Source organism: Domibacillus antri (genome assembly GCF_001936625.1).
GTDB classification, from domain to species: domain Bacteria; phylum Bacillota; class Bacilli; order Bacillales; family Domibacillaceae; genus Domibacillus; species Domibacillus antri.
Window position 1 is genome coordinate 1 of the sequence record NZ_MSDU01000006.1, and the last position, 57,671, is coordinate 57,671.

A 57,671-nucleotide genomic window follows, 5' to 3' on the forward strand; every position below is an offset into this window, starting at 1 on the left:
GGTTAATCAACACGCGTGATATAATTTATGTAAAAAATAATTTACCAAAATTACAAACTGTTACAATATATATGTTTAAAATATAGCTTTTTGCTTAGTATAAAACGTTTTGATGGTTAGGTAATCAGTCATTAATCTTAATGGAATTTTTTTGAAAAAATATGATATACTATAATCGAGTTATAGATGCGCTAACATCTATAACTCGGTTGCTGAATGCTTCTTTTGAGGGTGTCTCGGCTCCATTCATTTAGTACAACCAAAAATGTAGACCGTTATCCTAATGGGCGTAGGACGGTCTACCTTTCTTATTCTTTTATTTATGAAACAATTATTTCTTTTATTTTCACATTGATATGAAAAAGTATTCTTGAATAAGGAGAACTCATAATGAAACAAGAAAAAATAACCTTTATGTTGATGATTTAAGAGATTGTCCAACGGGCTTTAAAATAGCAAGAAATGTTGGGGATGCATTATACTACTTTAATAAGTATCACATCCACATCTTATCCCTTGACTACGATTTAGGGGGGAAATAAAAACGGTGAGTTACTCCCGACTGGCTACAATTTAGTGAAATACATTTGTAAAAACGGATTGAGAACAGACAAAATCTATCTTCATACAGATAATCCTGTAGGTCGTAACAAGATGTTTACATATTAAAAGGGGGCCAATGAAGAGGTTTTATAGATAGTGATATCGGAATTTATCACTATTCAATTACCTAAAACAAGTATTCTGTTTAATGATTGATGTTCTTTTTCAAAAGTTTTTCTTCACATTTCCCGAATAAAAGGATTAAAAATTCATGGATGGTTCCCCCTTACTTTTAACCCTTTATTCAATACATAATTACAAGAACAAGCTAAACGTTATGTATCGTTTCTAAAAGCTTTATTGCTTCACTCATTGCTTCGTTTGCGATTTTTATAGATTCCTTACAATTATTAACGCTTTAATGCAAGAACTTTCACCTTTATAGAACCAGGAATAGCATAAACTCCATCTTCAAAATCGTCATCATCAAATTCCTTAATATCATTCACTGTTTTATTTACACATCCTCTCTTCTTGTTAAAACAATTTCACCATATTTAAAAGGTATAGGAATCCGATTGCGGTTTTTCCTTACCCCTTTTCCCTAAGAAAAAAGAGAAACAGGAATTTATCCCATTTCTCTTTTTTTCTTCCTACTATGTGCAGTTAAAAAATAAACTTTCCTTTTCTCACGCATTTTGCTCATTTTCACTTCAAAAACTTACGCTTTTTCGGGCTTTTTCCACTCTTTTTTTCACGTTTTTTATCGAGTTAAAAAAGAGTTTTTCTCTCACGCTTTTTTCACAATTGTTGATATGTCAGCCTTAGCAGGCTTTTTTCTCACAATTTTTTTGGACAAACTTTATTCCAACTGTTAATCAGATGTGGAAAAAGTTTATTTTGATTTGTAGGGTTTTTATTTGTTAGTTACAAGTTTCTGTGTCTCCAAGGTTTCCCTCAGTACCTGGACCAACACCTGGTCTCGTCCCCTAAGAATATGCTGAATATAATCTTGTTGGATTTGCAACTGCTTTGAAAGCTCTTTATTAAACTCTTCTTGCTGTTCCTCTAAGATTCTTTTTGCTTTGGTCGTGTTAAAAATTCAATTGTTACAAATGGAAGGAGTCCTTCTTCATATTTATAAACATAGATATCTAATATTTCTTCTCCATTTTCTTCAAATTTCAGCTTTGACTCATCTACCATCTCATCAATTAGTTTTTCACTGCATGTAATTGAGGATTTTCTTGTTCCTACCCATTCCCAAAAATCAGTATATTGTTTTTTGATTAAGTCTATTTTATTGTCCATTTGTCTCCTCCCTCTCTGTTTTGTACTAATCAACCTTTATTAAATTATTATTACCAGCTTCCGCAAGCAACTTTTGTTTCCCTTCTCTATCCCTAACTCCCCATCGCAATACAACTCTTTAGAAATTTCCCCATTTCTTTAATAAAATACGCTTTTTTCTCTTTTTCTCCCTACTATGTTCAGATAAAAAATAAACTTCCGATTTTCCCCTGCTCAAACCCGCATTCCTTCGTTCGCAGTTAGAATAAAGTTTTCCGAAACCACCCGCTTTTCACCCTTTCCCCCCCTTATTTTACACGTTTACCCATTCTTATTCCCCGCTTTTTTTCACGCTTTTTCTCGAATTTGAATAAAGTTTTCCGAAGCCACAAAAATCCAAAAGGCAAACCCCGTAAGGGGTTGCCCTGATTTTCTCACGCTTTTTACGAAATCTTTTTTCTCACTCAAAGGCGAAATCGGAAATGTTTATTATGGTTTAGGTCGAGATTATTGGTTAGTTACACTTCAAATATAGCTTGACCACGCACTCCACATGTGCTGTCTGCGGGAACATATCAACCGGCTGAATGTGTTCAATTTTATACACACTGGCGAGTTCGGCAAGATCTTTTGCAAGTGTGGACGGGTTGCATGAAACGTAAATCAACGTTTTCGGCTTCACTTCTTTAATCGTTTGAATGAGTTTGCGGTCAAGACCGGTACGCGGCGGGTCTGTTACTAATACGTCCGGCACCCAGCCCTGCTGTTTCCATTTTGGCAGCCATTTTTCAGCAGGACCTGTTTCATATGCTGCTTTGACACCGTACTTTTTCGCATTGGCACGTGCATCGGCAATCGATTCAGCCACGGTATCCATCCCGCGCACTTCTGAAGCCTCACTTCCGATCCAAAGCCCGATGGTGCCTGATCCGCAATACGCATCGGCCACTTTATCTCCCGGCTGCACGTTTGCTGCTCTTTTTACCTCATCATACAGCTTGACGGTCTGCACAGGGTTAAGCTGAAAAAATGCACGGGCAGATAAATCATATTCAAAATCACCTAACTTCTCGGCAATCGACTCATTCCCGGCGATCCGCTTTGTTTCATCACCGAAAACAAGATGTGTTTTTCCAGGATTAATATTATGAACGACGGATTTCACAGCCGGTTTACGCTTCATCAATTCATCCGCAAACAACGACGCTTTCGGAAAATCATTGGAGCCCGTCACAACAACTGCCTGCACTTCACCTGTTTCGAAGCCTGCACGAACAACGATCGTTTTTACGCCGCTTTTCTTCTTGGCACTGTAGACAGGAATCGCCAAATCCTTCAACAGCTGTCTCACCACTTCAATTATCTCGTTAATGACCGGGCGCTGCACGATACATTCCTCGATATTGACAAGACGGTTTGAATTTGGAACGTACAGGCCTGCAATGATTTTTCCATCACGGATGCCCGTTTGAAACTGCGCTTTATTTCGGTAATTCCACGGATTGTCCATGCCGATTGTTTCTTTTATATCCAGGTTAGCCGTATTAAAAGACGTGTACCGTTCCAGCGCCTGAACAAGAATGGCACGCTTTTCGTCCAGCTGCGCGCTGTAATCAAGATGCTGAAGCTGGCAGCCGCCGCACTGCTCATAGATGGGACACGGTGCTGAAACGCGGTGCGGGGATTTTTTACGGATTTTTTTGACGCGTGCTTCAGTGAATTTCGGCTGTACTTTCACTGCTTCTGCTGTTATTTCTTCACCGGGCAAAGCTCCAGGTACAAAAACGGCTTTTCGTTTAAAATAGCCCACTCCTTCCCCGTTAATGCCGAGCCGTTTTATCGTGAGCGGAAACGTCTGCCCCGCCTTCATCTCAATGTCATTTTTCATGTGTGTTCACCTCTTTCATAACTGTATCACAGTAGAACCTCAATCAAAAGAACAGGAAAAAAGCCGGTTATTGTTTACCGGCAAGTTGATCAAGCGATTGGAATTTATATCCTTGTTTTTTTAAGTCACGAATCACATCAGGAAGTGCTTCCGCATTATCTTTTGACACGCTGTGCAGCATGATGACCGCACCCGGATGAATTTGCTTCATAATTTCATCATAAGCATACTTTTTCCCTTTCGGCTGATCCGCATACCAGTCCACATAGGCAACCGACCACATGACATGTGTATAGCCTGCTTTTTGGGCTGTTTTCAATACATTTTCAGAAAAAATACCCCGCGGCGGCCGGACATATTTTGTCTTTTTTTGTGACGTCAGACGCGCTACTTCTTTTTCGACAAGCTTCATCTCTTCAATGACGGTACTATTGGGCACCGACGTTAAATCATAATGATGCCACGAGTGATTGCCGATGATATGTCCTTCTTTCACCATCAGCTTAATTAAATCCGAGGCACTTTCAATGTAATGACCTGTCACAAAGAAAGCAGCGGGTACTTTTTCTTTTTTTAGCGTGTCCAATATCGTCTTCGTATGACCGTTTTCATATCCGTTATCGAACGTGAGATAGATGACTTTTTCATCCGGGCTTGCTTTGTAAAACGAATCGTATTTCGCGAGCATGTCATCTAATTTTTTTCCAGCCTCTGCCTGCCTGCCGTCACTTCCTTTTTGAAATCCCCAATGAATGGCTTCCGAAGATACAACAATAACCGGAAGCATAAACAGAAACATAAAAAAGAAAATAATTTGCCGCACGACTTCACCGCCTTTTTTTCAATATCATGCACTGAATAAAGACGGCCAATGCGTGGAAAGTTATCACAAAAGGACAGTTTATTCACAGTCTGCTTATGTCCGCAAATCAGAAAAAGCCCCGGCACGCAGCCGGAGCTTTAATATTAAGCAAAGACAGGTTCTTTAAATTTCGCCAATTTCTCAAGTGATGATTTATCGACTTCTTGATGAAGGCTGTTTCCATGTGAATCCATTGTCACAACTGCTGTGAATCCTTCCACGCGAAGATGCCACATCGCTTCCGGAATACCGAAATTCATGAAGTCTACACCTTCAACACCTTTAATGCAGTCCGCATAATATTGCGCCGCACCGCCGATTGCGTTCAAATAAACGCCGCCGTGTTCTTCAAGTGCTTTTAACGTTTTCGGTCCCATTCCGCCTTTGCCGATGACCGCGCGGATGCCGAATCGTTTCATAATGTCACCCTGATAAGGTTCTTCGCGAATCGATGTTGTCGGACCGGCTGCCTTGACATGCCATTGTCCTTCCTCATCTTTCAGCATAACCGGACCGCAATGATAAATCACCTGGCCGTTCAAATCCACTGGAGAATCGTTCGTGCTTAAATATTTATGAATTGCATCGCGGCCTGTGTACATCATACCGTTAATTTTCACGACATCTCCGACTTTAAGGTCACGGACCTGCTCTTCCGTAATTGGAGCCTGTAATGTAACAACACGGCTTTCCGATTTCACTTCCTGCTCTTCTTTTTGCCCTGCATCAAATGAAACGTCATCGCCATCCTGGTAATACCATTCGCTGATTTCACCAGTTTCCGCATTGATCGAAACACCTAAGCGGCGGTATGCCCAGCAGTTATACGCAACAGATACGAAGAAGCTTGCCGGCAGACGGTTCATGACGCCAATTTTACAGCCGAGAAGCGTCGTTTCACCGCCAAAGCCCATTGTCCCGATGCCAAGTTCATTAGCATGTTCCATTACGTACTCTTCAAGTTTGCGCAAATCTTCATTTTCATTCACGTCATCTACGCGGCGGAACAGCTGTGCTTTAGCAAGGTCATAGCCGGATGAGCGGTCACCGCCGATGCCGACGCCGATAAAGCCCGCTGAGCATCCCTGTCCCTGGGCCTGATAGACAGAATGCATAATGCACTTACGGATACCGTCTAAATCACGGCCTGCTTTTCCGATTCCTTCAAGTTCACATGGAAGGCTGTATTGGATATTTTTATTTTCACAGCCGCCGCCTTTCAAAATAAGGCGGGCGTCAATATAATCTTCTTCCCACTGTTCAAACTTAATCACCGGCGTGCCCGGGCCAAGGTTGTTGCCGCTGTTGGAGCCGTCGAGAGAATCAACCGAATTCGGACGCAGTTTTCCATCCTTTGTCGCCTGTTCAATCGCTGCATAAATCGCTTTTTGAATCTGAATTTGATTCGCACCAACAGGTGTTTTAATTTTAAACGTCGGCATACCTGTATCCTGACAGATCGGTGAAATATTATCGTCCGCCATCTTAATGTTTGTTGTAATCGTATCGAGACTCATTGCTGCCCGTGTACCGGCATTCTCCCGTTCCTTTGCCGCTTTTACTGCACGGCGCACATCTTTTGGAAGGTTTGTCGATGTTTCGACAACTAACTCGTACATGCTTTGTTGAAACTTTTCGAGATTCACTTTAGCTCCCCCTCAGGAATATATATGTATTTAAAATGATTCCAATATTTTTATTATACGCCTGTACTTTCCCGTTTTAAAGAGGAAATTCGCAAACGGTTTCACTATCGTTTTAGAAATCCCAAAAAAACCCATCATGAGCAAGCTTGCTCTTAATGGGTTCCACGTTATCCGCGATGGCGGAATTGTTCACATTTCATTTCGATGTCATCAATCATTTCGATCAAACGGTCGATGTCTTCCACATCCGTTTCTTCCGGATCAATCGAATCCAGAACTTCCATAAAAATGTTTAATCGCTCTTTTAAATAAACAACCTGTGTTTCTTTGTCATTAATCGGCTTCAATTGTCATCTTCCCTTCTGCTACAGCAAGTAAAAACCGATTCCCATGATGAAGTATGCAGCAAGAAGTGTCAACCCTTCAAACCAGTTTGTTTCCCCGTCATTTGAAATGCTGACAGCAAGAAAAACAGCCGTAATCATTGAAACGAGCTCCGGGATGGTAAAAACAAGCGGCATCGGTGCCGGAAACAAAAGTGAAATTAACACAAGGACAGGAGCGACAAACATCGCGACTTGCAGCGTTGATCCAACCGCAATTTCCACGGCCACGTCCATTTTATTTTTCATCGCCATTAAAATAGCAGATGCATGCTCAGCTGCATTCCCGACGATTGCGACAATAATGACACCAATGAACAGTTCGGACCAGCCAAACTGTTCACCGACTGCTGTAAATGTATGAACAAGACCTTCAGCGACATACGCGACAGCTGCCGTAGCCGCAAGCAAAATACCAATCGCTTTTTTCTTGCCCCATTCCGGCACTTCTTCTTCATGGGAGGCGTTTTCGCTCCCTTCAAGTGCGGCGTATACACCGCGGTGCGTCACCAATTTAAAAAACAAGCCGGCAAGATATATAGCGATCATGACAATCGAAATGCCAATGCTTAAATTCAATGTTTCCGTTTCATTTATTGACATTGAAAAAATTTCCGGAATCACAAACGCGACAACGACCGCAAAAATAAGTAAAGCAGAATTGTGGCGGGCATCATGAATACTGAACGTCTGACGCTTAAATTTCAAGCCGCCCATAAAAAAAGATAAGCCGGCTACGAGAAGAAGGTTGCCCAGGACAGAGCCGGTCAACGACGCGAGTACGACACCAATCAATCCCGCTTTTAATGCAAAAATCGAAATGATCAGCTCAACCGCATTTCCAAAAGTTGCATTAAGGAGCCCTCCAATACGCGGGCCGGCGACAATGGCCAGGCTTTCCGTCGCGCGTCCCATGTAACTCGACAGTGCGATAACCGTTACGCTGCAAATAATGAACATCGCGACACTCGGCCAATGAAATACCGTGCCGGCGACAGTGAGCGGAACGCCTGCCGCAATCATGATGGCAAACATTTTCCCCATAATCCCACTCTCCATGATTCAAAATAAATAGTGTATCCATCTATTAGTACCCACTATTTACTTTTTTAACACGAAGAAAAATTATTTTAATTCAAACGTTTCTTCCACTTCAATGGCGGGAGTAACCGACTGCACCATGGCGCAATTTTTTCGTGCCAGTTCAAGCGCTTTTTTTACTTTTTCTTCTTTCAATCCTTTTCCTTTAATAATGAAATGAACTGAAATTTTTTCCACGCGATTTGCCGCGTCAGGGTTACGCGTCACATTCGTCTGGATTGTAATATCTTCAATATCCATGCGCTGTTTCTCAAAAATTTTGCGTAAAACGCCGCCGCTGCATACTGCGACAGATGAGACAAGCAGCTGATATGGACGGAAACCGTATTGGTCATCTCCTGAAATATCCAATTTTCCAAAAGGGAATTCAGCGGTAAAACCGCCTTCTTTCATTTTAAATTCCATTTATAACACCTCTTTTTTCGTTTAAATTCTATTGTATCGAATCATACCAAATGCGCCAAGAAAAATTGCTTGCATCTATCATTGAATATGTTATGATAGTTCTAAATTATAATAATTATAAAATAAAAATTAATTTATTCTAATTGAAAAACCTTATCATTAAAAGGAATTAATGATATATGCGTTTTCTGAAGTTGATCTTCATTCTCAATTAGAAAAGGAGGTTTTTACATGACAACTTATAGTGAGAAAGCATCCATTCAAACAAATCTTCTGGATAAAGTAAAACCCCATGCGGAGTTAATAGCGGCTTTATTAAGCGGTGTTCTGATTCTCACCGGCTGGCTGCTGGATCAGAATAGTGCCGAAACAATGTCTGTCGCAGCTTATTTATCCGCTTTTGTCATCGGCGGGTTTGCGAAGGCGAAAGAGGGTATTGAGGAAACCATTAAAAATAAAGAATTAAACGTGGAAATGCTGATGATATTGGCAGCTGCCGGTTCTGCCGCCATTGGCTACTGGACAGAAGGCGCGATTTTAATTTTCATTTTTGCGGTGAGCGGTGCACTTGAAACGTATACGATGAATAAAAGCCAGCGGGAAATTTCCGCGTTGATGGATATTCAGCCAGACACGGCGCTGCTCGTCCGGGATGGCAGTGAAGAAAAAGTACATGTTTCCGAATTGACCCGCAGCGACATTATTGTGGTGAAACCGGGGGAACGTGTACCGGCAGATGGCTTAATTACGAAAGGACAAACAACGATTGATGAAGCAGCGATTACCGGCGAATCCATTCCTGTCTCAAAAGAATCCGGTGCCGAGGTATTTGCAGGTACCGTAAACATGACCGGTTCTGTCTACATTGAAGTGACCAAAAAATCGGATGAAACGCTGTTTCAAAAGATTATTGATCTCGTGCAGTCGGCACAAAGCGAAAAATCACCATCCCAGCAGTTCATTGAAAAATTTGAAGGCACGTATGTAAAAGCGGTGCTGATCGTCGTCGCTGTCATGATGTTTCTGCCCCACTTCGCTCTCGGCTGGAGCTGGACAGAAACATTTTACCGGGCTATGGTTCTTCTTGTGGTTGCATCACCGTGTGCACTCGTTGCTTCGATCATGCCAGCCAGCTTGTCTGCTATTTCAAATGGCGCCCGGAGCGGAATTTTATTTAAGGGCGGCGCCCACCTTGAAAATTTAAGTCATGTAAAAGCGATCGCATTTGATAAAACCGGCACGTTAACACGCGGAAAACCGGAAGTAACGGATATTGTGATTCGAGAAGGGCTAAATCAGGACTCTCTTTTAACAGCGGCGGCTTCGATCGAAAGCCGTTCCAACCATCCGCTTGCCCATGCGGTTGTTCGGTACGTACAACAGGCACAGATTCCATTTTCTCCTCCTGACCATCTGGAAGATATCGCCGGCTGGGGTGTAAAAGGAATCATTAATAAAAAAGAATGGAAAATAGGAAAAGCCGATTTTGTCGGAAAAGAAGCAGCAGCCGATTTTGCCAATGGAGCTGCACAACAATTTTCAGAAGAAGGAAAAACGACCATTTTTGTCGCAGACAATGATGGAATTGCTGCTGTTATTGCCCTGAAAGATATCATTCGGGATGAAACGAAGCAGGCGCTGAAAACGCTGCAGGAAGAAGGCATTTTTACGATTATGCTGACCGGCGACAGTGAAAAAACAGCGAAAGCCATCGCCTCCGAGACAGCACTTGGCTCTTACATTGCGGAATGCTTGCCCGAGCATAAAGTGGATCATGTAAAAGCACTGCTTGATAAATACGGCACGGTTGCCATGGTGGGGGATGGAATCAATGATGCACCTGCGCTGGCAACAGCCTCTGTCGGCATTGCAATGGGTGAAGGCTCTGATGTGGCATTGGAAACAGCGGATATTGTCTTAATGAAAAATGACTTGCCGAAAATTGCGGAAGCGATCAAGCTGTCACGTAAAATGCAGCGTATTGTCAAACAAAATATTATTTTCTCCATTTTGGTTATCGTTTTATTGATTATCTCAAACTTTTTCCAGGTTCTCGATTTGCCATTTGGCGTCCTTGGCCATGAGGGCAGTACCATTCTCGTTATTTTAAATGGATTGCGCCTTTTAAAAAGAGTATAACAAAACCCGCTCGAATAGATTCGAGCGGGTTTTGTTAGGCCATGCCCCTTTTTTGGTCATTGCGGAGTGCATTAATTTCACCGCCGACAAGAATGATGATGGCGGATAAATAAAGCCAGATCATTAAGACGATCACCCCTCCGATGCTTCCATATGTCGCAGAGTAATTCCCAAAATTGTTGACATAAAATGAAAAGCCAAGCGATACAATAATCCAACCAAGTGAAGCAAAAATGGCGCCCGGAAGAACCGTCACATATTTCACTTTTAAATTTGGCGCCAAATAGTAAAGGCCCACAAAAACGAGGAATAATACAACCGGCGGCAGCAGAAACCGGACCCATGTCCATACGATCACAAACTGCTCGCCCATTCCCAAAAATTCAAACGCAAATTCACCAATCTGCCGGCCAAATACTTGCAAAATCAGCATCACGGCAATCATGAAAATGAACGCAAATGTCAGCAAAATGGACAATCCGCGCGCATGGTAAAAAGGACGTGTCTCTTTTACATCGTAGGCGTAGTTCAGACCTTTCATAACGGCATTCATGGCATTTGAAGCGGACCAGATTGTCCCGAGAAAGCCGACAGAAAGCAGTCCTCCGTTTTGATTGGACGTTACTTCCTGTAAAATATCCTGCACCATGCTTAACGTATCCGCCGGCGCAAAATCTTTAATGACAATAAACACTTGATCCGGGTCGATCGGCAAGTAACCGAGGAGCGTGACCATAAAGATCATAAGCGGAAACAGCGCGAGCAAAAAGAAGTACGCCATTTGCGCTCCTACACCTGGCACATCAGACGCTTTCACCCGCCGGATTAAATGTTTAGAGAAAATACGAAGCTCTGTTTTTTTATCTGTAAGTTCAGCCAAAGGTGCTTCCCTCCGATATTATGACGGCGACTTGGCGCTGTCTGCAGAAGCCGCCGGATTTTGTCCTTTCGGTACGAACGTTGTTTTTGTCTCATCGACAAGATCTTTCACTTGAGGCGTCAAATCTTTCAAATGATCTACCTTATCCTTTATGAAAGAGACGTCCTCATTAATTTGACGCGCTGTTGCTGTCGCGCGGTCAATTAACTCCCTTGAGGAGGCTGTCAGCTGTTCCGGATCTTTTGCAAGCGCAAGTAAATACCGCGCCCATGAAGACATTTCAGAACGGGTGCTTTTGTCAAGAAGAGCAAGTGCTCCTCCTGCCGCAGCGCCCGCAATCATGCTGACAAAAAATTTTGATTTTCCCATTGAATGTTCATCCTTTCTTTATCTCTATACAACATATATTCGGCTGAAACAGCCTATTTTCCTTTTCAATGTTGATGCTTTTCCCCTTTTGTAAAAAAATGAAACACAATGGAGCCTTCATTAAATTTTAATGAAATAATGTCTGGATTTTTCCGAATGGTCTCTTATAATTAGAAAATAATAAGGAGGGGATTTTATGGATCAAGAAAGACTTTTAGAAATACTGGGCAAAATCAGCTCCTTTATATGGGGGCCGCCGCTTCTAGTTCTTATTGTTGGTACTGGCATTTATCTTACATTGCGGATCGGTTTTCTTCAGGTGCGGCTTCTTCCATATTCGTTAAAGCTTGCCTTCAGTAAAAACCAGGACAAAACATCAGAAGGTGATATTTCCCACTTTCAGGCATTAATGACCGCGCTCGCGGCCACAGTCGGAACCGGAAATATCGTCGGTGTGGCCACAGCGGTTTTAATGGGAGGACCCGGCGCCTTGTTTTGGATGTGGATCAGTGCCTTTTTCGGAATGGCAACAAAATATGCAGAAGCGGTCCTTGCTGTAAAATACCGCGTTCAAGACGAAGACGGTGAAATGTCCGGCGGGCCGATGTATTACCTGGAACGAGGACTTAACCAGAAATGGCTGGGCGTCTTGTTTGCATTATTCGGCGCCATTGCCGCATTTGGCATAGGGAACCTTGTACAGGCAAACTCTGTGGCAGGTGTGGTGAACTCCACGTTCAACGTCCCGACATGGATTACGGGTTTGGTTCTGACCATTTTTACCGCTCTCGTTCTGCTTGGCGGTATTAAAAGCATCGGGCGTGTGACAGCCTTCTTCGTTCCGATCATGGCTTTATTTTATGTTACCGCCGGCTTAATTGTTTTATTCATCAATGCGGCGGAAGTTCCTGCAGCTATTGCTCTTATTTTTACCGATGCCTTTACAGGAGAAGCGGTGGCCGGGGGCGCGCTCGGTGCTGTGATTCGGTATGGTGTTGCACGCGGTGTATTCTCAAATGAAGCCGGTCTCGGTTCTGCTCCAATTGCGGCAGCTGCAGCCAAAACGGACATGCCGGCCCGTCAGGCACTGGTATCAATGACACAAGTATTTATAGACACGATCATTATCTGTTCCATTACAGGACTGACGATCGTTCTTGCCGGCCAATATAATACCGGCCTTACCGGGAGCGAACTGACGACAGCGTCATTCAGCGCATTCCTCGGTTCCTCAGGTTCATATGTTGTGGCGATTGGTCTATTATTCTTTGCTTCTTCCACAATTATCGGCTGGTCTTATTACGGAGAAAAATGCTTCTCGTACCTGTTCAGCAAAAAAATCGTGAAATATTACCGGATTGTGTTTGTTCTTGCCGTGTTTGTCGGTGCTGTGACAAGCCTTGAGCTCGTCTGGACGTTTTCCGACATTATGAACGGTTTAATGGCCCTTCCAAACTTAATCGGTCTTCTCGGCCTTTCCGGCGTCGTTATTGCCGAAACGCGCCATATATTGAAAAAGATTCAAGAAGAAAAGCGCACAGCATAAGCTCTCAGCCGCCGGATCATTCCGGCGGCTTTTTATTATATTGACAACACTTTTAAAAAATGGAATGATGAGAAAAAATGAAAAGGTGGCTTAACAGTGGATTTAAGTGTAAAATCAGCCGAAAACATTCAATACATGATCGACCAAATTACAACGAAACTGCGCATGGTCAATACAGGTGCCATCAGCTCTGAACACTTCAGCAATTCCTCTTATGAAGACTTGAAGGAAATTTATGAGCTCGTTGCCCGTAAAAACTCATTCAGTCCAAATGAAATGCAGGCGATTGCCGAAGAACTTGGTAATTTACGCAAGTAAAAAGAATGGCTTGGTGGTCCTTATTTTGCTGATAGCTGGATTCACTGTAAATCCGGCTAAAAGAGGAAGAAAATCGCCACAAAATCAGAAAATCCGTCTATAGAAATGAAGCAGGGGATGTCTCAATGATTTTTTGAGACATCCCCTTTCCTTTATTCCAATTTTTCTTTTCTTTCTTCTTCCCGCTCTTCGTTATCTATTTCTTTACTGCTTTCAGCCGCATGTTGATTCGTTTCAAAATGGAATTTTTCAATGTGATGGGCCAGCTCATTTGAATGACCGTCAAGGCGCGCGGCAATGTCCGAAATGATTTCCATTGACCGGTTTGTTTCCTGCGCACTGGCCGCTGCCTCTTCCACCCCTGCAGCCGCTTCTTCCGATACAGCCGCTATATTTGAAATGGACTGGTTCACTTTCATCGTATGATCCATTATGACATAAAGTGAATCCGAAATAGAGGAGATATTCGTACTGACTTGTGTAATCCGCTGCTTCATTTCACTAAATTTGGCACCGGTACCCGTTATTTGGCGGCTTCCTTCAGCGACCAGTTCGTATCCTTCTTCGAGCGTCGTGACGGCTTCGGTTGATTCTTGCTGAACATTGGCGATGATTTCGTTGATTCCTGTGATCGACTTTGCAACCTGCTCGGCCAGCTTCCGTACTTCATCTGCAACGATCGCAAAGCCGCGCCCATGTTCACCTGCACGTGCGGCTTCAATGGCTGCATTTAATGCAAGTAAATTTGTTTGTTCAGCCACTTGCCGAATAATGCTGACAAGCTCGGTAATATCTTTCATGCGGTCGTCGAGCCCTTTTACTTTATCCAGTGCTTCGGTCATATTGTTGTAAATCGTATTCATCTGCTCCACAGACTGCTTCATTTCAGACTCACCTTCGTCTGTTAACGAAACCATTTCCTCTGCACCTTGACGAACCTCCTCCCCGCTCATTGCCGCAACGGAGATATCTTCGACAAATTTCCCAAACATTTCAGTCAATAATGAAGCAGAACTTGCCTGTTCTTCTGCACCAGCTGACATTTCCTGCATCGATGCGGCAATTTGCGCACTTTCATTTTGAACGCGTTCTGAATGCTGATGCAGTGTAGCACTTTCATCTTCTACTTTTACCGCCACATTTTTCACATCCAAAAGCATGGCACGAACATGATTGTTCATATCGTTCATCGCCATGACAAGCTGACCAATTTCATCCTTTGACTTCACGTTAAGCGGCACTTCCTGAATGTAGCCGTGCGCCATTTCTTTCATTCGATTGGAAACATCGACAATCGGCCGTGTGATTGCACGAGCTGAACCAAGCGCGAGCAAAAGACCCCCCGCAAAGGACACAAGACCTAAAATAAGCCCAATTGACATCGCACGCTGGCCAAATGAGATGACACTGGCACCTTCTGCTGCAATTTCACTTTCCCGTTCTTCTGCAAGCTCCGTAAAGGACTGCAGTAACTCTTTTGATTTCGGCTCTGCAGTGTTCCGAAGATGTCCCATCGCTTCCTCTTTCTGTCCCGCCTTAACTAAAGGAAATACATCATTGACAATTTGGGATTCCCAGTCATTTCGATCAGCGATAATCAGCGCTGTTTGTTCACTTGTATTTACCGATAAAATCCGTTCCTCAATCGCATTGCTCTCTTCAACGAGACGATTAAAATCCGTTACATATTGATCGTCCTCATATAAAATATACGCCCGTGCAAGTGAAATTTGCTCGGCTGTATAGATGGCCAATTTTTCATCATTAATTAACCGCGGCAGCGTTTCCGAGACCATTTCTTCTGTATTGTTATTCAGCATATTGACTGACACAAAGTTCACCGCTGACATCATTAAGGCCAAAATAATTAAGAGGCCAAAATTAATTAGAAGCTTTGCCCGCAAACTTTTCATAGCTGTCACTCCTTCTTTATTAAATAAGTATAATTTAATGGTTCATAAAACCTATTATACCGTTTTAACTATAAAAAAGGGGGATGATTTTTCCGCAAAAAAAGCCCGCACTAGGCGGACTTTTATGCTGAATTCGAGAGCAATTTAAGTGACTCACGGTTAAACGCCGGAATGTCATCCGGCTCACGGCTCGTGATTAGCTGATTCTGGCATACCACTACTTCTTGGTCATGTACATTTGCCCCGGCATATTCCATATCTGTTTGAATGGATTTATAGCCTGTTGCATCACGGCCTTCGAGTGCTTTGGCAGTTATCAGCAACTGCGGACCGTGGCAAATCGCAAACACCGGCTTTTTGGCATCCATAAATTCTTTTGTGAACTTGACAAAACGGTCATCTCCGCGAAGCAGATCCGGAGAAAACCCGCCCGGCAAAAGAAGTGCATCAAATTGTGAAACATTCACATCATCAATACTTTTATCAATGTTTACTTTCGCATTCCCTTGTTTCCCGGTAACGGTTTTGCCCGCCTCTTTTTCAATCGTTATGAGTTCATGTCCTGCTTCTTCATACGCTTTCGCAGGCTCCATGTATTCGACATCTTCAAACATATCTGTAATCAAGACAGCAATTTTTTTGCTCAATGTTATTTTCCCCTTTCAACGTTACCTTTTTGTTTACAGTGTAAGGTTTACCCATCATCGCTTTCTTTAAACAAAAAAAATGACGGGAATGTCCCGTCATTGTGTAGAAGAGCTTGTCGATTGGCCTGTTTCTCCCTGTGGCAAAACCAAAATTTCAACGCGCCTGTTTTGTGTTCGTCCGGCTGCGGTATCATTAGTGGCAATCGGCTGATATTCACCATAGCCTTTCGCGCTAAAAAGGCGCGGGTCCAGTTGATTATTTTTTAATATCTCTTTCATAAAATTAACCGCACGCATGGCACTTAATTCCCAGTTTGAACTAAATTGTGCATTTTTGATCGGCACATTATCCGTATGACCGCTTATAATAATACTTCTCGGAATATCCATGACAAGCAATTCGGAAATTTCCCGCGCATTTTCAATTTGTTCCGGCTGAATTTCTGCCGAACCTGAATTATACAGGACGTTATCCCGAATTCGAAGCAGAAGGCCTTCTCCATTTAACGCTGTTTCCACTTTGTCCTGCAGATTGTTTTCATTAATATAAGTATTCATCTTTTTTTGCATTTCTTCCAGTTCTTCCCGGTCGGCCGCTTTAAGGCCATCTTGCTTGTCTGTTTCAGTCATGGTGTTTTCTTCAACAGGACTTGGAAACTCTAAAACACCCGTTCCCCCCGAGAGTTCATTATTAAAAGCGGAAGCGATTGCCTGGAATTTTTGTGCATCGATCGAACTCATGGCAAATAGCACGATAAAAAGCGCCAAAAGCAAAGTTAACAAGTCCGAATATGGAATAAGCCACGATTCGTCCATGTGTTCATCATGTTTTTTATGCTTTTTAGCCTTCCCCATCGCTCCGGCCTCCTCCAGATGATTCGATTAGCTTTTTCTTTTCATCCGACGGCAAGTAAGAAGCCAGCTTTTGTTCCAGCACACGGGGTGCTTCTCCTTCAAGAATCGACAAAATGCCTTCAATCATCATCTCTTTCACTTTTGCTTCCATCGTCGATTTTCGCTTTAATTTGTTGGCAAACGGATGCCATAGCACATATCCTGTAAAAATCCCGAGTAATGTCGCAACGAATGCAGCAGAAATCGCCTTACCGAGTACCGCTGTGTCACTCATATTGTTGAGAGCAGCAATCAATCCGATAACAGCTCCAAGTACTCCGAGTGTAGGGGCATATGTTCCAGCCTGAGTAAAAATGGCAGCGCCGGCAAGATGACGGTCTTCCATTGCGGCGACTTCCTCACTTAACACGTCACGAATGTAATCCGCGCTCTGTCCATCCACTGCCAGGCTTAATCCATTTTTTAAAAATTCATCATCAATTTCATTCGTCTTCGATTCAAGAGCAAGCAATCCTTCCTTACGGGCAAGTTCTGCCCAGGCCGTAAATAAACTGATCACTTCCTGAGGCGTCATTAACTTTTGTTCTTTAAATAAAATGCCAAACAGTTTCGGAAGCTTTTTTAATTCCGAGCCCGGAAATGCAATTGTAACGGCGGCGGCTGTTCCTAAAATAATGATTAAAAAAGCGGCTGGGTTCAAAAGAACCGTAAGACCTACTCCTTTCATTACCATTCCGACTCCAACAGCAATAATGCCTAAAATAACACCTATAAGTGATGCTTTATCCATACTTTATCTCCACCCTGTTCCTATCAGACTTTTTTCACTTCCCTATATTTAAGAAATATTTTACACGTTCTTCTTGAGAAAGAGAATGGGAAACAAAATAAATTCATATTTTTATCTTCTATTAATAATTTTAATAAAATCATATTTTTTGATTTACACTCATCTGTTAAAATAACAAAGACTAACAAAAAATGGGGTCTTTTCACCTATAATCACCTTGCCGGAATTTTACGACTACAACATTGTCGCAGCATCTATATTCATTGCGGTTGTCGGTTCTTATGTAACATTAACAATGAATGAGCGTATTGTCCACTCCACTCTCGGCAGAACAAATATATGGCTGACAATGACGGCCATTTTATTGGCTTGACCATCTGGACCATGCATTTTGTCAGCATGATGTCTTTTTCACTGCCTATTCCGATAGAGTACAAGATTCCCTTTACGATTGCTTCGATCATTCCGGCTGTTTTAGCAGCCTATGCCGCCTTTTATACGCTTTATAAATTAAAAAGGCGGTGGTGGACTTTCAGTGCCGCATCTATCATTACCGGTTTCGGCGTTGTTCTTATGCATTATTCAGGTATGGCGGCCATAATTGTTGATGCAAAAATAGTTTATGATTCTATGTATATTTTGCTGTCGGTCGTTATCGCCGCTGCTGCCGCCTATTCCGCCATTCAATTTTTTAATTATTTTATGCATAAGCGCGGTATTTTCTGGAAAATCATCACATCCCTTCTGTTGGGATCGGCAATCAGCGGAATGCATTATATCGGCATGCAGTCAGCAGATTTTTATGTTCCTGAGGGTTTTACTTATTTACATCAGGATCATTCCACACCTGGTCTTTTCATTGCACTTATCATACTGCCCATCGGCATGATTTTCATATTTATGACTGCGCTCTCCGTGCTGGACAGAAAAACAGCCATTCAGCTTGCATACACAGATGATCTGACAAATCTCCCAAACCGCCGCGGCCTTGAACAGTTTATTCACACAAGAACCGTTCCGCTGAATTTGCCAATTGCCGTCGTCATAATCGATATTGATAATTTTAAGCGGGTTAATGAAACATACGGTTATGAAAGCGGAAATAAATTTGCGCTGGCAATCCCCGGGACGTTCAGCCGTCAAGAAATCCGCACCCTTTTAGCAAAGCAATATTGACGCCTTGAAAAAAGAAGGTATCCCGATTTCACTTGATGACTTTGGAACCGGCTTCTCATCACTCACTTATTTAAAAATGCTGCCCATTCATAAATTGAAAATTGATAAATCATTTATTGATGATGTCCACACCTCTCATGAAGATAAAGCGCTCGTTGAAATGATCATTCAGCTTGCTAAACTATTCGGTCTGTCGATCATTGCAGAAGGCGTTGAAAAAGAAGAACAGATGACCGTATTAAAAGAGCTTGGCTGTGACTCAATCCAAGGTCATTATATCAGCAGACCTGAACGTGCGGAAGTGCTCGATGTTCGTTATGATTGAAAAGAGTACGGGTTATAAAAAAGCCATTGCCGGTCCAAAGAACTTATACTTTATATTATTCTCACTAAATCCAAGCGTTGTTAAGTGGCTCACGATCGCACGCATAAAAGGCACAGGACCACATACGTAGCAAACGCTGCCTTTATCAACGACTTCCTGCAAAAATTCTTTGCTGATATACCCTGTAATATCGCACACTTCTGACTCGTCTTTTTTCTCTTCATAGGCAATATATATTCGTCCGTCCTGTAGCTTTTCAACGAGCGACGAAGATTCTTCGCGAAATGCATGCACCGCTTTATTACGGGCTGCATGAATAAACACGGTTTTCCGGTTTGGTTCATTTTTCGCAATGGAACCGAGCATCGCCATCATAGGTGTAATACCGACACCGCCGGAAATCAAGGCAACTGGCTGGCTGCCTTTTTCTAAAAAAAATTCACCGGCAGGAGCGCTTACTTCAATCATATCTCCCGCATTCAGATGATCGTGAAAGAACGTTGATACTTTTCCATTCGGCACATGATCCGCTTCACGCTTCACGGAAATACGGAAATACCCGCTTCCCGGCGCTTGCGATAGACTATACTGGCGATTGAATAAGTACTCTTCACCAGGTATGGATACACGGACCGTAATATACTGCCCCGGCAAATAATCCGGAACCGGCATGCCATCTGCAGCTTTTAAATAAAAAGATGTAATCAGCGAGCTTTCCACCACTTTTTTCTCGATGATAAATTCTTTAAAATCCTCCCATCCGCCTTTTTTCTCTGCCGCTTCTTTATACATTTCTTTTTCTACATCAATAAATACTTGCGCGATCACGCCGTATGCTTCACCCCATGCATGGATAATATCCTCCGTTGCTGCATCGCCAAGCACTTCTTTAATCGCTTTCAATAAATACTCCCCGACGATCGGATAATGCTCCGCTTTAATCGCAAGGCTGCGGTGTTTATGTGAGATTTGTTTGACGGCAGGGAGAATGACTTCAAGCTGATCGATATACTTGGCAGCTGCATATACCGCGTTTGCAAGCGCCGTCTGCTGGCGTCCCTGTGATTGATTCGCATGGTTAAAAATATGAAGCAATTCAGGGTGCGCTTCAAACAATGTTTTATAAAAATAGGTTGTGATGTCTTTTCCGTTCGTTTCTAATATAGGTGCAGTTGACTTGACAATATCAATGGTTTTTTGCGAAAGCATGGGCGGACCTCCAATAAAGATATATTTCATTTACATCTTTTTATACTAGATAAACGCAATAAAAGAAATATTTTAAATACATCTTTAAAAGAACGTTCACAATTGCAACACACCGTAACACGTGACATAATACAAACAGGATAGGTGAGAAAAATGAAACTAACGTTATATACCGATTATTCACTGCGCGTTTTACTTTACCTCGGATCAAAGAAAGATGAGGAACTTTCCAATATAAAAGAAATTGCGGACGCATATTCGATTTCAAAAAATCATTTAATGAAAGTCATTCATGAACTTGGGAAACTCGGCTACATTGAAACGATCCGCGGGCGCAGCGGCGGCATTCGGCTGGCAATGGAGCCACAGTCCATTAACATAGGCGCTGTCGTCCGGAAAACGGAAGATGATTTTCACATTGTCGAATGTTTTTCCGAAGAAAAAAACAAGTGTGTCATTACCCCTGTCTGCGGGCTGAAACACGTTTTATTTGAAGCATTGCAGGCCTATTTTGCCGTGCTGGATCGCTATACGCTCTCTGACTTATTGACAAACAAAGATATGATCCGTGCACTATTAGACCAAGATGCCTCTTTCAGACAATGAGGCATCTTTTTGTTAAAATGAACTCACTACATAATAAAGGAGTTTTTCATATGACTACTTTTAACGAGCAGCTTGAAAAATATGCGCAGCTTGCGGTTACAACAGGTGTAAACGTGCAGCCTGGACAGTCCCTCGTCATCCGCGCAACACTTGATTCCGCGGAGCTGGTCCGTCTTATTGTGGAAAAAGCGTATAAAGCAGGTGCGAAACACGTCTACGTGGATTGGAGTGATGACGCGGTTTCCCGTTTAAAATATACACTCGCTCCCGATGAGGCGTTCAGCGAATTCCCAGCGTGGAACAAGCAGATGATGGAAACACTCGCTGAAGAAGGAGCAGCCTTTATGTCTGTCATCTCTTCAAGTCCGGACTTGCTGAAAGGAGTGGATTCAAAACGGATTGCCGCTTATCAAAAAGCAGCCGGGTCCGCTATGAAAAAATACCGTGAATACATTCAATCAGACAAAGTAAGCTGGACAGTAATCGCAGCCCCGTCAAAAGAATGGGCGGACAAAGTATTTGCAGATTTGCCTGAAGAAGATCGTGTTCCAGCTCTTTGGGAAGCTATTTTTAAATCGGTTCGTGCTGACCATGACGATCCGGTACAATCCTGGAAAGAGCATGATGAACGGCTCCGCGAAAAAGTGGCGGTTTTAAACGAAAAGCATTTTAAAACATTGCATTACACGGCACCCGGTACAGATTTAACGATTGACCTCCCCGACAATCACTTATGGGTCGGCGCCGGCAGTGTCAATGAACAAGGACATGCATTTATGGCGAATATGCCGACAGAAGAAGTCTTTACCGTCCCGGTTAAAACCGGTGTAAACGGTTATGTAAAAGCAACAAAACCGCTCAGCTATGCCGGCAATATTATTGACGGCTTTACGGTGACATTTGAAAAAGGGCGAATTGTCGATGTCAAAGCTGAAGAAGGTGAAGAAGTTTTAAAACAGCTGGTAGAAACGGATGAAGGGGCTCACTATTTAGGTGAAGTCGCCCTCGTTCCGCACGACTCTCCTATTTCAAATGCAGGCATTTTGTTCTTCAATACTTTATTCGATGAAAATGCGTCGAACCACCTTGCCATCGGCAGCGCGTACGCATTTTGCATTGAAGGCGGCAAAGAAATGTCTCAGGAAGAACTGGAGAAAAACGGCCTTAACACCAGCATTACACATGTGGACTTCATGATTGGTTCTGCTGACATGAACATTGACGGCATTAAGCAGGACGGTACACGAGAAGCTGTTTTCCGCAACGGAAACTGGGCTTAATAAGAAAAAAGACACCGGCTATTCATGTTACCGGTGTCTGAGACTGTCGACAAAGTCGGCAGTCTTTTTTCAAAGAAAGCTTCTATTGCGGCAGCGGATAGTCATCTTGCCGGGAAGCATCACTTTTTTGAAAAGGGCCGATAGTGAAGCCTGCCGGACTTCGCTTTCCGCGGGCGGACGGCGTGCTTCCTCGTCGCTCGCGCCCCTGCGGGATCACGCCCTGTCCACTGTTCCCGCAGGAGTCTTCGTCCGGCAGGCTTCACCATGTGTTAGAAGCTAAAATCATTCAATCGATTGTAATATTTTATTAAAAAATCATAAAATAATTTTTCTGACGGCGGCAGCGGCCTTGTTTTCGTAATGATAACTCCCACTGTTCGTGTGACGCGGGGTACGCTGACCGGAATGCTGACCGTTCCCATCGGTGTCTGGTCAATGAGCAGCGTTTCCGGCAGAAGACTGACGCCAAGACCCGCTTCAACCAGCCCTTTGATCGTATAAATATCATCGCTCTCAAACGCAACGGCTGGCTCAAAGTTCACCTGCCGGCACGCTTCAATCACGAGCGCCCGCATATCATAGCCTGTACGGAACAGAACGAACTGATCATCCATTAAGTCGCGCAAATTGAGCGACACCTGTTTCGCCAGACGATGGTGCGTTGGAATGAGTGCCCGCATATGTTCCGAGAAAAAAATATGCGTTTCAATTTCAGGTGACGATTCCGGGACAGGCGATACAAAAGCCAGATCAATTTCCCCACTTTGGACAAGCTCGCGAAGCTCGCGGTTTGATCCTTGATTAAAGTCAAATCCGACATCTGAATATTGGCTGCGGAAAGCAGAAATCACACGAGGCAATGTTTTCGTTGCCAATGAGTTAGGAAAGCCGAGACGAATTTTCCCCGCCTCTGGATTCAGATAATCATTGACTGCCTGAACAGCTTTATCCATCGCATCCATTGCTGTTTCTGCATGCTGTAAAAAAATTTTTCCGGCATGCGTCAGGCGGACACTTCTGCCTTCCCGTAAAAAAAGCTCCACCCCAAGCTCATCTTCTAACTTAGCAATTTGACGGCTGACAGCGGATTGGGCAACATGAAGCCTGTACGCCGCTTCTGTCACATGTTCTTCTTTTGCGACTTCCATAAAATACTTTATTTGACGCATCTCCATTTTGATTTCTCCCCTTCAATTCATATCAATATGAGATTGAAAACCCGATAATAATATATTGATTGTATCATTTTTCGTCTTTACAATAAATATCAACAGAGAAATTATGATTTGAACGCGGAGGTGCACAACATGAATCTTTACGGTTATCCAGAAAAACAGGGCTTATATGACCCGTCAAATGAACATGATGCATGCGGTATCGGTTTTATCGCAAATATAAAAGGCCGTCCTTCTCATAAAATTGTTCAAGATGGAATTCATATGCTTTGCCGTCTCGAACATCGCGGCGGAAATTTAAACGGCACGACAGGCGACGGTGCTGGTATTATGCTGCAAATTTGCGATGATTTTTTCCGCAAAGAATGTGAAAGCCTGAACATTAGTTTACCTGCCCCTTTTGATTACGCAGTCGGCATGTTCTTTTTGCCGCAAAACAAAAAACAACGTGAACAGATCCAGATCGAAACTGAACTGATCCTCCAGCAAGAAGGATTAAAGCTGCTCGGCTGGCGTGATGTTCCTGTGAACCCGGAAGCAGCCGGTCCTGAAGCACTTGTGATTGCGCCTTATGTGATGCAGCTGTTTGTCGAAAAAAATAAATCGCACGAAACGGAAAAAGATTTTGAGCGTGCGCTGTATATTATGAGAAAACGAATCGAAAATGAAATTGGAAAAAATACGGATATTCAAGGTTCATTTTACATTCCAAGCTTCTCAACAAGAACCATTATCTACAAAGGGATGTTAACACCGGAGCAAATCGATCAATATTATATTGACCTCTCAAAAGAAGACTACCAATCTGCTTTCTCCCTTGTTCACTCCCGCTTCAGTACGAATACATTCCCAAGCTGGGAACGCGCTCATCCGTACCGCTACTTAATTCACAACGGTGAAATTAATACGAACCGCGGAAATGTCAGCTGGATGCAGGCACGTGAAAAAGCCGGCTATTCAAAATTATTCGGTGATCAATATGAAAAACTGCTGCCGGTTATTGATACAAACGGAAGCGACTCAGCGATGCTTGATAACGCTATTGAATTTTTAACATTGTCCGGCCGCTCTCTTCCACATGCAGCGATGATGCTGATTCCTGAGCCATGGGATCGCGACCCGCATATGGCGGACCCGAAACTTGCATTCTATGAATATCATAGCTGCTTAATGGAGCCGTGGGACGGTCCGACATCCATCTCGTTTACAGACGGCCGGAAAATCGGCACGATTTTGGACCGGAATGGTCTGCGTCCGGCTCGCTACTATGTAACAGACGATGATCATATTATTTATTCTTCTGAAGTCGGTACAATCGAAGTCGATGAAAAGCGCATCATCAAAAAAGAAACGGTCAGCGCCGGCGAAATGCTGCTTGTCGATTTGGAAGAAGGACGCATTGTTTCTGACGCCGAAATTAAAGAAGAAATTACGACAGCGGAGCCATACCGTAAATGGCTGAATGAAAACTTAACACATATTTCAGATCTGGAAGAAACACACAGATCAACGGAGTCTTATGGAGAAGAAGAAATTCTGAATCTTCAAAAAATATTTGGGTATACGTATGACGAACTTACAAAACAGATCGCACCGATGGCGGTGGAAAAAACAGATCCGATCGGTTCAATGGGCTATGATGCGCCGCTTGCTGTATTATCGGAACGTCCGCAGCTTTTATACAACTACTTTAAACAGCTGTTTGCGCAGGTGACAAACCCGCCAATTGATGCGATTCGCGAAGACAATGTTGTATCGATGATGACATTGCTTGGAAACGAAGGCAACATTTTATCTCCTTCAGCGGATAACAGCCGGAGAATCCGCCTTGAAACGCCGATTCTTGGAGAAAAAGAATGGAATAAAATTGCGTATAACAAGCAAGCCGCATTTAAAACAGCGTCCCTTTCTCTTCTCTTTAACATTAAAGAAGAAAAAGCGCTGTCACAGACGATGTCCCGTCTTTTTGCTGAAGCGGATGAAGCAATTAATAACGGCGCGTCCATTATTATTCTATCGGACCGCGGTGTGACGAATAAAAAAGCAGCGGTACCGGCATTGCTTGCTGTGAGCGGCCTTCATCAACACTTAATTAAAACAGGACGCCGTACAAATGTCAGCATCATTTTGGATACAGCGGAAGCCCGCGATGTTCACCAATTTTGCTGTCTGATCGGTTACGGCGCCGATGCCATTTATCCTTATCTGGCGATTGCATCCATCCGCGCGATGATTGCAGACGGCACGATTACCGATCTATTTGCAGAAGAAGCGGAGAAAAATTATTCTTATGCAGCGACGAGCGGCATCATTAAAGTCATGGCTAAAATGGGCATTTCAACTGTTCAAAGTTACCGCGGTTCCCAAATTTTCGAAGCAGTCGGCATCGGTCACGATGTTGTGGAGACCTATTTCACAGGGACAACGACAGCGCTGGGCGGCATTACGCTTGATGTCATTTTAGAAGAAACTCTTCTCCGTCACCGCGATGCATTCGGAAAAGGCGAGTTTAACGATTCTACGCTTGATTCAAGCGGTGAATTCCAATGGCGCGCAACAGGTGAAAAGCACGCATTTGAACCGAAAACGATCCATATGCTTCAGCACGCTGCCAGAACAAACAACTATGAACTTTACAAAGAGTTTTCAAAAATGGCGAACGAAGAAAATGTGATGTTCCTTCGCGGGCTTTTAGATCTTGACTTTACAGCGCGGCCATCTATCCCGCTTGATGAAGTAGAACCGCTTGAAGAAATTTTCAAACGATTCAAATCAGGGGCTATGTCTTACGGCTCAATCAGTAAAGAAGCGCATGAAGCACTTGCCATTGCCTTAAACCGCCTCGGCGGGAAAAGCAACAGCGGTGAAGGCGGAGAAGATCCCGTCCGCTACCGTCCGGATGAAAACGGTGATAACCGAAGCAGCGCGATTAAACAAGTGGCGTCAGGCCGTTTCGGTGTAACAAGTGAATACTTAAATACAGCAACCGAAATTCAAATTAAAATGGCGCAGGGAGCGAAGCCGGGTGAAGGCGGTCACCTTCCAGGCAAAAAAGTGTATCCATGGATTGCGGAAACACGCGGTTCAACGCCTGGAGTCGGCTTAATTTCTCCTCCTCCTCACCATGATATTTATTCGATTGAGGATTTGGCGCAGCTTATTTATGACTTAAAAAACGCAAACCATAATGCCCGCATTAATGTAAAACTTGTCGCAAAATCAGGTGTCGGTACAATCGCCGCCGGTGTCGCAAAAGGCCTTGCCGATGTTATTCTCGTCAGCGGATATGAGGGCGGTACAGGTGCATCACCAAAAACAAGTATTAAACATGCCGGCATTCCGTGGGAAATTGGTCTTGCAGAAACACATCAGACATTGCTTATGAACGGTTTGCGTGAAAAAGTAACGCTTGAAACAGACGGAAAATTAATGAACGGACGCGATGTCGTCTTAGCTGCCCTTCTCGGTGCGGAAGAGTTCGGTTTTGCAACAGCACCGCTTGTTATTCTCGGCTGTGTAATGATGCGCGTCTGCCACCTGGACACATGCCCGGTCGGCGTCGCGACACAAAATCCGGAGCTTCGTAAAAAGTTCACCGGTGAACCGGAACACGTGGTCAACTATTTAACATTTGTGGCCCGCGAAATCCGTGAAATCATGGCGGAACTCGGCTTCCGGACAATCGATGAAATGATCGGACAAAAACAAGTATTAAAGCCGCATGCACGTAAAGAATTGCATTGGAAAGCAAAATACCTTGATCTCTTCCCGCTTTTATACATGACACCGTTAAAACCGGGTCAGAAACAATATAAAACGAAAGATCAGGATTATAAATTAGAACGTACGATTGACCGCCGTCTTCTATTAGACGCAGTACGGCCTGCTCTTGAAAACAAACAGGCTGTGTCAGGCGAATTCGATATCGTCAATACGGACCGCGCTGCCGGAACGATTACCGGTTCAGCTGTTACGCTCGCCTATGGTGCAGACGGTCTTCCAGATAATACTGTTCAATTCACATTTAATGGCTCTGCCGGCCAAAGCTTCGGAGCGTTCCTTCCGAAAGGATTAACTTTCACAGTGAACGGAGATGCCAATGACTATTTTGGAAAAGGTTTATCAGGCGGCCGCCTCGTCGTTCGTCCACATGAAGATGCGGACCTCGTCCCGCATGAACATGCGATTTGCGGTAACGTAAACTTATATGGTGCAACAAGCGGTGAAGCGTTTATTAATGGACGTGCCGGTACCCGGTTTGCTGTTCGGAACAGCGGAGCAAACATTGTGGTTGAAGGCATTACCGATCATGGATGTGAATATATGACCGGCGGACGTGTCGTCATTCTAGGTGAAACAGGCCGTAACTTCGCAGCGGGTATGTCCGGCGGTATTGCGTACCTGTATGCGCCGGACCGCGAAAAACAGGAACGCCGCATTAACCGCGAAATGGTTTTAACAGAATCACTGGATGGAGCGCAGGAAGAAGCGGAAGTGAAAGCATTGATTACAAGCCACGCACAGTGGACCGGCAGCCCGCTTGCCGCTTCGATTTTAGAAAACTGGGAGACGGAAAAAGACCACTTTATCCGCGTCATCCCTCATGAGTATAAAGAAATGATGAAATCCATTTCTTACTTTGAACAGCAAGGCTTACAAACATCTGAAGCAAAATACGCGGCATTTACAGAGAAAAAGATGCCTGCCGTTGAAAATGTGTAAGAAAGGAGATTGAATAATGGGGAAAGCAACCGGCTTTATTGAATATGACCGAAAAACCGCTCCTGGACGGAATCCAGCTGACCGTGTAAATGACTGGAAAGAATATACGACTGTCCTTCCCGAGAAAGAATTAAGCATTCAAGGGGCCCGCTGTATGGATTGCGGGACTCCCTTCTGCCATACAGGCCAAATGATTGGAGGCACACCATCAGGCTGTCCTTTATACAATCTTATTCCAGAATGGAACGACCTCGTATACCGCGGCCGATGGAAAGAAGCGCTTGACCGGCTTGTGAAAACAAACAACTTCCCTGAATTCACAGGGCGCGTCTGTCCGGCTCCTTGTGAAGGATCATGTACAGTCGCGATCAGTGACCCGGCTGTTGCGATTAAATCCATTGAAAAAGCGATTATTGATAAAGGCTTTGAGGAAGGCTGGATCGTACCAAACCCGCCAAAACGCCGCACAGGCAAACGTGTCGCCGTTGTCGGTTCAGGACCAGCCGGGCTTGCCGCTGCGGACCAGTTAAATAAAGCAGGCCATCTTGTCACGGTATTTGAACGTGACGACCGCATCGGCGGCCTGCTTATGTACGGGATCCCTTCGATGAAGCTTGAAAAAGAAACCGTCGAACGCCGCGTAAAATTGCTGAAAAATGAAGGCATTGAATTCATTGTCAATACAACCATCGGCAAAGATGTTACGAAAGAACAGTTAAAAGAAGAATACGACGCAGTCATTTTATGTGCAGGCGCACAGACACACCGTGATATCGTGATTGAAGGGCGCGATTCAGAAGGCATTCACCTGGCAATGGAGTATTTAACGAAAAGCATTAAAGGCCTCTTGAATGAAACCGACGAAGAGGTCATTTCAGCTGAAGGCAAAAACGTCATCGTCATCGGCGGCGGTGACACGGGCGCCGACTGTGTGGCCACTGCCATTCGGCAAGGCGCAAAAAGTGTCGTGCAATTCGGCAAACATGAACGCCAATCGGATGTGCGTCAGGGCAGCAATCCATGGCCTCAGTTCCCGAATACCTTTACGCTTGATTATGCATACGCAGAAGCGGCAGCCGTATACGGTGAAGACCCGCGTGAATACTTAATCTCAACGAAAAAATTCGTTGCCGATGAACAGGGGAAATTAAAAGAACTTCATACTGTCCGTATGGAAAAAACGTACCTTGAAGACGGCGGCTACACAATGACAGAGATTCCGGGAAGCGAAGAAGTATGGCCTGTGGAACTCGTCTTAGTGGCTATCGGATTCAGTGGAACAGACATGCCGCTGGCAAAACATTTTGGTGTCGAAACAACAGCGCGCAATACAGTCCTTGCGAAATACGGTAAATACAATACAAACGAAGAAGGGATCTTTGCAGCCGGTGATATGCGCCGCGGCCAAAGCCTTGTCGTTTGGGCCGTTCATGAAGGACGCGAAGCCGCACGTGAAACTGACCGATTCTTGATGGGTGAAACAAAACTGCCTTAATATACAGAAAAGGTTGTCTCAATGAACTTATGAGACAACCTTTTTTTCATTTCTATAGGGGCTGTCCCGCAATCATGCGGGAAGGCCGGATTGTGAGCTATTTAGGCCGATTTATCGATAGAAAAGACGGATTCCGCCTCTCGAAGGCCGAATTGATGGGAATTCGGCTCATATTACAGGGAAACCGGCCCAAAATCAGAAATTCCGGCCCAAACTGTAAGAAATCCGGCTATAGAAGGCGACAGCTATTTTTAACCATTCTCATAAGAAAAGAGACCGCCAATTTCTGCTAGTCTCTTCGTAAAAAATGCAAAAACGTTTCAGCTGTTTTGGTCATAAATGGCGCATCTTGAACAATTGCATAAAAATTCCGCTCATAATAAAGGCTGCCGCCGCCGACAATCTTTAATTTTTCGAGTTCGAGTTCATTCCGAATCGTCCACTCCGATAAAAGCGCGACACCAAGACCCGCTTCAACCGCTTCTTTAATAATTTGCGTGCTGCCAAACTCTAATAGTTTGGCCGGCCTAATTCCATTTTTCGCCGCAAACCATTCAAATGCTTCCCGCGTACCCGATCCCTGCTCCCGTACAATCCATGTTTCTTCATTTAAATGAACCCGCTTTTCGAGATGCTCTTTTTTTCCTTTAATCACAAACATGCGGTCCGACGCAATTTTTTCAGCAACTAGTTTACCGGATGAAACGGTTCCTTCAACCACACCGAGGTCGATTTCATTATGAATCACCTTTTCGGCAATTTCCTGTGTGTTCCCGATGGTAATGAACGGGTCCACAGACGGAAATTTTTCAAGAAAATCCGCGACAATATGCGGCAAAATATACTCACCGAATGAATAGCTCGCCCCGACCGCCAGCTTCCCTTTTACTTCTCCCGCCAAGTCTTCTACCGCCTGCTTCATTTTTTCATTCAATGTAAAAATCTCGCCGCCGTAATAAGCCACCAGGCTTCCCGCTTTCGTCAAACGGATCTTTTTATTCGTCCGGTCGATGAGTTTAATACCCAGCTCTTCTTCGAGCGATTTGACGTACTGGCTGACCGCCGGCTGTGTAATAAACAGCTCTTCCGCGGCCCTTGAAAAGTTCATATGCTTCACTACTGTTAAAAATACCTTTAATTTCTGTTCCATTTTCGCCCACCATCATTAGTGATTGCTTATTATTCGAATAATAATCATTAATTATCTTTTCTGCTTCTTTTATTTTACCATGAAACTAACAGAAAAGGAGCGGGTTATCATGAAAGAAGACGTTTTATCTTGGCCGGAGCCAAAGCAGCATGGATTTATCAGCGGCATTCTGTTTACCGCACTGCTTGCCGGCGTCTCTGTCTCCGCAGCGAATTTGCCCGTCATTGGCTATGCGGGGCCTCTGGCATTGGCGATCCTGCTTTCCGTTTTGTACCGAAACACGATCGGCTATCCTGAACAATGGCGGGCAGGGATTGCATTTACAGGAAAAACAATCTTACGTTTTGCGATTGTTTTATATGGCATACGTTTGAATATCGCTGTTATTGCCTCAGAAGGAGCCCCTCTGCTGCTGCAATCAGCGGCAACGATTTTGTTCTCCGTAAGCGTAATGGTGCTCATCGGGCGCTGGCTGAACATCGAGCCAAAGCTTGCTTTGCTGCTTGGTGCCGGCACAGGCATTTGCGGCGCTGCGGCCATCGCTGCAGCCGCACCGATCATTCAGGCAAAAGAAGAAGATACGGCGCTGGCTGTTGGAATGATTGCCTTTATCGGTACTATTTTTGCACTGCTGTATCCTGTTTTATCACCCATTATCGGATTAACGACGGAACAGTATGGTCTCTGGTCCGGCTTTACGCTTCACGAATTGGCCCATGCTGCTCTTGCCGGCGCAGCGGGTGGAGAAGCTGCATTGGAAGACGCTCTTTTATCAAAGTTAAGCCGCGTCCTTCTTTTATTTCCGTTTTGCCTCATTCTTTTATTACTAAACAAAAAGAAAAACGGCACGCCATCCAGCGCACCGTTCCCTTTCTTTTTAATCGGCTTTTTACTTGTATCTGCCTTCGGTACAATCGGAACGGAAAAAGGGATGTTGTCCGAGCACGAAATTCATACCATCGCCTCAACAGGCACGTTTTTCATGGGGATGGCGATGTGCGCACTCGGCATGTCCGTTGACCTGAAACAAATTAAAAAACGTGCCGCAAAACCGCTTATCGCTTTAATTACTGTCTCTTTCATTCTCAGCCTTTTGACTCTTTTTTTCATTTGAACTACTCCCGCTTAACGCTCTTACGGACCGTTTGAAGTGGGGGATTCCTGCGATCACCAGCGTAACCGCCAGTTATTTAGTAAGCTAGCCCCGCCGTCCCTGCGGTTAGAAGTCTTATTCCTTCATTTTTAAGATTGATGCTTGCGTTCAGATCCTGGTCGTGATGGATGCCGCATGACGGACAGTCCCATTAGGTTCTTCATGTCTTTGTGCTGGTATCCGCAGCACGAACATAGCTGGGAAGAAGCGAATGTTTTCGATACAGCTGCCACCTGCTTGCCGTACCATTTTGCTTTGTACGCCAGCATCGTTCTGAACTGATACCAGGACACGTCACTGATGGCTTTCGCCAGCTTATGGTTTTTCATCATATTGGATACCTGCAAGTCCTCGATTCCGATGACATCGTGGTTTTTGATAATGTCGGTACTGATTTTATGCAGGTAGTCCGTTCTGGCATTGGTGTTTTTTTCGTGAAGGCGGGCGACTCTTATCTTTTGCTTCTGATAGTTTTTTGCCTCATGGAGCGGCTTTTTCTGTTTCAGCGCCTGCTCTTTCCGCCGGGAGAGGATACGCTGTTCTTTGGCGAGTTTTTTCTCTAGTTTAATGTGGAAACAAAATGACCACCAATAATATTCCGCGGCTGTGATAATGGCGAGTTCCAAACACCAAATGGAGCCATTAACCATTCTGCTGATGTCATGTTAGTTAATAGAATTAAAGTGGAGATAGTTAAAAATCCACCGATTAGTCCAGTTATTGCGTCCATTACATTTACCTGTAATGGACTTCTCCCTTTTCCCTTCATTTTAGATAAATAACGTACATGAAATAAATGAGTTTCTTCTGGCCTTGCTGTTGTTATGCGGTCCATTATTCCCCCTCCTTTTATTTACATTTAACTTTACAAAAAACATACTAACCTGTCAAATTATATTTTAGAGGTTATTTTGAAAATGCATAATAAAAGAACCAACTCTTTGAAATAGGTTGGTTCTTCATTCATCATCAGACTTCCGGTGTTGAAATCGAGCTACCTTTTTTCTATTTCCGCATATCTTCATTGAACACCACTTACGCCTTCCACTCTCATCGATAAATAAAAGCACGCAATCCTGATTCGAGCATCGTTTGAGGGAGGTCAGCTTATTTTCTCCAATTAAAGTTAATGAGTCATAAGCAATAAATGATAGTAAGATATCTTCTGCTTCTCCAATAGGTATAGAAATCAGTTTTTGATTCATTAATTTATAAGTGAACGGTGATTTTTCGATTCTTTTTTCTAAAAAAGCGATAAATTCATCTGGAATTGGCTGTCCATCTGCTATTGCTTCAAATTGTTCTCTTAAAACAGCACGCATTTGGAGAACACTTAGTAATACCTGTCTGCTTCTCTCTTTAACCTTTAATAATAGCTGCTCATTCAAAAAGGAGTTTTCCTCATTCATTACATGAAGCCAGTCTAGCACATCCCCTTCCGAGAGCAATAAATCATGACGCTGACCACGTCTTACTAGTTCCGTGTTCACTAAATCCAGAGAAAAATTACCTGATATAAGTGGAAATTTTTTTGTTTCGGTCATTACGTTTATCTCCCATTTCCCCTATTATATTCTAACTATTAAAATGTCCATTAATCGGTTATGTAATCATAATACCTTATTTCATCACTATACAATAATTTTACTCTGCTACTTATCAAATGTGTAATGGATACCAAAGGGGAAAATACGTGTATTTAAATCGTAAAAGATATTACGGTATTAAAAATCCTAATTTCTCAATTAATAAAAAAATCCAATAAAAAAGCACTCAGCGTCCTCCTATGACGTCTGAATGCTTGAATGTTTTTAAAGGGATCAGCCATTCTCCAATAACGGCTGAAGTTAAGTAATGTATAGCGTCCAGCTGTTCTCCTATAACGGCTGAACAAGTTTTCTTTATTTTTTCATCAAACTGTATAAAACCGCTTTTTGCGCATGCATCCGGTTTTCAGCCTGCTGAAACACGACAGACGCTTCCCCGTCCATCACGCCGGCAGATACTTCTTCCCCGCGGTGCGCAGGCAGACAATGCATAAACTTGCACTCCTCGTTTGCTGCTGCAAACAATGTTTCATTAACCTGATACGGTTCAAACGCTTTCAAGCGCAGTGCGGACTCCTCTTCCTGGCCCATGCTCGTCCAGACGTCCGTATAAATGAAATCAGCACCTTTTACCGCTTCAAGAGGATCTTCCGTAAACGCAAGTACAGCGCCGGTCTGTGCCGCAATCTCCTGCGATTTTTTAATGACTTCCGCATCCGCTTCATAGCCTTTCGGAGCCGATAACGTAAAGTCCATTCCCATCATAACCGAACCGATCATAAGGGAGTGTGCCACATTATTGCCATCGCCGATATAAACCATTTTATTTCCTTTAAAGCCGCCTTTGTGCTCGTAAACAGTCAGCAAATCAGCAAGCGCCTGGCACGGATGATATAAGTCTGTCAGTCCGTTAATAACCGGAATGGATGCCGCATCCGCCAGCGTTTCAATGCGGTCATGGCCATGTGTGCGGATCATAATGCCGTCCAGGTAGCCCGACAGCACTTTTCCCGTATCTTCAATCGTTTCCCCGCGCCCAATCTGCAGGTTCTCTGAGCTTAAAAACATGCCGTGTCCGCCTAATTGAAGAATGGCCGTTTCAAATGAGACGCGCGTTCTTGTTGAATTTTTTTCAAAAATCATGCCAAGGATCTGTCCCTTTAAGGCATCCATATATTTTACTTTATGTTTTTTCATATCGTCAGCAAGCAAGATGAGTGCCTGCACTTCTTCAATGCTGAAGTCGAGAAGCTTCAGGAAATCTTTTCCCTTCAAATCAAGCTCCTTCATTTGTTCCTTCGTCATCATGAAAGTCACCCCGACGTGTCGTCACCTTTGTTATACTTTATATTTATACACCATAAAGAATGAAAATACAACCATTTTCTTAATTTATTTATGCAAATCTTTATGGTAGCGATTTCATTTAGTATACTAATATGTGGAAGGAAAAGGTGATGAAATGAAAGAAACAAAACGAATGCAGGATACAATTGCTGTGAAATCGGCTCAGGTCTTCCCGCCGGATACCAATTATTATGGTACTCTTTTTGGCGGAAAATTGATGGCTCATATCGATGACGTTGCTTCCATCTCAGCGACGCGCTTCGCCCGTAACCCCACCGTTACGGCATCAACGGATTCTGTTGATTTTTTGCGTCCGATCAAAGTTGGGGATACGGTCACGCTTAAAGCAATGGTCACTCATACAGGACACTCCAGCATGGAAGTGTTTGTCCGCGTAACATCCGAGAATCTCGTGACCGGTGATGAAGAAGTCGCTGCGATCTCGTTCCTTACCTTTGTAGCGCTCGATGAAAACGGAAGGCCCGTTGAAGTAGCCGATGTTATACCGGAATCCGAAGAAGAAAAATGGCTTTTTGACACGGCGCCAGCCCGTGCAGCATACCGAAAAACGAGAAAAGATCATAGTAAAGAACTAGCATTATTCTTCAAAAAAATATGACATTAGACCTTCTTTGTTCATGACAAAATTTAAATTTTCGTAACAGCGGCCGTTCTTTTCATTGAAAGAACGGCTTTTTGTCTTGTCACAGCTGTAATAAAACAACATTCATCTTTTTGTCCCATGTACACCCGTTCTTTTTCTTACTTATACTGAACGAAGGCAAAAAAACGCCGTTTGGAGGAATGGATATTATGTTAGGACAAGCAGAGCTTGGAATCGATCTGGGGACAGCAAATTTGCTCGTTTACAGTAAAGATAAAGGCATTATTTTAAACGAACCTTCTGTTGTGGCCCTGGATATGAATACGAAAAAAGTACTGGCCGTCGGCACGGATGCAAAGGAAATGATCGGAAAAACACCTGGACGCATCGCTGCGGTACGTCCGATGAAAGATGGAGTCATCGCCGACTTTGATGTTACAGCCGAAATGTTAAAAGAATTGATGAAAAAAGCCGGAAAAGCCGCGGGATTCACGATTCGGAAGCCGACTGTCGTTGTATGTACGCCGTCCGGTGCGACCGGTGTGGAACGCCGAGCCATTCAAGACGCAATTAAATCAAGCGGTGCGAAAACCGTTCATTTAATTGAAGAACCTGTTGCCGCAGCCATCGGAGCTGATTTGCCGGTCGAGGAACCGATTGCGAACTTGATCGTTGATATCGGCGGCGGCACGACAGAAGTAGCGATTATTTCATACGGCGGTGTTGTTTCATGCAACTCGATCCGTCTTGCCGGTGATAAATTGGACGAAGACATTGTGCAGTATATTCGCAAAGAATACAATTTATTAATCGGTGAACGGACAGCTGAAAATGTCAAAATGGAAATTGGCTATGCACCGATCGACCACGCAGAAATGAAAATGGACGTGCGCGGACGCGACCTCGTGACCGGTCTGCCTAAAACAGTTGAAGTCAGCTCGTATGAAATTCAAAAAGCAATACGTGAATCACTGCTTGCGATACTGGAAACGATCCGTGTCACACTGGAATCTTCGCCTCCTGAATTGAGCGGGGATATCGTTGACCGCGGCGTCGTTATAAGCGGCGGCGGCTCCCTTTTAAACGGCATACAAGATTGGCTGGCTGAAGAAATCATCGTACCGGTCCACCTCGCACCGAATCCGCTTGAATCCGTCGCAATTGGAACGGGACGCTCGCTTCATGTGCTGAAAAAATTGCAAAAAGTGACCTCTTAATAAAGAAGGCTGTGAACATTCCGTTTGCAGCCTTTTTATATGCAGGAAAGGTGATTTTGACGATATCGACATGATTCCCTAAATTAATGACTTTCGTTCCGCTATAATCTATGATTCATCGGTCTCAAACAACATGTTTTTACAGCTTTTGCATGAAACAGTGTTTTATTTTAAAATTCCCCCATCATTTTGGCTCGCCGAAGCGTGGCCGATTAGCCGAAAAACGTCGATTGATCCGCCTCCATCGTGAAAATTGTTCTTGACTGAACCGTCTTGAAACGATATGATATTTTTAATTATTCATGCAATTTAATAGCCTAATTCTTATCAAGAGAAGCCGAGGGTACTGGCCCGCAGACGCTTCAGCAACCAGCCGGACGGTCAGGTGCTAAATCCAGCAGACGTTAAGTCTGGAAGATGAGAAGGAACGGACAACACATACATGTTGAAAAAGCCTTCTTGCATTCGGGAAGGCTTTTTTTATTACCAATAGAGAGGACGCTGCGCTATGACATTACTTGACAGGCTGAAAACAGACGTGCTCACCGCTGACGGAGCGATGGGCACGCTTTTATATTCATATGGCATTGATTTTTGCTATGAAGAATTAAATACAGAAAAACCAGAAATTATTGAAAAAATTCATAAAGATTACATTAAAGCAGGTGCCGATATTATTCAAACGAATACATACGGCGCCAATTCGATCAAACTTTCCCGTTATGGAATTGAAAACCGGACGCGCGAATTGAATGCGGCGGCGGTTGAGATCGCGAAAAAAGCGGCGGCACCGGGGGGACAATTTGTGCTCGGTACAATCGGAGGCATTCGCGGCATCCGAAAAAGCAGTGCAACAAATGACGAAATTATTGCCTCTGTCCGCGAACAGGCGGAAAGTCTTCTCTCTGGAAATCCGGATGGCCTTTTACTGGAAACATATTATGATTTTGAAGAGCTGTCCGCCTCTGTCCAGCTTTTGCGTGAAATGAGCGATGTGCCAATAATTGCCCAGGTGTCCATGCACGAGCCCGGCGTTCTGCAAAACGGTCTTTCATTAAATGAAGCCTTGCACCGCCTTGAAGGAATGGGCGCGGATATTGTCGGTGTAAACTGCCGTCTCGGTCCGTTCCATACAATTCAAGCATTCGAGGACGTCACGCTGCCGGAAAAAGCATTTTTATCCGCTTATCCAAATGCAAGTCTGCTTGATGTGGAAGACGGCCGGATTGTCTATGAATCAGAAGCGGATTATTTTGGACGCGCGGCTGTGCTTTTACGCAATGAAGGCGTCCGATTAATCGGCGGCTGCTGCGGTACAACACCGAAACATATTGAAGCGGCGAAAAAACGGCTTGCCGGCCTCCCTCCTTTAACTGAAAAGAAGGTGAAAACAAAAAAACCGATTGTTATTCAGGATGCAGCGCCTGTGACAGACATATCCATCTGTGAAAAAGCAAAAACAGAACGCACAGTGATCGTTGAATTGGATACACCAAAAACATTGCTGACAGAAAAATTTATTGAAGGCGCGAAAAAATTGTATGATGCAGGCGTTGATGCCGTCACCATGGCAGACAACTCGCTCGCCTCTCCCCGCGTCAGCAATATGGCGATGGGGGCAACGCTTAAAATGCAGCACGACGTCCGATCGCTCGTTCATATTACGTGCCGCGACCGCAATTTAATCGGCCTGCAGTCACACTTAATGGGGCTTGATGCACTGGGCCTTCACGATGTGCTTGCCATTACGGGCGATCCGACAAAAGTCGGTGATTTTCCCGGTGCGACCAGTGTATACGACGTTTCAAGCCTTGAATTGATTCAGCTTATTAAACAATTAAATGAAGGTATTTCTTTCTCGGGTAAACCGCTGAAAAAGAAAGCAAACTTCTCCGTTGCTGCCGCGTTCAACCCGAATGTGCGTGTATTAGACCGCGCTGTCAAGCGAATGGAGAAAAAAATCGAATGCGGCGCTGATTACTTTATTACGCAGCCCGTTTTTACGAAAGAAAAAATTATCGAGGTACACGAAGCGACGAAACATTTACCGACGCCTGTTTTTATCGGCATTATGCCGCTGACAACGATGCGCAATGCCGAATTTTTGCATAATGAAGTGCCAGGCATTAAATTATCAGATGAAACACTTGAACGTATGCGCGCTTGCGGGGATGATAAAGAAGCTTCCGCGAAAGAAGGCGTTCAAATTGCGAAAGAACTGCTTGATACTGCGGCGGAATTATTTAACGGACTGTATATTATTACACCGTTTTTACGCCATGATATGTCGACTGAATTAATTCACTATATAAATGAATTGGATGCAAAGAAAGAAAGTGGGGCCCTTCATGACTACTCATCAAATTGAGAAAGAACTGCAAAAGCGAATACTTCTGATCGATGGAGCAATGGGAACAATGCTCCAAAACGCGAATTTAACACCGGACGATTTCGGCGGCGAAGATTACGATGGCTGTAATGAAAATTTAGTTATAACACGCCCGGATGTGATTGAACGGATTCACCGTGAGTATTTAGAAGCAGGCGCGGACATTATCGCCACAAATACGTTCGGCGGTACACCGGTCGTGCTCGATGAATACGACCTCGGCCATAAAGCATATGAAATCAATTTACGTGCTGTCCAAATTGCGCGAAAAGCCGCCGATGAATTTTCAACACCGGAATGGCCGCGATTTGTGGCCGGCGCAATCGGTCCGACAACGAAAACATTATCTGTTACCGGCGGCATCACATTTGATGAACTCGTCGATAACTTTGAATTACAGGCGAAAGCGCTGATCGAAGGCGGTTCTGACTTAATTTTAATGGAAACCAGTCAGGACATGCTCAATGTCAAAGCCGGAACGCTTGGTATTCGGCGGGCATTTGACGCCGCGGGCAAAGAACTTCCAGTGATGATTTCCGGAACGATTGAGCCAATGGGAACAACGCTCGCAGGACAAAACATTGAAGCATTTTACATTTCCATTGAACACATTAAGCCGCTTTCGGTCGGATTAAACTGTGCAACCGGTCCTGAATTTATGACGGATCATATCCGTTCCCTTTCTGATCTCGCAACAAGCTATGTGAGCTGTTATCCGAACGCCGGCCTGCCGGATGAAGAAGGAAACTATCATGAGTCACCCGAATCGCTGGCACAAAAGCTGGGAGCCTTCGCGGATAAAGGCTGGCTGAATATTGTCGGCGGCTGCTGCGGTACGACGCCGGAGCACATTCGCGTCATGCGGGAAGCCATCAAAGATAAATCACCGCGCACATCGCCTGAACAGCCGCACGGCCATGCTGTTTCCGGTATTGAACCGCTTTTGTATGATGATTCCATGCGCCCTCTTTTCATCGGTGAGCGTACAAACGTAATCGGATCACGCAAATTTAAGCGGCTGATTGTGGAAGGCAAATTTGAAGAAGCGGCGGAAATTGCCCGCGCTCAGGTCAAAGGCGGCGCACACGTCATTGATATTTGTCTTGCAAATCCGGACCGTGAAGAACTTGACGACATGAAAGAATTTATGAAAGAAGTCGTGAAAAAAGTAAAAGTACCGCTCGTCATTGACTCGACCGATGAAAAAGTCATTGAAGAAGCGCTGAAATTTTCACAAGGAAAGGCCATCATCAATTCTATTAACTTGGAGGATGGTGAAGAACGCTTTGATGCGGTCATGCCGCTCGTTAAGCAGTACGGGGCTGCAGTCGTCGTCGGTACGATTGATGAACAAGGCATGGCGGTAACACGTGAACGAAAGCTGGAAATCGCGATCCGTTCTCATGACCTTTTAGTCGAAAAATGGGGACTTGCCCCGGAAGACATTATTTTTGACCCGCTTGTCTTCCCTGTCGGCACCGGTGATGAACAATACATCGGATCTGCTGTTGAAACGATTGAAGGTATCCGTCTTATTAAAGAGAGATTGCCGAAATGCTTGACCGTACTCGGTGTAAGTAACGTCTCATTCGGTCTCCCTCCTGTCGGACGTGAAGTGTTAAATGCTGTGTACCTATATCATTGCACACAGGCAGGACTTGATTACGCGATCGTCAACACGGAAAAATTGGAACGTTATGCGTCCATTCCGAAAGAAGAAATTAAGCTGGCGGATGATTTGCTGTTCACAACGACAGATGAAACACTTGCTGTCTTCACTGACTTTTACCGTGACAAGAAAAAAGAGAAAAAAGAAGAGGATATCCCAAAAACCGTGCCGGAACGTTTAAGCTACTACGTTGTCGAAGGAACAAAAGAAGGCCTTCTTCCGGACTTGGAAGCAGCCCGCAGTATGTATGACGATCCGCTTGACATTATTAACGGCCCGCTTATGGAGGGGATGGCGGAAGTTGGACGACTTTTCAACGACAACCAGCTCATTGTGGCGGAAGTATTGCAAAGTGCCGAGGTCATGAAAGCATCGGTTGCCTATCTTGAACAGTTCATGGAGAAAAAAGAAGACGATACCGGTAAAGGAAAAATCGTTCTTGCCACCGTTAAAGGGGACGTGCATGATATCGGGAAAAATCTTGTAGATATCATTTTAAGCAACAACGGTTTTAAAGTGATTGATGTCGGCATTAAAGTGACGCCGCAGGCATTGATTGACGTCATCCGGAAAGAAAAACCGGACATGGTCGGCTTATCCGGTCTGCTCGTAAAATCGGCCCAGCAAATGGTGCTGACAGCGCAGGATTTTAAGTCCGCAGACATCGATATTCCGATTCTCGTCGGCGGTGCTGCCTTGTCACGCCGGTTTACCGAGACGAAAATTTCACCTGAATATGAAGGTCCCGTTTTATATGCAAAAGATGCGATGGATGGTCTTGATATTGCGAACCGCCTTCAAAATGCGGATCAAAAATTGGTTCTTCTTCAAGAGCTTGAAGATAAAAAAGAAAAACGAAAAGAAATTGAAGCATACCGGGATGAGAGGAAAGAACAGGCGGTTGCTGTTGCACCGAAACCTGTGAAGACCGTCCGCCAAGACGTACCGGTTCTCGTGCCGCGCGATACACGCCGCCGTGTTTTACCGGATTATTCAATTGCCCATTTGAAGCCGTATGTGAATATGCAGACACTGATCGGCCATCATCTCGGCATGAAAGGCAATGTAAAGAAACTGCTGGAGGAAAACAATGAAAAAGCGGTACAGCTTCACGAAACGGTCAACGGCTTCTTAAATGACGGCGGGTTGAAAACAGCGGCTGTCTATCAGTTCTTCCCTGCGCAGTCTCAAGGTGATGACGTTATCATTTATGATCCGGCTGATGCAAAAACGGAAATTGAGCGGTTTACCTTCCCGCGTCAAACGAAAGAACCGTTCCTATGCCTCGCTGATTATTTAAAATCAGTCGAAAGCGGCGAGATGGATTATGTCGGATTTTTCGTTGTGACAGCAGGGTTCGGTGTGCGTGATGCAGCCATGAAGCTTCGGGAAGAAGGAAAATTCCTCGACAGCCATGCCCTGCAGTCAACAGCGCTTGAGCTTGCGGAAGGATTTGCGGAACGGATTCACCAGGAAATGCGCGACCAGTGGGGCTTCCCGGATCCGGTCGATTTCACAATGCGTGATCGTTTTGCGGCAAAGTATCAGGGACAGCGTTTTTCATTCGGCTATCCCGCTTGTCCGAATCTCGAAGATCAGGAAAAATTATTCGGTCTTTTGAAGCCGGAAGAAATCGGTGTCCGCCTGACAGAAGGCTTTATGATGGAACCAGAAGCATCCGTTTCAGCTATTGTCTTCGCCCATCCAGATGCCCGATATTTTAATGTATAATCATAACAAATCGCGCCGTGTACATTCACGGCGCGATTTTCCCTTTATTTAAGATCTCCCCCCCCCCAAAAAAAATTTCACGTTTTCTTTTCAAAATCTACAACGGCAACATAAGTCCTCTTACAAAGAATGAATCATTGAGAATCCCGAAGCCGAGGACAAACAGCACTTCAATCGGCTATGTCATTAATACCGCAATTGTCGCCGCCAAAATGACATCGGCTGGCTGATTATTTTCATATAATCCCCCTTTTACGGACACACAGGGCTATTTGTTTATTCTTAAACAATTCCGTTTTTTCATCGTGATACTGTTCTTTTTTTCCTTGCATGATAAAAGCAGCTTGCTTTATTTACGGCTTCCTGTTAGGATGAAGAAGAATTATTTTTGTTCGGAAAAGGTTGTTAAGTGATGAACTTTGCATCTGGAAGTATTGAGCAAGGATAGTAACACAATGTGTGCACAGCACACGAGGAGGAAACGCAAATGGAACAAGGTAAAGTTAAGTGGTTTAATGCAGAAAAAGGTTTTGGTTTTATCGAGCGTGAATCTGGAGATGACGTATTCGTTCATTTCTCAGCTATTCAAGGCGATGGCTACAAATCATTGGACGAAGGTCAAGCCGTAACATTTGACGTTGAAGCTGGCCAACGTGGACCACAAGCTACAAACGTAGAAAAAGCGTAATTTTACTTTTTATACACAACAGATTCTCTTTGCAGAGTCTGTTTTTTTTATATGTACCAACGGAAAGCCCCCTGTTTATAAATAAACAGAGGGCAACATCAACATGGATAGTGTAAATGGTATATTGAGTATACCATACTATCTTTTGTATCCCCTAATTAATTTTTCGGCGTGGTAATTACACGCCCATTTTACGGCGTGAATTGCTTACTTTTTTCGTCTGCTGGCTTTTCAATTTTTTCGTTGACGTATCAAAGCTTCCGTTTCCTTTGCCGCCTGATGCCTGCGCTTTTTTCTCCTCCAGCTTTTTCATCATTGCTTCCTGCAATGTCATTTTCTTTTTTTCAGTCATGTTGTATTCCTCCAGAAATCGATTTTCTTTTATACAGTGTATCATTTCTTGTGCAAGGATGCTTCGAATTAAGCTAATTTCATAAATATAATCTGATCAAAGCTGATTATGTAAATGGTTTATAAACTAAACATTTACTAAAGCAAAAAAGACCATATTTCGAAAACATGGTCTTTTCTTTGCTTTAATGTTTCAAACTGCCTTCGCCGAAATTAATGACGTCATAGAAATTTGATACGCAGCTTGATACAAATCATGATTCATCAAGCGGAAGTCCGCCATTCATTCAACAGCCTCAAATTCACCCGTTTCTGCATTTGCAGTAAAACCATAAATAGACAACGTTTTTGGAATTAACGGGTGGCTTTTTAACAATTCGATATTTTCAGTTATAATTTTTTTCACATCCCGTTCTCCTGCCAGCCAACTTGATAGACTGCTTCCAACTGCACCAATATACTCAATGGTTTCGATCGTTTCTTTTGAAATACCGGCTTCTTTCATTTTAGAAAGTATCTCATCTCCGCTAATCATCTGTTCTTTGCTGTCCATCTCTCCGATAAAATAAATTTCTTCTATATTCTCGGCGTACACCGTCATAATAATATTCCTGATCATACAACCGTATGGCTGTGAAATGATCGTTCCAAAGCTCATGGTAATAATTAACTGTTCCGCTTTTTTATTCGTTATGACCGGAAAGAATGGATGTAATTTTTCATTTAAGCCTGTTATAACTAAAGCCTTTTTCTCGTTTGTTTTCTGCATAAGAACCCCTCCTATTGGATCAATTGAGCCATTTCATAATAAACAGGTATTCCGATTATTAGGTTGAATGGGAACGTAACTCCTAAAGCCAAACCTAAATAAACAGATGGATTAGCCTCCGGTACAGATGCTTTTAATGCTGCAGGAGCCGCGATATAAGAGGCACTTCCCGCTAACACCCCCATCAATGTGACGCCGCCTAAAGACAGCCCTGCTAAGTGCCCTGTTATGACACCTATACTTCCAAATAAAACAGGAGTGAATACCCCAAAAAGAAGCAATTTCAGGCCATGTTTTTTTACTTCCGGCAAACGTTGACCTGTCGTTAGACCCATACTCAGTAAGAAAAGAATTAATACGCTGTTGTATAAGTCCATAAACAGCGGTTTTACCATTGGTACAGCTCGTTCCCCAAGAATCAATCCGATGACCAAACTGCCTAACAGCAGCAGGACACTTTTCCCAAACAGGCTTTCTCTAATTACTTCTTTATCAATGAGGCCTACAGGTCTGGAGACAACCCCTACACTTCGCATCGAAAGAGATGATTTATTCTTTTTCTTTTCGATAATCTTTAATAACAATAAAGAAACTAAAATAGCCGGGCTCTCCATAATAACGACAAGAGCATTCATAAATCCTTCGTAGGATATTCCGTTTTTTCCGATGAACGAGATGGCAGCTCCATAAGTGACAATACTGACAGAACCATAGGTGGCTGCTAAACCAATCGAGTTTTTAAGGTCCATTTTCATGAGACGCGTGATATAAAGCGTAATTAACGGAATAGCCATTCCTAGAAATAGTGCACCCATAATTGGTTGAATAACTGATTCAATGGAATAATGAGATAATTCAATCCCGCCTTTTATTCCAATCGCAATTAAAAGATAAATACTCAACGCTTCGCTCAGCCCGCTTGGAAATTTCAAATCTGATTTCACTAAAGCCGCTATAATTCCTAACACAAAAAATAACACGACTGGCGATAACAAATTTTGCACGATGATTTCTGACATGTTCTTTCCTCCTAAGATCTCGTTGCCGGTTTATCTTCAACGAACCAGATGGTTTTTCGAAAATCTCCCTTTTTCATCTATTTTCATTAAATGTTTTTCTCAAAATCATTATATAACTTAAACACCATTACCCGATCGCCGCTAAGTGTGCTTATATCAGTGTGAAAACTTTTCACTTTTTCCCCAGTTAAATTGAAGATAATTTCCTTTAGTCCATCTATGCCTGATTCAATCAAATCAGATCGCATCCTTTTGATTGATAACGCTCCCTCTTTCGTTTCGCAAAGTGCATATTCAGCGGGTGTTAAAATACCACGTAACGTCACAATAATCATATCACGCAAAATATCCGTCTTAACTGATACGGAACCACGTCCAAGAAAGTCTTTCTCCCATTGAGTTAATGCTTTACTGATTTCTGATTCAATAGACCCTTTTGATTTGTTCATCATAATTCCTCCTAACAAAAAAAATCGGTATATTCCCCACCTAGTCTCCTAGGTAAGAAATATACCGATTTATCTTATTTCTTTTCTTCTTATGTTTTATAGGTTGCTTTTTCATACAGTCAATAGAAATGATTAACAGTATGCTAAAGCCTCTAGACAATTAGAAGTTAAAATAAAAATCTCTCGGTTATTAATATTATTTACACTTTAACTGTAATTAAACATTATGTCAATGATTTTTTTGGTCATAATTTAGCCTGTTTTATGAACTACATGATTTTACCGGTTATCGATCTTCTCCGGATACAAGTCATGGTTCATCATCCGGTACTCAGCCATTTTTTCGTACTTCGTGCCTGGACGCCCGTAGTTCGTGTACGGATCGATTGAAATGCCGCCACGCGGCGTGAATTTACCCCATACTTCAATGTAGCGTGGGTCCATGAGTTCCACAAGGTCGTTTAAGATGATGTTCATGCAGTCCTCATGAAAATCGCCATGGTTGCGGAAGCTGAACAAGTACAGCTTCAAGGATTTGCTTTCGACCATTTTTACATCGGGAATGTAGCTGATGTAGATGGTCGCGAAATCCGGCTGCCCAGTCATCGGGCACAATGACGTAAATTCCGGGCAGTTAAATTTCACGAAATAATCGCGGTTTTGATGTTTATTGTCAAATGTCTCTAGGACAGATGGATCGTAATCAAATATATATTTTGTGCCTTGATTGCCGAGCAGTGTAATGTCTTTTAATTCGTCTTCTTTTCGTCCAGCCATGCCGGAGCCTCCTTTAATACCAATTTCTTTTCATTATAGCAGACCCGCTATACAATGAAAAAAAGGAGTGATTCAAATGGAGCCCATCACGTCATACGCGGAATTTTCTGACGTTCTTTTATCAAACGAAGCAGTATTATTATATGTATCCAGTCCCGGCTGTTCCGTCTGCCATGCGCTCTTGCCTCATGTCGAAACATTGCTGCGGGAATTTCCAGACGTGGAAGCGTTTCATGCGGATACGGCCGAATCGCCTGAAATCGCCGGACAATATACCATTTTTACGGCCCCGGCGTTGCTCTTTTTTATCCATGGGAAAGAAATATTTAGAATGGCGCGGTTCGTCCCGCTTGAAGAATTAAAAGAAAACATCACGAGCGCATTAAAAATGATTTGACAAAAAATTGTCACATCATTCAAAATAAGAGTTGTGGAAAGGAGATAGGTACGTGACATTATTGAAAGACATTTTATCGTTTAACGAAACATTTGTAGAAAATAAAGAGTTCGAGAAATTTGCAACGGGTAAATTTCCGGATAAGCGTGTCGTTATTTTGACGTGCATGGATACACGTTTAGTTGAACTGGTAACAGAAGCGATGAACTTCAAAAACGGTGACGTGAAAATTGTCCGCAATGCCGGCGCAATGGTCAATCATCCATTCGGTTCGATTATGCGCAGCCTGCTGGTTGCGGTGTATCAGCTTCAGGCGGATGAAATACTTATTGTCGGTCATCACGATTGCGGTATGGGTTCTCTTTCAAGCGGTGCAATGTTTGACGCGATGAAAGAACGCGGTGTCCAGCAGGAAGTGATCGATACACTCCGTCATGCCGGCATTGATGTCGATCAGTGGCTTCAAGGCTTTAGCAGTGTGGAAGAAAACGTGGCGCATAGCGTGAATATGGTGAAAACACATCCGCTTATGGTTCCTGATATTCCGGTACACGGCCTTGTGATTGATCCCACAACAGGCAAACTCGACCTTGTTGTCGATGGATACAGCAAAGAAGCGGCCCTTTAAGGAACCGCTTCTTTTTCACATTATTCCTCCATTGTTGATAAATCACCCGTCGGCAAACCAAGTTCCCACGCTTTCAACACTCTTCGCATAATTTTGCCTGATCTTGTTTTTGGCATCGATTCACGTACTTCAAACAATCTTGGTGCTGCATGAGCCGCAAGCTTCGTTTTAACGTGCTGGCGAATTTCTTCAAGCAGCTCCTCGCTTTCCTCAAAGCCCGGACGCAGTGTAATAAAGGCTTTGATGACTTCACCGCGAATCGGGTCCGGTACGCCTATCACACCGGCTTCCGCTACCGCAGGGTGCTCAACCAGCTTGCTTTCAACTTCAAACGGGCCGACACGTTCACCCGACGTATTAATAACATCATCGACACGCCCTTCAAACCAGAAATAACCGTCTTCGTCTTTATACGCAGAATCTCCTGTAACAAACCAGCCATTTAAAAAGTAGCTTTCATATTTCTCATCATTGTTCCAGATTTTTCTCATCATCGCCGGCCATACCGGTTTAATGGCAAGGTTGCCCATCCGGTTTGGTGGAAGTTCTTCCCCCTGATCCGAAATGATCGCCATTTCAATGCCCGGCAGCGGCTTGCCCATCGAGCCCGGACGCATTACATTGCATCGAAAGTTCGCACAAACCGATGAACCGGTTTCCGTCATCCACCAGTTATCATGAATGCGCAAATCAAGCGCCTCCGCTCCCCAGCGGATGACTTCAGGGTTGAGCGGTTCACCAGCTGACAAGACGTGACGAAGCTTAGAGAGATCATATTGTTTCGGCAGCTCATTCCCCGAGGCCATCAATAAACGAAAAGCAGTCGGCGCACTAAACCAGACTGTTACCCCATATTTTTGCAGCGTCTCGAACCAGTCTTCCGCTTTAAAACGTCCGCCCCGCAGTACATTCGTCACTCCGTTCAGCCACGGTGACCACATGCCCGCTGACGTTCCGGTTACCCAGCCGGGATCTGCTGTGCACCAGTACACGTCATCCTCATGCAAATCATATGTCCATTTTCCGGCTAAATATTGGTGAATCATTGCATCATGCACCTGCAAAACGCCTTTTGGCTTCCCTGTTGACCCGGATGTATAGTGGAGGACAAGCCCGTCTTCCCGGTCGACCCATTCGATCACGTAATCGGCTGAGTGGCTCAACAATTCATTATATGAAACGAGATGATCACCTGTTAATCCGCCGTCTCCCACAACAATAATCCGCTCAAGTGCCGGCAGCTCTTCAAAAGGAATACGCGATAATAACTCCGGCGTCGTCACAATCGCTTTTGCACCGCTGTCTTCCAGCCGGTCTTTCACTGCTTCTTCCATAAACGCTTCAAACAACGGTCCGGCAATGGCGCCTATTCGGATAATGCCAAGCATGGCAAAATACAGCTCCGGGCTACGCGGCATAAAAATAAAGACGCGGTCCCCTTTTTCAACGCCAATTTTCTTTAACCCGTTACCAAATCGGCACGAATTTTCTTTCATTTCTTCATATGTATATTGCTCATCACGAATGCCATCTGAAAAATAAAGTGCGGTCTTTTCGGCTTTTCCTTCTTCCACATGACGGTCAATCGCTTCATGCACCATGTTTACCCGGCCTGTGCTAAACCATGTAAAGTGTTCAGAAACCTTCCCCCAATCCGCCTCTGTAACCGCTTTCTTATAGTCGCGCAAATTAGCACCGTCCGGCAATGCCGCCATCTCTGTTCCAAATACAACTCCCATCATTGATCCCTCCCTTGTTGTATAACAGCCAATTTCATTATATCACAGTTCGTACGTTAAAAGGATAACGAATATACTTGAGACAAGCGTCAAATTCAAAAAGAGAGCCACGTCTCATCGCGGCTCTTCTCATTATCAAAATTGTCTATTCCAATGACGATGTTCCGCGAGTGCATTCAGGAATGTGTCAGCAAAGTCTTTTGACGGACTCGTTTCAGAAATCAGACCGGAATCAGCAGGTAAGTCAGCAATGAAGTCCACACCATCATGCGTCGCACCAATGGTTTTATAATGGCTGAATGCTTCATGCATGAAAGAAACAGCCTGTTTTTTTGCTTTTGGGTCTTCATTTAATCCGCCCGCGGCATACACTGCGTCAAACAGCACAGAATCAGCCGTCAGGAATGTGTGGTCCACTTCGATTTCTGTTCCGTCATCACCCTTTAAAACGCCTTGCTTATTGCTGATGATTTCCGGACGCGTACCCGCTTTTTCAAATTCTTTCGTGATCTTGCTGACATCTTTACCATGAAAGCCATTTCCTGCAAGAATGGCAATTTTCCGCGTGGCAACACCCTTTATTTTATTTTTTTCCATACTTACAGCCGGCGATTCTTTTGTCACATTCGATTCTTCCACATCTTTTGGCGGATTCACGCCGACGGCATCCGCTACTTTTGCCGCGAGTGCTGCATCAATGCTGCCAATCACATTAACAGACTGCTGGCGGATGTCTTTGCTTTTTACTTTCCCGATTTCAAAGCTGAACGCTTCTGTAATATGTTCTTTTTCGACATCGGTCATGCTGTTCCAGAACATTTTCGCCTGCGAGTAGTGATCCTTAAAACTGTCGCTCCGGCGCTGTACTTTTCGTCCCTCTACTTTTTCCTGATAATGGGCGTGGCCGCCTTCTTCTTCCGATGCCGGTGCAGGCGTATTATTGTCGATCGAGTTTTTATGGTAACTGACCGGCCCTGTATTAATGGTCATCCGTCCGTATCCGTCACGCTGATTGTTGTGATATGGACAAACCGGCCGATTGATTGGAAGCTCATGAAAGTTTGGGCCGCCAAGGCGAATTAGCTGCGTATCTGTGTATGAGAACAAACGGCCCTGCAAAAGCGGATCATTTGAGAAATCGATCCCCGGCACGACATGCCCCGGATGAAATGCGACTTGCTCTGTTTCTGCAAACACGTTATCCACGTTTCGGTTCAGCGTCATTTTCCCGATTATTTTTACCGGCACATCTTCTTCCGGCCACAGTTTTGTCGGATCTAGAATATCAAAGTCAAATGAAAATTCATCCTCTTCATCAATCATTTGAACGCCCAGCTCGTATTCAGGGTAGTCACCCATTTCGATCGCTTCCCAAAGGTCACGCCGGTGGAAATCGGGATCTTTCCCGGCTATTTTTTGTGCTTCATCCCAGACAAGCGATTTCACGCCGAGAACCGGTTTCCAGTGGAATTTGACAAAGCGCGCTTTCCCCTGTTCGTTAATAAAACGGAATGTATGGACACCGAAGCCCTCCATCATCCGATAGCTGCGCGGAATGGCCCTGTCAGACATGTTCCACATGACCATATGAGCTGCTTCTGTATTATTTGAAAAGAAATCCCAGAACGTATCATGTGCCGTTGCCGCCTGAGGCATTTCATTATGCGGTTCCGGTTTAAAGGAGTGAACGAGATCGGGAAACTTAATCGCATCCTGAATGAAAAAGACCGGAATGTTATTTCCGACTAAATCATAGTTGCCTTCTTCCGTATAAAATTTCGTCGCAAAGCCACGGGCATCACGCACTGAATCCCCTGAACCGCGGGAACCTGCCACTGTTGAAAAACGGACAAATACAGGCGTTTTAACAGAAGGGTCCTGCAAAAAGCCGGCTTTTGTATATTCTTTCATCGATTGATACAATTCAAAATAACCATAAGCCGCAAATCCCCGTGCGTGCACAATACGCTCCGGAATACGTTCATGATCAAAATGGGTCATTTTTTCACGAAAATGAAAATCTTCCATTAACGTTGGACCGCGCTCGCCAGCTTTAAGAGAATGTTCACCTTCAGACACTCGAACACCTTGGTTTGTCGTCAGCTTCTCTCCTTTATTGTTTACACGAAACTGCTCTAACTGCTTATCCTTGCTGTTTTCATTGTTTGCCATTTTTTTACCCCTCTCTTCGTTAAGGATGAAAATGCGGCGTGCTTCCGCCGCGCCTCCATGAACTGCATCCTGCAGAAATAACGGATATGAATTACACTTTATGATACGTACCACTCTTCTAAAGGAATGAAACACCTTCTTTGGTACTAATTCACATTCATCTATTTTCATAAATCTCGTTTTTTTCTATAAAAATCCCTACTATTCTTTTAAAAAGAACTGGAATTGTTCAATCATTCAGACCATTTCCTCAATTTGGTGAATCCTCAAATTTAAGGATGTTTATTCCAAACTATCATGCTAAAATAAAGCTGAATTTTCTAATAGGTGGTGGATTATGGTCAAGAAAAGATTGTTCCCTTTTTTCGCCGGTTTACTTGTTTTTTACTTACTGAGAGAATCATATTCTTTCGCATCAGCAAACACCGTTCAAATCGGAGTGGACAATGCGAACATACGCAGTGAGCCATCGATGAATGCCAGTGTCATCGGCAGCGCGAAACGAAACAAACAATTTCGTGTGTTGAATGAAAAGTACGATTGGTATCAAATTCAGCTCTCTGGTGGAAAAAAGGATGGGTAGCCGGGTATATTGTTACCAAAAATTCAAGCACACTGCCGGCCAGAGACTTAACTCTTCAAACAGGGATCATTACAGGTGAACGGGTAAATGTGAGAGAGAAGCCTTCTTTAACGGCATCGATTATCGGACAAGTAAATAATGGGGATCAAGTCAGCATCTCATCTGAAAAAAATGACTGGGTTAACATTCGATATCAAAATGAAACAGCGTGGATAAGCAGTCAATTTGTCGAAACACAGTCTGCTCAAAGAACGCCGTCCGCCGGCGGTTTTGCTTTTATAACGAATGATGGAACGAATATACGGACAAGCCCATCCACCATTTCAGCTATTATTGTTCAAGGGACTCAAGGAGAACGTTATCCAATTATCGGACAAGAAGGGGATTGGTACAAAATCAGCTTGGCAAGCGGGAACAAGGCCTATGTAGCCAGTTGGCTTGTCTCCACTTCGAATAAAACGAGTTTGACGGCAGCAGATTCGAACAGCCTGAAAGGAAAAGTGATTGTACTTGACCCGGGCCATGGCGGAAAAGACGGCGGCACAACCGGCACATTCGGTACACTGGAAAAGCATGTAACACTGCAGACTGCCAAACGATTGGCCGGCAAACTTCAGGAGGAAGGGGCCTCTGTCGTTTTGACAAGATCCAGCGATCAATACATATCACTTCCGTACCGGACCGATCGCGCTTATAATCATCATGCAGATGCTTTTATCAGCCTTCATTACGATGGGTCACTCGACACAAGTGCTGCGGGCTTTACTGCCTATTACTATCATCCAGGTCATAAACTGCTCGCAGAAAGCATTAATCTTGGCCTTACCCATACATTGCCCGCTAAAAACCGCGGCACGCGAAATGGAGACTATTTTGTTTTACGTGAAAATAACCGGCCGGCTGTTTTGCTTGAACTTGGTTATTTAACAAATCTAAATGAAGAATCATCAATTGTCACTTCGTCTTATCAAAACCTTGTGACAACCGGCGTTTATCGTGGACTTGTGTCCTACTTTTCTAAATAAAAAAGAGTTCCGGAAGCATTGCTTCCGGAGCTCTTTTTATTGTTAATAAATTCATTCAAACACTTCAGCCAATGTGATTTAAAATTCTCTTGAATGACCCGGCAGTCTTTGAACTTTACTGTTTTCCGAAATCCATTTTTTGATAGCGTCCACGGATGACCTCATATACACCGTATAATATTAAACCAGCCGCAGCTACACCCAGCATAAGCTTTCCATATGGCTGGGAGGCCAGTTCTGCCAGCGCGCCGCCTAGTCCTTTCGCTTCATCTGGATTGGCTGTAACCGCCGTTCTGATAAAGAAATAACCCGTCATGGCGAGCACAACACCACGCGCCGCCAGCCCTGCTTTTCCAGAATTGCGGGCAAGGCGCACTTCCTTGCCGTTCATTTCATGTATTTTGAAATATTTCATAAACCTTTCTTTCAATCCACGATACAATTCAATGATTCCATATGCGAGAATGATGAGTCCGACAATACCGATGAGCCACTGCCCAAATGGCTGCGCTAATAGCTTGGCCGAAAGCGTTTTTTCTGTACCACCGCTGCTTCCGCCCGCAATCATCGCAAGCTTCAATGCGGTTAACGCCAGACTGCCATAAATGACTGCGCTGACAAGATATGCGATCCGCTTGATCATGCCTTTCGCATCAGTTCCGTTATGTTCAACATCTTTTACTGCTTTTATAATCTCCCAAATCATATAGCCGATTAATCCGATGCCGATCATCCATAAAAGCAGCTTGCCGAATGGTTCATCCGCTATAGCAGACAGCGCACCGCTTGTTCCGGTCGTACCGCCGCCTTTTCCCGCTGCGGCCAGCAGGGCAAGAATCCCGACCATCGCATAGACGATCCCTTTTGCCATATGCCCCATCCGTCCAAAGCGGCGGACCCATGGCTTTACTTCTTCCGCTTTCTTGTTCATCTTTGTCACCTCTTTACACTTCACTACTTCTTACTTCCCATTCGGGATGAACAATGAAACACTTTTTTAATTTAAGTGAGGTAAAGAGGATTCATTCTTATTTCATTGGATTGGGCCATCCAGCCGCCATCATCGACCGTCCGGACAATCTCCCCTTATTTTTCAAAGAAAGAGATTTGAGAGCCGCCTTTTCTTTTCGACTTGTATAAAAGCCTGTCTGCTTCCGGCATCATTTTTAAAGCCTGCACACTGGCTGTATCCACTAATCCGGCTGATAAGAGGATACCATTCACCATGTCATTTTGGTATTCAGCACTTTTTTTCACAATCATTTCCGCAAATGGATGTGCTTTTGTAACCGGTATATTTGGGAGTAAAACTCCAAATTCGTCCCCACCGAAGCGAAAGCCATATGAATGCTCCGGGACTATTTCTTTTACAATGGAAGCAATCTGTTGAAGAACACTGTCTCCTGCTTCATGACCAAATTTATCATTAATCTCTTTAAATTTGTCGAGGTCCATCATTAAAAAAGAATGGACCCCTTGCTGAATCCATTTAGATGTCAAAACCCGATTCCAGTAAATCCGGTTGTAGAGACCGGTCAAAGGGTCTGAAATGAGCAGTTTTTCCATATAGATGGAGTATGATAAAAGGGAAGCGAGTCTTTCAAGGGTGTTCACTGTTTGCTGATCATATTCGTCTATACAGCTGTTAAGTGAACAGAGTGTACCGAAGAAAGTTCCGTCTTTTAATACAATGGGAACGCCTGCGTAAGAACCAATATTCATTTCATACGTAGAGTCGAGATGTTTCGTCCGTTCATCTTTTGCCGCATCTTCTATAATGACCGGCAGGCGGTTTTTATACACCTTCTGACAATACGTATCTTTCGTCAACACAATCATGCCATCCTGGATATGAATATCGCTTTTTACAAGCGTTTTCATAAGCTGCAGACGCTCTTCATCCATGAAACTGATGTAAAAAGTCTGCTCACCAATTAGATCATTTGCCAGTTTTAAAATATCGGTAAATACTTTTGAGAAATCCGTTTCTGCAATGAGTTTGTCAATCATGTTCAGCACCTTCCAATCACCAGGGAAGTTTCACCTTTTTTTCTAGTATAAACGAATCCTCCTAAAGTAACAGCCATTTTTATAAGAAAAAAGCGAGCTATGAACAGGCTGACTTTACGTTTCTCTAATAAGAAAATAATTAAAGCAGGGCGCCCGATTGCGGACAAGCGAGAAACAGCATCACAAAAATCAAGGCTGTACTGATCGTGGCTAAATCACTTTTTCCATATTAAACGCAAGTTATGGTTAGTTAAATGGAATAAGCGAAGGCTGCTTCCACCATCTTTTGCAGGTGAAAGAGCAAAAAAAGTCTGCACCCTGATGAAAGGAGCAGACTTTAGTACTGTTTATTCAAATAATGTTGGCAATTGGGTAACCAATGTATAACCGCCCATTGCGGCCATAAGCACTACAACAAGCACGCCGGCGCCCGTCATCCAGATCGGGTGGCGGTAATCACCGACGATTGATTTTTTATGCGCGGCAATCAGCATGACGCCGAGCGCAATCGGCAAAATCAACCCGTTTAACGCACCCGCCAAAATAAGCATTTTCACCGGACGGCCGATACTCGCAAAAATACCCGTTAATAATAAAATAAAGCCGACAATAATATATTTATGATATTTTTCGAGAGACGGATGGAACGTGCGGATAAATGACACAGACGTATAGGCTGCGCCAATGACCGAGGTGATTGCCGCCGACCACATGACGATACCAAAGCCTGCAGCCGATATCTCCCGCAGCGAGCTGGAATACTGAAGCCTGAGGATTATCAGGGTTTAAAGCGAATTTTCTTTTTTCATCCTCTTTTCCCCTTTTCAATCGATTTAATTTGAATCCCTTCTTCCTGCAGCTTTGTCCGGATGAATTGGGCAAATGACAGCGCATGCGCACCGTCACCATGAATACAGACGGTTTCCGCGTTTATTTGTTTATCCGAACCGTCCGTTGTGCGCACTTTCCTCTCTTTGACCATTCGAACAACCTGCGAAGCCGCTTCCTCCGTATTTGTAATTAACGCATTTGGCAGACGGCGTGATGTTAATAGACCGTCCGGCGCATACGTCCTGTCCGCAAACACTTCATTTGCAGTAATCAGTCCCGCTTCTTTGCCTGCTTGAATCAGTTCACTGCCAGCAAGACCGTATAAAATAAGTTCCGGGTCCGCATCCGCGACAGCAGAAGCAATCGCACGTGATAAATCTGCACGTGCTGACGCCATATTATAAAGAGCACCGTGCGGCTTTACATGATGCAGAACCGTTCCTTCTGCTTTTGCAAAAGCGGACAAAGCGCCAATTTGATACAATACCATCGCATATACTTCTTCCGGTGAAAGCGCCATATCACGCCGGCCAAAGCCCGATAAATCCGGAAATCCCGGATGGGCGCCAATGGCGACACCGTGTTTGGCGGCGAGATGAACCGTCCGCTTCATGACATCCGCATCGCCCGCATGAAAGCCGCACGCAATATTGGCCGACGTAATATAAGGCATCATCTCTTCATCACGTCCGATCGTGTAAGCGCCAAAGCTTTCCCCCATATCGCAATTCAAATCAATTTTCATCTATTCAACCTCCTCTTCTTTATGAACTTACCTTTTTTCTGCGCCCAGCTCTGTCGAGATATGCCGGGCTGCGTTCATCAATTTATCAATCATATTGCGCACATGCGCTTCGTCACGAAACCGGACTTCAGGACCGACAAGGCTAATGCCGGCCACCGCATCTCCTTTATGATTAAAAATAGGCGCTGCAATGGCCGAGGAATGATCCTCCAGTTCTGAATGACTAATGGACCAGCCTGCTTCTCTCGTTTCTTTTATTAAGCGGCGCAATTCATCCTTATCTTTCGGCGTTCCTTGTGCGTATGGGACGATCTGGAAAGAATCGATCAGCCGCTCCCGTTCTTCCCGTTCGGTAAATGACAATAAAATGCGTGGACAGGCTCCCCCATAAAGCGGCGCACGGCGGCCAATTTGCGTATAGACCCTCACACGCTCCTGCGTATCTACTTTTTCAATATAGACGGCATCATTCCCATCCCGAATGACCAAATTAACAGCTTCACCTGTCTCTTTTCGAAGCTCTTGCATGTATGGCAGCGCAATGGAGCGAATATCCAGCCGTTCTGCCACAAGATTTCCAAGCGCCAAAAAAATTAAGCCGAGCCTGTATGTCCCGTCCTTATCCTTTTCCAAAAAACCGAGTTCCAGCAGTGATTCCGCCATCCGGTAGGCTGACGTTTTGGGCAGCTCTGTTTTTTTCATAATTTGAAGCAGTGTTAATTTGTCTTCGTCAAAAAAGAGACGGATAATTTCCATTGATTTTAATACGGTTTTATTCATTTATTGCCCACTTCCGATTCCGACTATCATGTTGCTCCATGATATTCACCATTTCATGCAGTTCATTCATTTTCAACATGACTTTTTCTCCCTGTATTTTGTTTTTATAATGACCATTCTTTTAGTGAAAGCCCCGTTTTAACAGCTTCTATATCTTCCTCCCGCTTCAAATAAAGCTGTTCGGCTTCTTCAAGTGAAATTTCGGTAAAGCGAAGTTTTGCACCGGGTTTTAACTGTGCCACAACCGGCAAATCAACCGATGCAATTTGCGCGATTCTTGGATATCCGCCTGTCGTCTGCCGGTCCGCCAGCAGGACAATCGGGTTGCCAGCCTGCGG

The 57,671-nt window shown here is 44.0% G+C and carries 51 protein-coding genes, 3 pseudogenes and 1 riboswitch (1 of these 55 running past the window's edge); of the genes and pseudogenes, 21 read left to right on the top strand and 33 right to left on the bottom strand.

Translation table 11 applies throughout. The features are described from left to right. Positions 1 to 374 precede the first annotated feature (374 nt). Together BTO30_RS17905 and BTO30_RS17910 are read left to right on the top strand one after the other, a co-directional pair. Positions 375 to 542 carry a cyclic-phosphate processing receiver domain-containing protein gene (locus BTO30_RS17905; RefSeq protein WP_342743376.1) on the top strand — a complete coding sequence of 56 codons (168 nt, stop codon included), beginning with the start codon at positions 375 to 377 and terminating at the stop codon, positions 540 to 542. A 34-nt stretch (positions 543 to 576) separates the two neighbouring features. Beyond that, positions 577 to 669, top strand: a complete 93-nt coding sequence (locus BTO30_RS17910) for a hypothetical protein (RefSeq protein WP_342743375.1) — start codon at positions 577 to 579, stop codon at positions 667 to 669. Positions 670 to 1,611: 942 nt separating this feature from the next. On the opposite strand, the gene BTO30_RS03220 is transcribed toward BTO30_RS17910, so the two are convergent. From BTO30_RS03220 to BTO30_RS03250, 7 genes are all read right to left on the bottom strand, one after another. Beyond that, positions 1,612 to 1,854 (bottom strand): hypothetical protein, encoded by a 243-nt coding sequence (locus BTO30_RS03220; protein ID WP_075397282.1) that lies wholly within the window; start codon positions 1,852 to 1,854, stop codon positions 1,612 to 1,614. Positions 1,855 to 2,347: 493 nt separating this feature from the next. Further along, positions 2,348 to 3,721 carry a 23S rRNA (uracil(1939)-C(5))-methyltransferase RlmD gene (gene rlmD / locus BTO30_RS03225; protein WP_075397283.1) on the bottom strand — a complete coding sequence of 458 codons (1,374 nt, stop codon included), beginning with the start codon at positions 3,719 to 3,721 and terminating at the stop codon, positions 2,348 to 2,350. 67 nt (positions 3,722 to 3,788) lie between these two features. Then, a complete protein-coding gene (gene pdaA, locus BTO30_RS03230) occupies positions 3,789 to 4,520 on the bottom strand; it encodes a delta-lactam-biosynthetic de-N-acetylase (protein WP_075397367.1) in 732 nt (243 codons plus the stop codon). Between the two features lie 167 nt (positions 4,521 to 4,687). Continuing rightward, positions 4,688 to 6,229 carry a fumarate hydratase gene (locus BTO30_RS03235; protein WP_075397284.1) on the bottom strand — a complete coding sequence of 514 codons (1,542 nt, stop codon included), beginning with the start codon at positions 6,227 to 6,229 and terminating at the stop codon, positions 4,688 to 4,690. A 167-nt stretch (positions 6,230 to 6,396) separates the two neighbouring features. Continuing rightward, on the bottom strand, positions 6,397 to 6,576 hold the full coding sequence (locus BTO30_RS03240; RefSeq protein WP_075397285.1) for an SE1561 family protein: 180 nt from the start codon (positions 6,574 to 6,576) through the stop codon (positions 6,397 to 6,399). Positions 6,577 to 6,594: 18 nt separating this feature from the next. Continuing rightward, a complete protein-coding gene (gene cax / locus BTO30_RS03245; RefSeq protein WP_075397286.1) occupies positions 6,595 to 7,656 on the bottom strand; it encodes a calcium/proton exchanger in 1,062 nt (353 codons plus the stop codon). 81 nt (positions 7,657 to 7,737) lie between these two features. After that, positions 7,738 to 8,118: an OsmC family protein gene (locus BTO30_RS03250; protein WP_075397287.1), complete on the bottom strand. Its 381-nt coding sequence runs from the start codon at positions 8,116 to 8,118 to the stop codon at positions 7,738 to 7,740. Between the two features lie 231 nt (positions 8,119 to 8,349). On the opposite strand from BTO30_RS03250, the gene BTO30_RS03255 reads away from it, so the two are divergent. Continuing rightward, positions 8,350 to 10,257: a heavy metal translocating P-type ATPase gene (locus BTO30_RS03255; RefSeq protein ID WP_075397288.1), complete on the top strand. Its 1,908-nt coding sequence runs from the start codon at positions 8,350 to 8,352 to the stop codon at positions 10,255 to 10,257. Between the two features lie 34 nt (positions 10,258 to 10,291). Here the strand turns inward: BTO30_RS03255 and BTO30_RS03260 are convergent, their stop codons facing one another. Continuing rightward, positions 10,292 to 11,137: a YihY/virulence factor BrkB family protein gene (locus BTO30_RS03260; RefSeq protein ID WP_083632271.1), complete on the bottom strand. Its 846-nt coding sequence runs from the start codon at positions 11,135 to 11,137 to the stop codon at positions 10,292 to 10,294. Positions 11,138 to 11,155: 18 nt separating this feature from the next. Continuing rightward, on the bottom strand, positions 11,156 to 11,506 hold the full coding sequence (locus BTO30_RS03265; protein ID WP_075397289.1) for a hypothetical protein: 351 nt from the start codon (positions 11,504 to 11,506) through the stop codon (positions 11,156 to 11,158). Positions 11,507 to 11,702: 196 nt separating this feature from the next. Between BTO30_RS03265 and BTO30_RS03270 the strand changes: the two genes are divergently transcribed. Next, complete coding sequence (locus BTO30_RS03270) at positions 11,703 to 13,052, top strand: alanine/glycine:cation symporter family protein (protein WP_075397290.1); 1,350 nt, start codon at positions 11,703 to 11,705, stop codon at positions 13,050 to 13,052. Positions 13,053 to 13,148: 96 nt separating this feature from the next. Next, complete coding sequence (locus tag BTO30_RS03275; RefSeq protein ID WP_075397291.1) at positions 13,149 to 13,370, top strand: DUF1128 domain-containing protein; 222 nt, start codon at positions 13,149 to 13,151, stop codon at positions 13,368 to 13,370. Positions 13,371 to 13,522: 152 nt separating this feature from the next. Here the strand turns inward: BTO30_RS03275 and BTO30_RS03280 are convergent, their stop codons facing one another. The 4 genes from BTO30_RS03280 to motA all read right to left on the bottom strand — a co-directional run bounded on the left by BTO30_RS03280 (position 13,523) and on the right by motA (position 17,575). Further along, positions 13,523 to 15,283: a methyl-accepting chemotaxis protein gene (locus tag BTO30_RS03280; RefSeq protein ID WP_075397292.1), complete on the bottom strand. Its 1,761-nt coding sequence runs from the start codon at positions 15,281 to 15,283 to the stop codon at positions 13,523 to 13,525. Positions 15,284 to 15,405: 122 nt separating this feature from the next. Continuing rightward, positions 15,406 to 15,930, bottom strand: coding sequence for a type 1 glutamine amidotransferase domain-containing protein (locus tag BTO30_RS03285; protein WP_075397293.1), 525 nt, complete (start codon positions 15,928 to 15,930; stop codon positions 15,406 to 15,408). A 96-nt stretch (positions 15,931 to 16,026) separates the two neighbouring features. Next, positions 16,027 to 16,785, bottom strand: coding sequence for a flagellar motor protein MotB (motB, locus tag BTO30_RS03290; RefSeq protein WP_075397294.1), 759 nt, complete (start codon positions 16,783 to 16,785; stop codon positions 16,027 to 16,029). Beyond that, a complete protein-coding gene (gene motA, locus BTO30_RS03295; protein WP_075397295.1) occupies positions 16,772 to 17,575 on the bottom strand; it encodes a flagellar motor stator protein MotA in 804 nt (267 codons plus the stop codon). The genes motB and motA overlap by 14 nt, the downstream gene beginning before the upstream one ends. 339 nt (positions 17,576 to 17,914) lie before the next feature. Between motA and BTO30_RS03300 the strand changes: the two genes are divergently transcribed. Together BTO30_RS03300 and BTO30_RS03305 are read left to right on the top strand one after the other, a co-directional pair. Then, positions 17,915 to 18,751, top strand: coding sequence for an MHYT domain-containing protein (locus tag BTO30_RS03300; protein ID WP_075397296.1), 837 nt, complete (start codon positions 17,915 to 17,917; stop codon positions 18,749 to 18,751). 4 nt (positions 18,752 to 18,755) lie between these two features. Next, complete coding sequence (locus BTO30_RS03305) at positions 18,756 to 19,076, top strand: EAL domain-containing protein (protein ID WP_075397297.1); 321 nt, start codon at positions 18,756 to 18,758, stop codon at positions 19,074 to 19,076. A gap of 12 nt (positions 19,077 to 19,088) precedes the next feature. Here BTO30_RS03305 and hmpA read toward each other — a convergent pair whose 3' ends face one another. Next, positions 19,089 to 20,285 carry an NO-inducible flavohemoprotein gene (hmpA, locus tag BTO30_RS03310; protein ID WP_075397298.1) on the bottom strand — a complete coding sequence of 399 codons (1,197 nt, stop codon included), beginning with the start codon at positions 20,283 to 20,285 and terminating at the stop codon, positions 19,089 to 19,091. Positions 20,286 to 20,438: 153 nt separating this feature from the next. On the opposite strand from hmpA, the gene BTO30_RS03315 reads away from it, so the two are divergent. Together BTO30_RS03315 and BTO30_RS03320 are read left to right on the top strand one after the other, a co-directional pair. Beyond that, the gene (locus tag BTO30_RS03315; RefSeq protein WP_075397299.1) at positions 20,439 to 20,891 is read left to right on the top strand and encodes an Rrf2 family transcriptional regulator; all 453 of its coding nucleotides are present in this window, start codon (positions 20,439 to 20,441) and stop codon (positions 20,889 to 20,891) included. 50 nt (positions 20,892 to 20,941) lie between these two features. Next, complete coding sequence (locus BTO30_RS03320; protein ID WP_075397300.1) at positions 20,942 to 22,171, top strand: aminopeptidase; 1,230 nt, start codon at positions 20,942 to 20,944, stop codon at positions 22,169 to 22,171. A 269-nt stretch (positions 22,172 to 22,440) separates the two neighbouring features. Here the strand turns inward: BTO30_RS03320 and gltC are convergent, their stop codons facing one another. Beyond that, on the bottom strand, positions 22,441 to 23,346 hold the full coding sequence (gltC, locus tag BTO30_RS03325) for a glutamate biosynthesis transcriptional regulator GltC (RefSeq protein WP_075397301.1): 906 nt from the start codon (positions 23,344 to 23,346) through the stop codon (positions 22,441 to 22,443). A 132-nt stretch (positions 23,347 to 23,478) separates the two neighbouring features. On the opposite strand from gltC, the gene gltB reads away from it, so the two are divergent. Together gltB and BTO30_RS03335 are read left to right on the top strand one after the other, a co-directional pair. Continuing rightward, complete coding sequence (gene gltB, locus BTO30_RS03330; RefSeq protein ID WP_075397302.1) at positions 23,479 to 28,068, top strand: glutamate synthase large subunit; 4,590 nt, start codon at positions 23,479 to 23,481, stop codon at positions 28,066 to 28,068. A 16-nt stretch (positions 28,069 to 28,084) separates the two neighbouring features. Next, entirely contained in the window at positions 28,085 to 29,563 is a 1,479-nt protein-coding gene (locus BTO30_RS03335) for a glutamate synthase subunit beta (RefSeq protein WP_075397303.1), read from the top strand. A gap of 289 nt (positions 29,564 to 29,852) precedes the next feature. Here the strand turns inward: BTO30_RS03335 and BTO30_RS03340 are convergent, their stop codons facing one another. Beyond that, a complete protein-coding gene (locus tag BTO30_RS03340) occupies positions 29,853 to 30,713 on the bottom strand; it encodes a LysR substrate-binding domain-containing protein (RefSeq protein ID WP_075397304.1) in 861 nt (286 codons plus the stop codon). 109 nt (positions 30,714 to 30,822) lie between these two features. On the opposite strand from BTO30_RS03340, the gene BTO30_RS03345 reads away from it, so the two are divergent. Continuing rightward, on the top strand, positions 30,823 to 31,827 hold the full coding sequence (locus BTO30_RS03345; RefSeq protein WP_075397305.1) for a YeiH family protein: 1,005 nt from the start codon (positions 30,823 to 30,825) through the stop codon (positions 31,825 to 31,827). Between the two features lie 76 nt (positions 31,828 to 31,903). Here BTO30_RS03345 and BTO30_RS03350 read toward each other — a convergent pair. The 4 genes and pseudogenes from BTO30_RS03350 to argF form a co-directional block, all read right to left on the bottom strand. Next, positions 31,904 to 32,441 (bottom strand): annotated as a pseudogene (locus BTO30_RS03350) (RNA-guided endonuclease TnpB family protein); the annotation flags it as partial. Continuing rightward, positions 32,435 to 32,701: pseudogene (locus tag BTO30_RS03355) on the bottom strand (HPP family protein); the annotation flags it as partial. The pseudogenes BTO30_RS03355 and BTO30_RS03350, both read right to left, overlap by 7 nt. A gap of 124 nt (positions 32,702 to 32,825) precedes the next feature. Then, on the bottom strand, positions 32,826 to 33,410 hold the full coding sequence (locus BTO30_RS03360; protein WP_075397306.1) for a CGNR zinc finger domain-containing protein: 585 nt from the start codon (positions 33,408 to 33,410) through the stop codon (positions 32,826 to 32,828). Positions 33,411 to 33,767: 357 nt separating this feature from the next. Further along, positions 33,768 to 34,721: an ornithine carbamoyltransferase gene (gene argF, locus BTO30_RS03365; protein ID WP_075397307.1), complete on the bottom strand. Its 954-nt coding sequence runs from the start codon at positions 34,719 to 34,721 to the stop codon at positions 33,768 to 33,770. Between the two features lie 154 nt (positions 34,722 to 34,875). On the opposite strand from argF, the gene BTO30_RS03370 reads away from it, so the two are divergent. The 5 genes from BTO30_RS03370 to BTO30_RS03390 all read left to right on the top strand — a co-directional run bounded on the left by BTO30_RS03370 (position 34,876) and on the right by BTO30_RS03390 (position 43,058). Beyond that, positions 34,876 to 35,379 (top strand): acyl-CoA thioesterase, encoded by a 504-nt coding sequence (locus tag BTO30_RS03370; protein WP_075397308.1) that lies wholly within the window; start codon positions 34,876 to 34,878, stop codon positions 35,377 to 35,379. 194 nt (positions 35,380 to 35,573) lie between these two features. Next, a complete protein-coding gene (mreBH, locus tag BTO30_RS03375; protein ID WP_075397309.1) occupies positions 35,574 to 36,581 on the top strand; it encodes a rod-share determining protein MreBH in 1,008 nt (335 codons plus the stop codon). Between the two features lie 321 nt (positions 36,582 to 36,902). Then, a riboswitch (SAM riboswitch) is annotated at positions 36,903 to 37,005 on the top strand. A gap of 84 nt (positions 37,006 to 37,089) precedes the next feature. Beyond that, positions 37,090 to 38,949 (top strand): bifunctional homocysteine S-methyltransferase/methylenetetrahydrofolate reductase, encoded by a 1,860-nt coding sequence (locus BTO30_RS03380; RefSeq protein WP_075397310.1) that lies wholly within the window; start codon positions 37,090 to 37,092, stop codon positions 38,947 to 38,949. Then, positions 38,930 to 42,370 (top strand): methionine synthase, encoded by a 3,441-nt coding sequence (metH, locus tag BTO30_RS03385; RefSeq protein WP_075397311.1) that lies wholly within the window; start codon positions 38,930 to 38,932, stop codon positions 42,368 to 42,370. The genes BTO30_RS03380 and metH overlap by 20 nt, the downstream gene beginning before the upstream one ends. 487 nt (positions 42,371 to 42,857) lie before the next feature. Next, the gene (locus BTO30_RS03390) at positions 42,858 to 43,058 is read left to right on the top strand and encodes a cold-shock protein (RefSeq protein ID WP_046181114.1); all 201 of its coding nucleotides are present in this window, start codon (positions 42,858 to 42,860) and stop codon (positions 43,056 to 43,058) included. A gap of 178 nt (positions 43,059 to 43,236) precedes the next feature. Here BTO30_RS03390 and BTO30_RS17350 read toward each other — a convergent pair whose 3' ends face one another. The 5 genes from BTO30_RS17350 to queF form a co-directional block, all read right to left on the bottom strand. Continuing rightward, positions 43,237 to 43,410 (bottom strand): hypothetical protein, encoded by a 174-nt coding sequence (locus BTO30_RS17350; RefSeq protein ID WP_169829347.1) that lies wholly within the window; start codon positions 43,408 to 43,410, stop codon positions 43,237 to 43,239. Between the two features lie 282 nt (positions 43,411 to 43,692). Beyond that, on the bottom strand, positions 43,693 to 44,178 hold the full coding sequence (locus BTO30_RS03395; RefSeq protein ID WP_075397312.1) for a carbonic anhydrase: 486 nt from the start codon (positions 44,176 to 44,178) through the stop codon (positions 43,693 to 43,695). An 11-nt stretch (positions 44,179 to 44,189) separates the two neighbouring features. Further along, the gene (locus BTO30_RS03400; RefSeq protein ID WP_075397313.1) at positions 44,190 to 45,197 is read right to left on the bottom strand and encodes a sodium-dependent bicarbonate transport family permease; all 1,008 of its coding nucleotides are present in this window, start codon (positions 45,195 to 45,197) and stop codon (positions 44,190 to 44,192) included. An 86-nt stretch (positions 45,198 to 45,283) separates the two neighbouring features. Next, entirely contained in the window at positions 45,284 to 45,646 is a 363-nt protein-coding gene (locus tag BTO30_RS03405; RefSeq protein WP_075397314.1) for a Na-translocating system protein MpsC family protein, read from the bottom strand. A gap of 279 nt (positions 45,647 to 45,925) precedes the next feature. Then, positions 45,926 to 46,423: a preQ(1) synthase gene (gene queF / locus BTO30_RS03410; protein ID WP_075397315.1), complete on the bottom strand. Its 498-nt coding sequence runs from the start codon at positions 46,421 to 46,423 to the stop codon at positions 45,926 to 45,928. A gap of 76 nt (positions 46,424 to 46,499) precedes the next feature. Between queF and BTO30_RS03415 the strand changes: the two genes are divergently transcribed. Together BTO30_RS03415 and BTO30_RS03420 are read left to right on the top strand one after the other, a co-directional pair. Continuing rightward, positions 46,500 to 46,820: a thioredoxin family protein gene (locus tag BTO30_RS03415; RefSeq protein ID WP_075397316.1), complete on the top strand. Its 321-nt coding sequence runs from the start codon at positions 46,500 to 46,502 to the stop codon at positions 46,818 to 46,820. A gap of 52 nt (positions 46,821 to 46,872) precedes the next feature. Further along, positions 46,873 to 47,448: a beta-class carbonic anhydrase gene (locus tag BTO30_RS03420; protein ID WP_075397317.1), complete on the top strand. Its 576-nt coding sequence runs from the start codon at positions 46,873 to 46,875 to the stop codon at positions 47,446 to 47,448. Between the two features lie 20 nt (positions 47,449 to 47,468). Here BTO30_RS03420 and acsA read toward each other — a convergent pair whose 3' ends face one another. Then, entirely contained in the window at positions 47,469 to 49,187 is a 1,719-nt protein-coding gene (acsA, locus tag BTO30_RS03425; protein WP_143331900.1) for an acetate--CoA ligase, read from the bottom strand. A 135-nt stretch (positions 49,188 to 49,322) separates the two neighbouring features. Further along, positions 49,323 to 51,359 (bottom strand): catalase, encoded by a 2,037-nt coding sequence (locus BTO30_RS03430; RefSeq protein WP_075397369.1) that lies wholly within the window; start codon positions 51,357 to 51,359, stop codon positions 49,323 to 49,325. Between the two features lie 337 nt (positions 51,360 to 51,696). Between BTO30_RS03430 and BTO30_RS03435 the strand changes: the two genes are divergently transcribed. Then, positions 51,697 to 51,942 (top strand): SH3 domain-containing protein, encoded by a 246-nt coding sequence (locus BTO30_RS03435; RefSeq protein ID WP_075397319.1) that lies wholly within the window; start codon positions 51,697 to 51,699, stop codon positions 51,940 to 51,942. Then, complete coding sequence (locus BTO30_RS03440; RefSeq protein WP_083632273.1) at positions 51,900 to 52,967, top strand: N-acetylmuramoyl-L-alanine amidase family protein; 1,068 nt, start codon at positions 51,900 to 51,902, stop codon at positions 52,965 to 52,967. Before BTO30_RS03435 ends, BTO30_RS03440 begins: the two co-directional genes overlap by 43 nt. Positions 52,968 to 53,082: 115 nt before the next feature. Here the strand turns inward: BTO30_RS03440 and BTO30_RS03445 are convergent, their stop codons facing one another. The 6 genes and pseudogenes from BTO30_RS03445 to BTO30_RS03470 form a co-directional block, all read right to left on the bottom strand. Beyond that, on the bottom strand, positions 53,083 to 53,898 hold the full coding sequence (locus BTO30_RS03445; protein ID WP_075397321.1) for a DUF1206 domain-containing protein: 816 nt from the start codon (positions 53,896 to 53,898) through the stop codon (positions 53,083 to 53,085). A gap of 155 nt (positions 53,899 to 54,053) precedes the next feature. Further along, positions 54,054 to 54,977 carry a sensor domain-containing diguanylate cyclase gene (locus BTO30_RS03450; RefSeq protein WP_075397322.1) on the bottom strand — a complete coding sequence of 308 codons (924 nt, stop codon included), beginning with the start codon at positions 54,975 to 54,977 and terminating at the stop codon, positions 54,054 to 54,056. Positions 54,978 to 55,324: 347 nt separating this feature from the next. Then, positions 55,325 to 55,766: pseudogene (locus tag BTO30_RS03455) on the bottom strand (divalent metal cation transporter); the annotation flags it as partial. 16 nt (positions 55,767 to 55,782) lie between these two features. Further along, positions 55,783 to 56,553 (bottom strand): LamB/YcsF family protein, encoded by a 771-nt coding sequence (locus BTO30_RS03460; protein WP_075397324.1) that lies wholly within the window; start codon positions 56,551 to 56,553, stop codon positions 55,783 to 55,785. Between the two features lie 27 nt (positions 56,554 to 56,580). After that, positions 56,581 to 57,333: an IclR family transcriptional regulator gene (locus BTO30_RS03465; RefSeq protein WP_075397325.1), complete on the bottom strand. Its 753-nt coding sequence runs from the start codon at positions 57,331 to 57,333 to the stop codon at positions 56,581 to 56,583. 104 nt (positions 57,334 to 57,437) lie between these two features. Next, positions 57,438 to 57,671, bottom strand: the 3' end of a protein-coding gene (locus BTO30_RS03470) for a 5-oxoprolinase subunit C family protein (RefSeq protein ID WP_075397326.1). 774 nt of this gene lie beyond the right edge of the window; 234 of the gene's 1,008 nt are visible here — the last part of the coding sequence; its start codon lies beyond the right edge, outside the window; it ends in the stop codon at positions 57,438 to 57,440.

Coding starts and splice junctions, on each gene's coding strand:
- rlmD (WP_075397283.1), bottom strand. CDS start 3,721: ATGAAAAATGACATTGAGATGAAGGCGGGGCAGACGTTTCCGCTCACG.
- cax (WP_075397286.1), bottom strand. CDS start 7,656: ATGGGGAAAATGTTTGCCATCATGATTGCGGCAGGCGTTCCGCTCACT.
- gltC (WP_075397301.1), bottom strand. CDS start 23,346: ATGGAGATGCGTCAAATAAAGTATTTTATGGAAGTCGCAAAAGAAGAA.
- queF (WP_075397315.1), bottom strand. CDS start 46,423: ATGGCTGGACGAAAAGAAGACGAATTAAAAGACATTACACTGCTCGGC.
- BTO30_RS03270 (WP_075397290.1), top strand. CDS start 11,703: ATGGATCAAGAAAGACTTTTAGAAATACTGGGCAAAATCAGCTCCTTT.
- motA (WP_075397295.1), bottom strand. CDS start 17,575: ATGGATAAAGCATCACTTATAGGTGTTATTTTAGGCATTATTGCTGTT.
- motB (WP_075397294.1), bottom strand. CDS start 16,785: ATGGGGAAGGCTAAAAAGCATAAAAAACATGATGAACACATGGACGAA.
- BTO30_RS03430 (WP_075397369.1), bottom strand. CDS start 51,359: ATGGCAAACAATGAAAACAGCAAGGATAAGCAGTTAGAGCAGTTTCGT.
- acsA (WP_143331900.1), bottom strand. CDS start 49,187: ATGGGAGTTGTATTTGGAACAGAGATGGCGGCATTGCCGGACGGTGCT.
- pdaA (WP_075397367.1), bottom strand. CDS start 4,520: ATGTTTCTGTTTATGCTTCCGGTTATTGTTGTATCTTCGGAAGCCATT.
- BTO30_RS03360 (WP_075397306.1), bottom strand. CDS start 33,410: ATGACCGAAACAAAAAAATTTCCACTTATATCAGGTAATTTTTCTCTG.
- BTO30_RS03380 (WP_075397310.1), top strand. CDS start 37,090: ATGACATTACTTGACAGGCTGAAAACAGACGTGCTCACCGCTGACGGA.
- metH (WP_075397311.1), top strand. CDS start 38,930: ATGACTACTCATCAAATTGAGAAAGAACTGCAAAAGCGAATACTTCTG.
- BTO30_RS03280 (WP_075397292.1), bottom strand. CDS start 15,283: ATGAAAAGTTTGCGGGCAAAGCTTCTAATTAATTTTGGCCTCTTAATT.
- BTO30_RS03315 (WP_075397299.1), top strand. CDS start 20,439: ATGAAACTAACGTTATATACCGATTATTCACTGCGCGTTTTACTTTAC.
- BTO30_RS03370 (WP_075397308.1), top strand. CDS start 34,876: ATGAAAGAAACAAAACGAATGCAGGATACAATTGCTGTGAAATCGGCT.
- BTO30_RS03335 (WP_075397303.1), top strand. CDS start 28,085: ATGGGGAAAGCAACCGGCTTTATTGAATATGACCGAAAAACCGCTCCT.
- BTO30_RS03415 (WP_075397316.1), top strand. CDS start 46,500: ATGGAGCCCATCACGTCATACGCGGAATTTTCTGACGTTCTTTTATCA.
- BTO30_RS03450 (WP_075397322.1), bottom strand. CDS start 54,977: ATGATTGACAAACTCATTGCAGAAACGGATTTCTCAAAAGTATTTACC.
- BTO30_RS03390 (WP_046181114.1), top strand. CDS start 42,858: ATGGAACAAGGTAAAGTTAAGTGGTTTAATGCAGAAAAAGGTTTTGGT.
- BTO30_RS17350 (WP_169829347.1), bottom strand. CDS start 43,410: ATGACTGAAAAAAAGAAAATGACATTGCAGGAAGCAATGATGAAAAAG.
- BTO30_RS03250 (WP_075397287.1), bottom strand. CDS start 8,118: ATGGAATTTAAAATGAAAGAAGGCGGTTTTACCGCTGAATTCCCTTTT.
- argF (WP_075397307.1), bottom strand. CDS start 34,721: ATGATGACGAAGGAACAAATGAAGGAGCTTGATTTGAAGGGAAAAGAT.
- BTO30_RS03465 (WP_075397325.1), bottom strand. CDS start 57,333: ATGAATAAAACCGTATTAAAATCAATGGAAATTATCCGTCTCTTTTTT.
- BTO30_RS03405 (WP_075397314.1), bottom strand. CDS start 45,646: ATGAACAAATCAAAAGGGTCTATTGAATCAGAAATCAGTAAAGCATTA.
- BTO30_RS03400 (WP_075397313.1), bottom strand. CDS start 45,197: ATGTCAGAAATCATCGTGCAAAATTTGTTATCGCCAGTCGTGTTATTT.
- BTO30_RS03345 (WP_075397305.1), top strand. CDS start 30,823: ATGAAAGAAGACGTTTTATCTTGGCCGGAGCCAAAGCAGCATGGATTT.
- BTO30_RS03255 (WP_075397288.1), top strand. CDS start 8,350: ATGACAACTTATAGTGAGAAAGCATCCATTCAAACAAATCTTCTGGAT.
- mreBH (WP_075397309.1), top strand. CDS start 35,574: ATGTTAGGACAAGCAGAGCTTGGAATCGATCTGGGGACAGCAAATTTG.
- gltB (WP_075397302.1), top strand. CDS start 23,479: ATGAATCTTTACGGTTATCCAGAAAAACAGGGCTTATATGACCCGTCA.
- hmpA (WP_075397298.1), bottom strand. CDS start 20,285: ATGCTTTCGCAAAAAACCATTGATATTGTCAAGTCAACTGCACCTATA.
- BTO30_RS03340 (WP_075397304.1), bottom strand. CDS start 30,713: ATGGAACAGAAATTAAAGGTATTTTTAACAGTAGTGAAGCATATGAAC.
- BTO30_RS03395 (WP_075397312.1), bottom strand. CDS start 44,178: ATGCAGAAAACAAACGAGAAAAAGGCTTTAGTTATAACAGGCTTAAAT.
- BTO30_RS03445 (WP_075397321.1), bottom strand. CDS start 53,898: ATGAACAAGAAAGCGGAAGAAGTAAAGCCATGGGTCCGCCGCTTTGGA.
- BTO30_RS03460 (WP_075397324.1), bottom strand. CDS start 56,553: ATGAAAATTGATTTGAATTGCGATATGGGGGAAAGCTTTGGCGCTTAC.
- BTO30_RS03320 (WP_075397300.1), top strand. CDS start 20,942: ATGACTACTTTTAACGAGCAGCTTGAAAAATATGCGCAGCTTGCGGTT.
- BTO30_RS03300 (WP_075397296.1), top strand. CDS start 17,915: ATGGCTGACAATGACGGCCATTTTATTGGCTTGACCATCTGGACCATG.
- BTO30_RS03435 (WP_075397319.1), top strand. CDS start 51,697: ATGGTCAAGAAAAGATTGTTCCCTTTTTTCGCCGGTTTACTTGTTTTT.
- BTO30_RS03220 (WP_075397282.1), bottom strand. CDS start 1,854: ATGGACAATAAAATAGACTTAATCAAAAAACAATATACTGATTTTTGG.
- BTO30_RS03265 (WP_075397289.1), bottom strand. CDS start 11,506: ATGGGAAAATCAAAATTTTTTGTCAGCATGATTGCGGGCGCTGCGGCA.